General features: G+C 56.2%; 61 protein-coding genes and 2 pseudogenes (1 of these 63 cut by a window edge). 43 read left to right on the top strand and 20 right to left on the bottom strand.

Annotated elements, in window-relative coordinates:
• From D1409_RS20840 to D1409_RS20815, 5 genes are all read left to right on the top strand, one after another.
• Positions 1-330: the 3' portion of an AsnC family transcriptional regulator gene (locus D1409_RS20840; protein WP_123538914.1), read on the top strand. Its footprint begins 264 nt before the window's first position; 330 of the gene's 594 nt are visible here — the last part of the coding sequence; its start codon lies beyond the left edge, outside the window; the stop codon is at positions 328-330.
• 12 nt (positions 331-342) lie between these two features.
• Positions 343-981 (top strand): MaoC/PaaZ C-terminal domain-containing protein, encoded by a 639-nt coding sequence (locus D1409_RS20835; protein WP_123538913.1) that lies wholly within the window; start codon positions 343-345, stop codon positions 979-981.
• Positions 982-1,329: 348 nt separating this feature from the next.
• Positions 1,330-1,953: an ABC transporter ATP-binding protein gene (locus tag D1409_RS20825; RefSeq protein WP_123538911.1), complete on the top strand. Its 624-nt coding sequence runs from the start codon at positions 1,330-1,332 to the stop codon at positions 1,951-1,953.
• 127 nt (positions 1,954-2,080) lie between these two features.
• Positions 2,081-2,683, top strand: coding sequence for an ABC transporter permease (locus tag D1409_RS20820; protein ID WP_227262413.1), 603 nt, complete (start codon positions 2,081-2,083; stop codon positions 2,681-2,683).
• The gene (locus D1409_RS20815; RefSeq protein WP_049909288.1) at positions 2,680-3,432 is read left to right on the top strand and encodes an ABC transporter permease; all 753 of its coding nucleotides are present in this window, start codon (positions 2,680-2,682) and stop codon (positions 3,430-3,432) included. Before D1409_RS20820 ends, D1409_RS20815 begins: the two co-directional genes overlap by 4 nt.
• A gap of 135 nt (positions 3,433-3,567) precedes the next feature.
• On the opposite strand, the gene D1409_RS20810 is transcribed toward D1409_RS20815, so the two are convergent.
• The 8 genes from D1409_RS20810 to D1409_RS20780 all read right to left on the bottom strand — a co-directional run bounded on the left by D1409_RS20810 (position 3,568) and on the right by D1409_RS20780 (position 9,267).
• Positions 3,568-4,416, bottom strand: a complete 849-nt coding sequence (locus tag D1409_RS20810) for a plastocyanin/azurin family copper-binding protein (RefSeq protein ID WP_227262414.1) — start codon at positions 4,414-4,416, stop codon at positions 3,568-3,570.
• Positions 4,417-4,550: 134 nt separating this feature from the next.
• The gene (locus D1409_RS20805; protein ID WP_049983674.1) at positions 4,551-4,904 is read right to left on the bottom strand and encodes an SHOCT domain-containing protein; all 354 of its coding nucleotides are present in this window, start codon (positions 4,902-4,904) and stop codon (positions 4,551-4,553) included.
• A gap of 6 nt (positions 4,905-4,910) precedes the next feature.
• Positions 4,911-5,327, bottom strand: a complete 417-nt coding sequence (locus tag D1409_RS20800; RefSeq protein ID WP_004048654.1) for a DUF302 domain-containing protein — start codon at positions 5,325-5,327, stop codon at positions 4,911-4,913.
• Positions 5,328-5,432: 105 nt separating this feature from the next.
• On the bottom strand, positions 5,433-5,780 hold the full coding sequence (locus D1409_RS20795) for an SHOCT domain-containing protein (protein WP_049986201.1): 348 nt from the start codon (positions 5,778-5,780) through the stop codon (positions 5,433-5,435).
• 63 nt (positions 5,781-5,843) lie between these two features.
• Entirely contained in the window at positions 5,844-6,161 is a 318-nt protein-coding gene (locus D1409_RS20790) for a hypothetical protein (protein ID WP_004048656.1), read from the bottom strand.
• A 272-nt stretch (positions 6,162-6,433) separates the two neighbouring features.
• Positions 6,434-7,138, bottom strand: coding sequence for a DUF7546 family protein (locus D1409_RS24890; protein WP_123624180.1), 705 nt, complete (start codon positions 7,136-7,138; stop codon positions 6,434-6,436).
• A gap of 33 nt (positions 7,139-7,171) precedes the next feature.
• Positions 7,172-7,753, bottom strand: a complete 582-nt coding sequence (locus D1409_RS20785; protein WP_004048657.1) for a helix-turn-helix transcriptional regulator — start codon at positions 7,751-7,753, stop codon at positions 7,172-7,174.
• Between the two features lie 125 nt (positions 7,754-7,878).
• Positions 7,879-9,267 carry a permease gene (locus D1409_RS20780; RefSeq protein ID WP_049986199.1) on the bottom strand — a complete coding sequence of 463 codons (1,389 nt, stop codon included), beginning with the start codon at positions 9,265-9,267 and terminating at the stop codon, positions 7,879-7,881.
• 328 nt (positions 9,268-9,595) lie between these two features.
• On the opposite strand from D1409_RS20780, the gene D1409_RS20775 reads away from it, so the two are divergent.
• Complete coding sequence (locus tag D1409_RS20775) at positions 9,596-11,062, top strand: amidohydrolase family protein (protein ID WP_123538909.1); 1,467 nt, start codon at positions 9,596-9,598, stop codon at positions 11,060-11,062.
• Between the two features lie 29 nt (positions 11,063-11,091).
• Here D1409_RS20775 and D1409_RS20770 read toward each other — a convergent pair whose 3' ends face one another.
• Positions 11,092-11,616: an ArsR/SmtB family transcription factor gene (locus tag D1409_RS20770; protein ID WP_004048660.1), complete on the bottom strand. Its 525-nt coding sequence runs from the start codon at positions 11,614-11,616 to the stop codon at positions 11,092-11,094.
• 201 nt (positions 11,617-11,817) lie between these two features.
• On the opposite strand from D1409_RS20770, the gene D1409_RS20765 reads away from it, so the two are divergent.
• The 4 genes from D1409_RS20765 to D1409_RS20745 all read left to right on the top strand — a co-directional run bounded on the left by D1409_RS20765 (position 11,818) and on the right by D1409_RS20745 (position 15,051).
• Positions 11,818-12,033 carry a heavy-metal-associated domain-containing protein gene (locus D1409_RS20765; protein WP_004594622.1) on the top strand — a complete coding sequence of 72 codons (216 nt, stop codon included), beginning with the start codon at positions 11,818-11,820 and terminating at the stop codon, positions 12,031-12,033.
• A 4-nt stretch (positions 12,034-12,037) separates the two neighbouring features.
• Entirely contained in the window at positions 12,038-13,957 is a 1,920-nt protein-coding gene (locus D1409_RS20760) for a heavy metal translocating P-type ATPase (protein WP_123538908.1), read from the top strand.
• Between the two features lie 28 nt (positions 13,958-13,985).
• Positions 13,986-14,639 (top strand): hypothetical protein, encoded by a 654-nt coding sequence (locus D1409_RS20755; protein WP_123538907.1) that lies wholly within the window; start codon positions 13,986-13,988, stop codon positions 14,637-14,639.
• A 199-nt stretch (positions 14,640-14,838) separates the two neighbouring features.
• Positions 14,839-15,051, top strand: coding sequence for an SUI1 family translation initiation factor (locus D1409_RS20745; RefSeq protein WP_235853656.1), 213 nt, complete (start codon positions 14,839-14,841; stop codon positions 15,049-15,051).
• A gap of 88 nt (positions 15,052-15,139) precedes the next feature.
• Here D1409_RS20745 and D1409_RS20740 read toward each other — a convergent pair whose 3' ends face one another.
• Positions 15,140-15,580, bottom strand: coding sequence for a TRAM domain-containing protein (locus tag D1409_RS20740; RefSeq protein WP_123538906.1), 441 nt, complete (start codon positions 15,578-15,580; stop codon positions 15,140-15,142).
• Positions 15,581-15,626: 46 nt separating this feature from the next.
• On the bottom strand, positions 15,627-16,202 hold the full coding sequence (locus D1409_RS20735) for a hypothetical protein (RefSeq protein ID WP_123538905.1): 576 nt from the start codon (positions 16,200-16,202) through the stop codon (positions 15,627-15,629).
• 131 nt (positions 16,203-16,333) lie between these two features.
• Between D1409_RS20735 and D1409_RS20730 the strand changes: the two genes are divergently transcribed.
• From D1409_RS20730 to D1409_RS20720, 3 genes and pseudogenes are all read left to right on the top strand, one after another.
• The gene (locus tag D1409_RS20730; RefSeq protein ID WP_123538904.1) at positions 16,334-16,765 is read left to right on the top strand and encodes a helix-turn-helix domain-containing protein; all 432 of its coding nucleotides are present in this window, start codon (positions 16,334-16,336) and stop codon (positions 16,763-16,765) included.
• A gap of 278 nt (positions 16,766-17,043) precedes the next feature.
• Positions 17,044-18,408 carry a restriction endonuclease gene (locus D1409_RS20725; protein ID WP_123538903.1) on the top strand — a complete coding sequence of 455 codons (1,365 nt, stop codon included), beginning with the start codon at positions 17,044-17,046 and terminating at the stop codon, positions 18,406-18,408.
• Positions 18,409-18,489: 81 nt separating this feature from the next.
• Positions 18,490-18,645 (top strand): annotated as a pseudogene (locus tag D1409_RS20720) (helix-turn-helix transcriptional regulator); the annotation flags it as partial.
• A 147-nt stretch (positions 18,646-18,792) separates the two neighbouring features.
• Here the strand turns inward: D1409_RS20720 and D1409_RS25840 are convergent.
• Positions 18,793-18,930, bottom strand: a complete 138-nt coding sequence (locus tag D1409_RS25840; protein ID WP_449404908.1) for a DUF7837 family putative zinc-binding protein — start codon at positions 18,928-18,930, stop codon at positions 18,793-18,795.
• A 228-nt stretch (positions 18,931-19,158) separates the two neighbouring features.
• Between D1409_RS25840 and D1409_RS20715 the strand changes: the two genes are divergently transcribed.
• The 4 genes from D1409_RS20715 to D1409_RS20700 all read left to right on the top strand — a co-directional run bounded on the left by D1409_RS20715 (position 19,159) and on the right by D1409_RS20700 (position 22,716).
• Positions 19,159-19,782: a transcriptional regulator gene (locus D1409_RS20715; protein ID WP_235853654.1), complete on the top strand. Its 624-nt coding sequence runs from the start codon at positions 19,159-19,161 to the stop codon at positions 19,780-19,782.
• Between the two features lie 14 nt (positions 19,783-19,796).
• Positions 19,797-20,354: a hypothetical protein gene (locus D1409_RS20710; protein WP_123538900.1), complete on the top strand. Its 558-nt coding sequence runs from the start codon at positions 19,797-19,799 to the stop codon at positions 20,352-20,354.
• Between the two features lie 186 nt (positions 20,355-20,540).
• Entirely contained in the window at positions 20,541-21,764 is a 1,224-nt protein-coding gene (locus tag D1409_RS20705) for a competence protein CoiA (protein WP_235853653.1), read from the top strand.
• A gap of 79 nt (positions 21,765-21,843) precedes the next feature.
• A complete protein-coding gene (locus D1409_RS20700) occupies positions 21,844-22,716 on the top strand; it encodes a hypothetical protein (RefSeq protein WP_123538899.1) in 873 nt (290 codons plus the stop codon).
• A gap of 34 nt (positions 22,717-22,750) precedes the next feature.
• Here the strand turns inward: D1409_RS20700 and D1409_RS20695 are convergent, their stop codons facing one another.
• The 3 genes from D1409_RS20695 to D1409_RS20685 form a co-directional block, all read right to left on the bottom strand.
• The gene (locus tag D1409_RS20695) at positions 22,751-23,428 is read right to left on the bottom strand and encodes a hypothetical protein (RefSeq protein ID WP_235853651.1); all 678 of its coding nucleotides are present in this window, start codon (positions 23,426-23,428) and stop codon (positions 22,751-22,753) included.
• Between the two features lie 401 nt (positions 23,429-23,829).
• Positions 23,830-25,164 carry an IS4 family transposase gene (locus tag D1409_RS20690; RefSeq protein WP_123538897.1) on the bottom strand — a complete coding sequence of 445 codons (1,335 nt, stop codon included), beginning with the start codon at positions 25,162-25,164 and terminating at the stop codon, positions 23,830-23,832.
• A 68-nt stretch (positions 25,165-25,232) separates the two neighbouring features.
• The gene (locus tag D1409_RS20685) at positions 25,233-26,057 is read right to left on the bottom strand and encodes a hypothetical protein (protein ID WP_123538896.1); all 825 of its coding nucleotides are present in this window, start codon (positions 26,055-26,057) and stop codon (positions 25,233-25,235) included.
• 112 nt (positions 26,058-26,169) lie between these two features.
• On the opposite strand from D1409_RS20685, the gene D1409_RS20680 reads away from it, so the two are divergent.
• Positions 26,170-27,594, top strand: coding sequence for a hypothetical protein (locus D1409_RS20680; RefSeq protein WP_235853649.1), 1,425 nt, complete (start codon positions 26,170-26,172; stop codon positions 27,592-27,594).
• On the top strand, positions 27,591-29,009 hold the full coding sequence (locus tag D1409_RS20675; RefSeq protein ID WP_235853648.1) for an argonaute/piwi family protein: 1,419 nt from the start codon (positions 27,591-27,593) through the stop codon (positions 29,007-29,009). Before D1409_RS20680 ends, D1409_RS20675 begins: the two co-directional genes overlap by 4 nt.
• Positions 29,010-29,026: 17 nt before the next feature.
• On the opposite strand, the gene D1409_RS20670 is transcribed toward D1409_RS20675, so the two are convergent.
• Positions 29,027-29,590 carry a hypothetical protein gene (locus D1409_RS20670; RefSeq protein ID WP_123538894.1) on the bottom strand — a complete coding sequence of 188 codons (564 nt, stop codon included), beginning with the start codon at positions 29,588-29,590 and terminating at the stop codon, positions 29,027-29,029.
• Between the two features lie 218 nt (positions 29,591-29,808).
• Here D1409_RS20670 and D1409_RS25620 point away from each other — a divergent pair, with 218 nt between their 5' ends.
• Genes D1409_RS25620 through D1409_RS20650 form a run of 5 tightly spaced genes read left to right on the top strand, consistent with a single transcriptional unit; the run spans position 29,809 to position 40,349 of the window.
• Positions 29,809-29,943, top strand: coding sequence for a hypothetical protein (locus D1409_RS25620; RefSeq protein WP_268895834.1), 135 nt, complete (start codon positions 29,809-29,811; stop codon positions 29,941-29,943).
• A complete protein-coding gene (locus D1409_RS20665; RefSeq protein WP_123538893.1) occupies positions 29,940-33,233 on the top strand; it encodes an ATP-binding protein in 3,294 nt (1,097 codons plus the stop codon). The genes D1409_RS25620 and D1409_RS20665 overlap by 4 nt, the downstream gene beginning before the upstream one ends.
• Positions 33,230-33,847, top strand: a complete 618-nt coding sequence (locus tag D1409_RS20660) for a DUF7680 family protein (protein ID WP_123538892.1) — start codon at positions 33,230-33,232, stop codon at positions 33,845-33,847. Before D1409_RS20665 ends, D1409_RS20660 begins: the two co-directional genes overlap by 4 nt.
• An 8-nt stretch (positions 33,848-33,855) precedes the next feature.
• Positions 33,856-36,711: a DUF1156 domain-containing protein gene (locus tag D1409_RS20655; RefSeq protein WP_123538891.1), complete on the top strand. Its 2,856-nt coding sequence runs from the start codon at positions 33,856-33,858 to the stop codon at positions 36,709-36,711.
• On the top strand, positions 36,711-40,349 hold the full coding sequence (locus D1409_RS20650) for a DEAD/DEAH box helicase (protein WP_123538890.1): 3,639 nt from the start codon (positions 36,711-36,713) through the stop codon (positions 40,347-40,349). Before D1409_RS20655 ends, D1409_RS20650 begins: the two co-directional genes overlap by 1 nt.
• Positions 40,350-40,593: 244 nt before the next feature.
• On the opposite strand, the gene D1409_RS25775 is transcribed toward D1409_RS20650, so the two are convergent.
• Positions 40,594-40,854: a MarR family transcriptional regulator gene (locus D1409_RS25775; protein WP_123538889.1), complete on the bottom strand. Its 261-nt coding sequence runs from the start codon at positions 40,852-40,854 to the stop codon at positions 40,594-40,596.
• A gap of 841 nt (positions 40,855-41,695) precedes the next feature.
• Between D1409_RS25775 and D1409_RS20635 the strand changes: the two genes are divergently transcribed.
• The 4 genes from D1409_RS20635 (at position 41,696) to D1409_RS20620 (ending at position 45,374) form a co-directional block, all read left to right on the top strand.
• Positions 41,696-43,267 (top strand): PAS domain-containing sensor histidine kinase, encoded by a 1,572-nt coding sequence (locus tag D1409_RS20635; RefSeq protein ID WP_164471828.1) that lies wholly within the window; start codon positions 41,696-41,698, stop codon positions 43,265-43,267.
• Positions 43,268-43,715: 448 nt separating this feature from the next.
• Positions 43,716-44,213, top strand: coding sequence for a hypothetical protein (locus tag D1409_RS20630; protein WP_123538886.1), 498 nt, complete (start codon positions 43,716-43,718; stop codon positions 44,211-44,213).
• A gap of 155 nt (positions 44,214-44,368) precedes the next feature.
• On the top strand, positions 44,369-44,722 hold the full coding sequence (locus tag D1409_RS20625; protein WP_123538885.1) for a hypothetical protein: 354 nt from the start codon (positions 44,369-44,371) through the stop codon (positions 44,720-44,722).
• 217 nt (positions 44,723-44,939) lie between these two features.
• Positions 44,940-45,374 carry a hypothetical protein gene (locus D1409_RS20620; protein ID WP_123538884.1) on the top strand — a complete coding sequence of 145 codons (435 nt, stop codon included), beginning with the start codon at positions 44,940-44,942 and terminating at the stop codon, positions 45,372-45,374.
• Between the two features lie 102 nt (positions 45,375-45,476).
• On the opposite strand, the gene D1409_RS24885 is transcribed toward D1409_RS20620, so the two are convergent.
• Positions 45,477-45,623 (bottom strand): hypothetical protein, encoded by a 147-nt coding sequence (locus tag D1409_RS24885; RefSeq protein ID WP_164471827.1) that lies wholly within the window; start codon positions 45,621-45,623, stop codon positions 45,477-45,479.
• Positions 45,624-45,714: 91 nt separating this feature from the next.
• Between D1409_RS24885 and D1409_RS20610 the strand changes: the two genes are divergently transcribed.
• The 11 genes from D1409_RS20610 (at position 45,715) to D1409_RS20560 (ending at position 52,332) form a co-directional block, all read left to right on the top strand.
• On the top strand, positions 45,715-46,179 hold the full coding sequence (locus D1409_RS20610) for a hypothetical protein (RefSeq protein WP_123538882.1): 465 nt from the start codon (positions 45,715-45,717) through the stop codon (positions 46,177-46,179).
• A complete protein-coding gene (locus D1409_RS20605) occupies positions 46,176-46,445 on the top strand; it encodes a hypothetical protein (RefSeq protein WP_164471826.1) in 270 nt (89 codons plus the stop codon). Before D1409_RS20610 ends, D1409_RS20605 begins: the two co-directional genes overlap by 4 nt.
• Positions 46,446-46,524: 79 nt before the next feature.
• A complete protein-coding gene (locus D1409_RS20600; RefSeq protein WP_123538880.1) occupies positions 46,525-47,067 on the top strand; it encodes a hypothetical protein in 543 nt (180 codons plus the stop codon).
• A 48-nt stretch (positions 47,068-47,115) separates the two neighbouring features.
• Complete coding sequence (locus tag D1409_RS24880; protein WP_164471825.1) at positions 47,116-47,601, top strand: hypothetical protein; 486 nt, start codon at positions 47,116-47,118, stop codon at positions 47,599-47,601.
• A 12-nt stretch (positions 47,602-47,613) separates the two neighbouring features.
• A complete protein-coding gene (locus D1409_RS20590) occupies positions 47,614-48,003 on the top strand; it encodes a hypothetical protein (protein WP_235853646.1) in 390 nt (129 codons plus the stop codon).
• A gap of 70 nt (positions 48,004-48,073) precedes the next feature.
• Positions 48,074-48,472: a hypothetical protein gene (locus D1409_RS20585; RefSeq protein WP_049984728.1), complete on the top strand. Its 399-nt coding sequence runs from the start codon at positions 48,074-48,076 to the stop codon at positions 48,470-48,472.
• 65 nt (positions 48,473-48,537) lie between these two features.
• The gene (locus D1409_RS20580) at positions 48,538-48,978 is read left to right on the top strand and encodes an N-acetyltransferase (protein ID WP_123538877.1); all 441 of its coding nucleotides are present in this window, start codon (positions 48,538-48,540) and stop codon (positions 48,976-48,978) included.
• Positions 48,975-49,490: a hypothetical protein gene (locus D1409_RS20575; RefSeq protein ID WP_123538876.1), complete on the top strand. Its 516-nt coding sequence runs from the start codon at positions 48,975-48,977 to the stop codon at positions 49,488-49,490. The genes D1409_RS20580 and D1409_RS20575 overlap by 4 nt, the downstream gene beginning before the upstream one ends.
• A gap of 78 nt (positions 49,491-49,568) precedes the next feature.
• Positions 49,569-50,366 carry an HNH endonuclease gene (locus tag D1409_RS25770; protein ID WP_123538875.1) on the top strand — a complete coding sequence of 266 codons (798 nt, stop codon included), beginning with the start codon at positions 49,569-49,571 and terminating at the stop codon, positions 50,364-50,366.
• Positions 50,367-50,424: 58 nt separating this feature from the next.
• Positions 50,425-51,510 carry a hypothetical protein gene (locus D1409_RS20565; protein WP_164471823.1) on the top strand — a complete coding sequence of 362 codons (1,086 nt, stop codon included), beginning with the start codon at positions 50,425-50,427 and terminating at the stop codon, positions 51,508-51,510.
• Positions 51,511-51,567: 57 nt separating this feature from the next.
• On the top strand, positions 51,568-52,332 hold the full coding sequence (locus D1409_RS20560; protein ID WP_123538873.1) for a CPBP family intramembrane glutamic endopeptidase: 765 nt from the start codon (positions 51,568-51,570) through the stop codon (positions 52,330-52,332).
• Between the two features lie 272 nt (positions 52,333-52,604).
• Here the strand turns inward: D1409_RS20560 and D1409_RS20555 are convergent.
• Positions 52,605-52,848 (bottom strand): annotated as a pseudogene (locus D1409_RS20555) (DUF790 family protein); the annotation flags it as partial.
• A gap of 82 nt (positions 52,849-52,930) precedes the next feature.
• Between D1409_RS20555 and D1409_RS20550 the strand changes: the two are divergent.
• From D1409_RS20550 to D1409_RS20540, 3 genes are all read left to right on the top strand, one after another.
• Positions 52,931-53,317 (top strand): hypothetical protein, encoded by a 387-nt coding sequence (locus D1409_RS20550; RefSeq protein WP_123538872.1) that lies wholly within the window; start codon positions 52,931-52,933, stop codon positions 53,315-53,317.
• A gap of 63 nt (positions 53,318-53,380) precedes the next feature.
• A complete protein-coding gene (locus tag D1409_RS20545) occupies positions 53,381-53,977 on the top strand; it encodes a hypothetical protein (RefSeq protein WP_123538871.1) in 597 nt (198 codons plus the stop codon).
• Between the two features lie 87 nt (positions 53,978-54,064).
• On the top strand, positions 54,065-55,048 hold the full coding sequence (locus D1409_RS20540; protein WP_123538870.1) for a hypothetical protein: 984 nt from the start codon (positions 54,065-54,067) through the stop codon (positions 55,046-55,048).
• Between the two features lie 129 nt (positions 55,049-55,177).
• On the opposite strand, the gene D1409_RS20535 is transcribed toward D1409_RS20540, so the two are convergent.
• Positions 55,178-55,480 carry a hypothetical protein gene (locus tag D1409_RS20535; protein ID WP_123538869.1) on the bottom strand — a complete coding sequence of 101 codons (303 nt, stop codon included), beginning with the start codon at positions 55,478-55,480 and terminating at the stop codon, positions 55,178-55,180.
• Between the two features lie 303 nt (positions 55,481-55,783).
• Between D1409_RS20535 and D1409_RS24870 the strand changes: the two genes are divergently transcribed.
• Positions 55,784-56,764, top strand: a complete 981-nt coding sequence (locus D1409_RS24870) for a hypothetical protein (protein ID WP_164471822.1) — start codon at positions 55,784-55,786, stop codon at positions 56,762-56,764.
• Positions 56,765-56,809 lie beyond the last annotated feature (45 nt).

Raw genomic sequence — 56,809 nt, 5'->3', positions numbered from 1 at the left:
CTCAAGGCCCCATACGTAGAACACGTATTCACAACTGCTGAGGGCGAGATCGTGGTTGTTGCGACACCGCCGCGGACTACGGTCGGAAACTGGGTGCAGCACAGTCTACCACTGAGTGACGTGCGACGATACGACGTGCAACTGCTGTCAAGCGCCACCCGTTCAGCCTATGCCAACGGTACTGAATCCGTACTTACGTGCGCACACTGTGGAACCACTATCAGCGAAGACGGAATAGCTACCCGCGTTGGTGGATCACTCCAGCAGTTCTGTTGCAAAGACTGCGAGACCGCGTTCAAAGGAGAGCACGAGAATCCTCAAGAAAAGTAGAACTACAGATCAATGCCTGTTGACCCCGTCTGTGGGATGGAAGTCTCACAAGAAACTGCCGACCCGACTATCGAACACGACGACAAAGTGTATCACTTCTGCTCGGAAGACTGTCGAGCAGTGTTCGAGGAAGTACCTGAGAAGTATACCGAAACGCCACATCCGCATCTCGTTGAATCGGGAGGAATGACGCTCCCCCGAGTGCCATACGGTCGAGCCACTGGAGAGTTCGATCTCTCGATAACCGACCCATCTTCACTTAGCACGGGAGATAGTGTTCGCTTCTCGAAGACGATCACAGACGAGGATGTTAGGAAATTTGCAGAGGCGACCGGAGATACAAACGCGGTCCATCTCAACGAGGCATTCGCTGAAAAGACCCGGTTTGGCCACCGCATCGCTCATGGAACGCTCGTCTCGGGAATGATAAGTGCTGCACTCGCGTGCTTTCCCGGAGTCACGATCTATATTTCCCAGAATTTGGAATTCCGCCGACCAGTCAGCATTGATGACACCCTGACGGCCCGATGTGAGATCACCGACGTTCTCGATAACGACCGATACGAACTCACAACACAGATCGAAGATGATAGTGGAAGCCTCGTTCTCGATGGGGCAGCCACCGTTCTGATCGATCCCCTACCGGACTGAATCCGGCAGGGCTGTCGTGTTGACCACGACGAGATTCCCGAGACCGTCGTATGACATCTGTTGTAGACCAACTCGGAGGCCCATCTAATCAGAAGGGGTATTCGATTCGATAAGTCCGAAAACTCGGCCATCACAGAATAGTGCGGAGGAAATACTACTATTCAGGGTCGCGTTGACAGTGTCGTTTTGGATTTGAAAGAGTAATCGGAGTGAATTAGGAGCGTGTACATGTAGCTGACAATGGGATCATCCACAACTACTACGCCAGAAGGGAACAGTAGTGAGGTACTCGTTCGTGCTGAGGGAGTCGAAAAAACGTACGGGTCAAGACTCCCATTCACACGATCTGTGACCGTCTTGACCGGTGCCGATCTCGAAATTCGGACGGGGGAAATCGTCGGGATCGTCGGCGCGAACGGGTCGGGCAAATCCACGCTCATGAACATCCTCGTCGGTGTCCTCGAACAGGATTCCGGAACAGTCGAACGGACGGGAACCGTTGGCTGGTGTCCACAGGAACCACTGCTTTACGACCGCTTGACGGTCGGAGAGACGTTCCGACTGTTCGGTTCCGGATACGGAATGACCGCCGAAGAAATCGACGAGGCCAAACACCGCTTGGCGTCGAAACTCGATTTCGAGCAGTACCTTGACTACCGAATCGACCAACTCAGTGGTGGAAACCGGCAGAAAATCAATCTCAGTATCGCCCTGATGCACGATCCGGACGTCCTCATGCTGGACGAGCCCTACACTGGATTCGACTGGGAAACGTATCTCACGTTCTGGGATCTCGCTGAGGAACTCGCTGCCGACGGAACAGCTGTCACGATGATTTCACACCTGATCGAAGAGCAAAGTCGTCTCGACCGCATCTATGAGGTTCGTGACGGACAGGTCTACGACGTGACTGACCAGGAAGGCGAGACTGATGCAACGGCCAGTGAACGGGGGGAAGAGACCGATGAATAGGGTTTGGACGGGGATTCGGGCGAACGTCTCCACCTTCCTCAGAACCCCCCTGAATGTTGTCCTAGCACTTCTCCTTCCGATTGTCGTTATCGAAGGCTGGGGACAAGCAATGGCTGGGTTACCAAGTATGCCGACGGTCGAGGCGATTCCGATCGAGCTAGGTCGCCTTCTCGGAGCGATATTCGGGGTCGCCATCATTGCCGGCCTGATGGGACTCGCGCAGATGATTAGTGCGCGTGCAGCCGATCGGCGACTCGTTCAGACAGGCTATCCACCCCGAACACTGCTTGCGACTCGATTAGCGGCGCTCGGAGGAGTGACCGTTGTCGTGGCTGCCGTGAACTACGGCGTTCTCTGGCTGACGATTTCACCGGAAGCCCCTGTCCTGACGTTCGTATTCCTCGTCCTCGCCGGCCTCGTCTATGCGTTTCTTGGCGCACTCGTCGGGGCGCTCCTTCCGCGACTGTTCGAAGGCTCGCTCGTCGTGGTGTTCCTCGCGATGATGGACGCGTTCCTCAGTGGCGACAGCCCGCTGGCTGCTGACATTCCTGAGTTCGTGGAATACTTCCCGCTCTATCATCCGAAGGAACTCCTTCAGGAGGCGATGTTCCAAGGTACATATACGACGGGCGACCTCGGCTTCGTTGCCGGATACCTGCTCGTCTTGCTCGTGCTCGTCACCGTAGTGTTCGGAGTGACGATGCGCACCAGTGGTGGGTGGTCCGCATGAACCGTACGACAACGGCGTTCTCGATCGGCATCAAAGAACAGGCGCGTAACTACGTCCTCGTCGCTCTACTGGTCGTCCTACCGGTCTCGTTCATCACGTTGGCGTTCGCAGTCACCCAGGACGTCGAGATGCCGGTTCGGACGCTCGTCGACGGTGAGACGGCGACGGTCATGCGGGGGATGCCTGAGGTCCACGGCGTGATCATGACGCCGATTACGAGTGCTCTCATCGCCGGACTCGCCGGGTTGTTCCTGATGCGAGAAGCCAAAGACACGGACGGTCGTCTGGCAGTCGCTGGCTATCGTGCATGGCAGGTAATCGCTGCCCGGTTTGGGGTTCTCGCAGCAATTACTCTCATCGTCACCGGTGTCTCAGTTGGTGTGATGCTCGTCGATTTCCAGCCCGAGTATCTCTGGTGGTTCGTCGCAGCGATGCTCGTCGTCTCGGTCACGTATGGTCTCATCGGGATGCTCGTCGGGGCCGTCTTCAACCGCCTAGCCGGGATGTGGCTGATGCTGATTCTCCCGATGCTCGATATCGGACTGTTTCAGGATCCGCTGTTTATTCAATCTGAACCTGATTGGTGGATGAAACTCTTTCCGGGCTATTGGCCAGTCCGTGTAATGGTCGATACCGGACTCACAACCGACGTAGATACGGCTCTCTCGTTGGTGTGGGCTACTGGATATCTTCTCCTCGTAGCCGTGCTCGCAATTGGTGTTTACTACCGAGCCACACAGGCGAGTTGATCACAAGAGAAATCAGTCATAAATGGAACAAAACAAGTCACGGGATCGTTCTGAAATCAAAGGTATCGGTGAGGGCGGTATTCTCTAATCCCCGAATCACTTGACCCCGGTGAGTTCACCCTCTCACGGTGGCAATCAGTTGGAGATGTCCTCATCAGTAGCATCTAATCGCTCACGGCGACGTCTATACTCCTCCTCGTCAATTTCGCCCCTGGCATAGCGGTTCTGGAGCGTTTTTCTGGCTGAGTCGTCGGTAGTCGATTGAGGAGATTTTTGGTTTCCAAGCCAGTAGAGCCCGCCACCGAGAACGCCCAGCATTCCGAGTACGCCACCAACAGCTGGTAGCCCTCCAACTCCACCTCCGTTGCGGCCACTCATCATTCCAGAACCACCTCGTCCCATCATTCCACCACCAGTATTCCCGCTTCCATCGCTGCTTGAGCCGTAGGCGACTGTACCCTGGTCAACAATCGCCTCACTCGATGGGACCTCTCCATCCGGGATTGAATCCTCCTCTGCCGGTCCGCCAGGACTGCCAACTACGATCCGTCCGACCATCCCAATCGACTTGTGCGGGATGCAGTAGTAATCATACGTCCCTGGCGTTTCGAACGTATATTCGAAGCTCCCGTCTGAGATCGTCCCACTATCGAAGGCGGAAGCGCCCTCCGGAATACGATCTGCGTACGCCGTAGCGGAATGTGCCCCCGCTGCGAGTTCAAATTGAACGGTTGTCCCGGGATCAACACGTAGGCCGATTGGGTCGAAGTAATTGTTTCCCATCTCCACGATGGGCGTCTCCTGTGCGTTCGCTGACTGAGCAAAGCCGGTGCTGGCGACTGCGCTGGCACCGACAATGCCTAAGAATTGACGTCGGCTGTGATGTGTCATGTTGTCTGGATCATTCTTCGGTGGGTAGCTACGCGCGATACTGGTGCGAAGACTTCGGACGTGACTCACTCCGAACTTGTCGTTTGTTCCCATTACTACTCATAACCATATGCTGAATCGAGCACACCATTTCGATGTAACGGAACGATGCTGCCGAACGGTTGGTTTCGATACCCTCGAGTCGATCCGCAGGTGTTCAAACGGGTGAAACGCGGTTTGGGTAGTGGTCACTCTGATTGTTCGAGCTTTTCTCGTCGGGCTTCGAACTCTTCGTCCGTGAGATCGCCACGAGCGTACGCCAGACGTAACTCTTCCATCGCGGGATTATGAGACGTCTGTGTCTCGCTCATCCGCCGGAAGATGAGATATCCACCGCCCAGAAGCGCAAGGAGGAAGATGACCGGGACGAGCATCCCGATGAGGGGCCACCAACCACCTGTGGTACCGTACTGGCCCATCATTCCTCCGTATCCCATCATCCCACCGAACCCCATACCCATTGTGAGCAAGGGAAGGAGGATGAACGCTCCGAGGACGATGAGCAGTATCGTCGTCGTATCCAGTTGATCCGATGATGCCATCAGAGATCAGGCCTCCGATGCGGATCCGAACTCGTCAGTTACGGCTGCCAGTACGCGGTCGAATCGTTCGCTGACCTCGGTCGCGACGGAGTCAAGCGCGTCGTTATCAGCGATCCCGACTAACTGTTCCGGGTCGACCGCACTCACCACGATGACGCCGTCATCGTTCTCGTAGACGATGACGTTACAGGGCAAGAGCGCACCGAGTTCAGTTTCTACACTCAACCCTTCGTATGCCAGCGGAGGATTGCACGCACCGAGGATGCGATACTGGCGGAACTCCTCACCGAGTTTCTCCTTGAGCGTCGCCTGAATGTCGATGTCACAGAGAACACCGAATCCCTCGTCTTTGAGCGCGGCATTCGTTGCGTCGACGACATCGTCGAACTCTCCATCAATCTTGGTTTGTATTGTGTAACTCATGTAATACTGTATCCTGTTTACGCACTTAAGCGTTCGGTCCCGTCGCCCCAACTGGCAGACGAGAATTTTTTCTCGACGATGCTCCTTCTATTTCGGTCATGGGCACTACTCGAGTTGCTTTCGTCGACGTTCGAACTCTTCATCGGAGAGTTCACCGCGAGCGTAACGCTCACGAAGAACCGAAAGCGGCCGACTATCACTCCTCTCAGAATCTCTGTTGAGGAGTGAGTAGACGAGATAGAGCGGGACGACGATTAGGAGCCCCATCCAAAGGAAGCTCCAGAGGCCCATTCCACCGCTGAAGACCCCCCAACCGCCGCTACCCATCATACCGCCGCCGTAGCCTCCACCACCGTGAGCCGCTGCGGTGCCCGTTGCTACAATCAACAGCGGAACCGCTAGTATTGCGATTCGACGAGTCGTCCGCCCGAGAGTGTTGGTGTAGTGTGTCATTGTGATCGTTGAGTCAGTAAGTCGAATATCTATCGTGTCAGACGAGGATCCGAACAGGGATCGTTAGCAGCCGTACCCCTGTCCGTTCATCCCCGTCGCGGTGTGATTGTCGTCCGCCATATCTTGGGCCATCTCGTCGACGGTCACGCCCATGTGCGCTTCCATCTCGTCAACGGCATTCGGGCCCATGTAGTCGGTCATGTGACCTTCCATCCAGGCCGCCCAGTCTGCTGCACTACCATCGGCTGGCGTCCCTTCAGCTGCCGTCTCGTTCCCCTGGATCGGTTCGTCACCGTGTGCGCTAACTACCGGGGCGGCAAACGCGAGTCCGACAATCGCGAGCACCACGAGCAGCCATCGTCCGAGGTTTCGGTTGGTCATTGTTTTTCGCCTCAAGTAGTCATACGGTGGGTTCGGAGTTATCTTCGTGGGAGTGAACTCAAACAGGAGAGCGTTCAAGAACGTCTATAACGCCATCTAAACGTTTTCTACTGACGGGATCGTTCATACCTGCCGAATTCGAAAGGATCAGAGGAATGGTGAGAGCAAAGGGGATCCGTCGAGACTGTTCACCTCATTGCGGCGATCCAGACAATAACCACGGTTCAGGCGGCGAGGGAGGCTCGGGTATTGCTGACCACGAACGAGATGGATCAGTTCCCTCGGAACTGGTGATACTGCCTCGTGAGTGCCTGACGATGGTAGAGGATTCCAATTGTCATGAGGAACAGAACGGTCGCAATTTCGTAGCCATACGCACCAAGCAATAACATCGTTGAAGAACCACTCAGTCCGCCTGCAAGTAGTACGGCAAACAACGGGCTAACGCAGGCAGGGCACGCCACAATCCCGACTATTCCTCCGACTGCCGACTGCGAGAAATCAAGCAATGCATCATAGACGAGATACGCCAGCGCGAACAGGCCAACCGCTTGGTAAGGAATGAGCGAGACCGTGATCAGGTCACCTGTATAGACGAAGACCGGACTCCATCCCAAAGATCGACCCCACGTTATTCCGAAGCCGCTTGGTCCAGTGAGCTGCCCGAAATGAGAGGTGCTCGGTCCAAGTAATCCTGAAAAATAAAACATCACGATGAGATATAGAGCAACGACAAGTGCGGCACCAATACGATACACTCGACGTTTCGTTACAGGTCGAGTGTGCCAGATCACCCAGACTGAGGCGGTGAACCAAATAAATGGAAGGACGAAATGGGTCCACCGGCTCCCCATATCTCCTGTGAAATATGCGTACACCAACCCGGCGATCAACTGTGCGGCGAGGAGGAGATTGAGCCACGTGCTTGACTTGAGAACCCGGCTAATGCGATCAGTTTCGAGTGTTGCTTGTGACATGATGGGTAGTGTTAGTATGAATTTCTACGTCTGTTAGTTCTGCAGGTCATCACTCGGATACACGCGGTAGGTTCGACCCTGTCGTTCCCGATACAGCAGCCCGCGCTCCTCGAGTGAACTCACGGTCTGGCTCACTTTACTCTTTGAGAACTCAGATCGATCCCGAAGTTCGATCTGCGTGATTCCAGGCGAGTTCAGGACGGGTTCAAGGACGCGTCGTTCATCATCCGGTAAGAGATCGAGAACGCGCGCTTGCGGATCCGATTCAGGATTGATAGGCGTCGCCGGCGAGGCGTCATCGTCTATCGATGTAGGCGTTGCCTCCGATACCTGATCGGGGTCGATGTGATCCGCTGAGTCGGTTGTCGAATCGATGAGATTCCCTCGAACCACGTAATAGATGCCACCGATACTGCCTGCGACCAGAAGGGTTCCAACCACGTACCAGAGAGGATCTGGACCGTGAATCGCCCCCATAGACGAGTCCATCATCGGCCCCATCGACTGCTCGATAGCGCGACGCTGTTGATAGGCCCGCCAACTGAGTAGTCCGCCAGCCAAGAGGACGAACCCAAGGAGCACACCAACGACGGTATCCGCTGGACGTTGGTTCATATGACATCCCCTTGTTTCGATATCTGACTGCTCATACAATCAATTTTGGCGCGACAGGTGTGACAATTGCGGATTGAAGGTGCGATGATGAAGTGCTTCACAGCGGATGAACCACAGTACATCTATCAGTGATCGTGATCGTGGTTTGTTATCTGCGGGCTTTGATCAGCAAATTCCGTGGGCTCTTCCTCGAATGCCCGCTTACAGGTCTTCGAGCAAAAATAGTACGTCATCCCATCATTGGACGCACTCGGCCCCTCATCGTCGGTCCGCATGCCACACACCGGATCACGATACTGACCTGGTGCGCCGATTCCACGTCGGTAGACATACAGGAGGAACCCGGAGAGCGCGAAGGCGATAATATTGAGGTAGAACGTGTAGTTGAGCTCGAAGTACGTCTGTTCGGTCGCCGTCTCGCCACCGGCCAGATCTGGTACGATGCCGAGGGCGTCGAACAGCAACTCCATGAGGAAGCCAGTGAACGCCATCGTCACGAAGAAGACGCCAAGGATGTACAGCATGATCTTCCAGCCGTAGTACTTCCGGTAGACGTTCAGCACGGGCACGGTGATGAGGTCGGCGTAGACGAACGCGATGATCCCGGCGAAGCTGACGCCACCACCCCAGAGCGCGACGGCGAACGGGACGTTGCCCATACTGCCGACGAAACTGAGGACGGCGATGATGACGCCCATGACGGCGTTCTCGGCAGTCACGAGCAGGCCGTCGCCCTGAATGAACAGCGTGTTCCACACCCACTGCGGGACGAAGACGATGACGAACCCAGAAATAAGGAAGCCGGCGACGATGTCTTTCCAGATCATCGACCACTCCTTGCGGTACTGATTCCCGACCTTGTACCAGCCACCCCACGACAGCAACTCGTCACGCCACCCGCCGCTACTCGACGTCTCCTGGCGATAGGTCTCCATACAGCCCTCCGAGCAGAATTTGAGCGTCTCACCGCCGTCGGTCGTGAGCGTGTACTCGTCTTTCCCCTCCATCCCGCAGGTGGGATCTTCCGTGACGCCCGCCTGGCGGTCGCGCTCGTTGAGCTTCTCGCGGACTTCGTTAAACAGGTTTTCGGGAAGCGTGAGGTGGACGATGGCGGCCATGACGGCGATGAGAATCAGGCCGCCGAGCAGTTCCGCGACGAGGAACTCCCAGCCAAGCAGGATGAGAATCATCAGCCCTAGTTCGACGATGAGGTTCGTCGACGCGAACATGAACGCGAGGAAGTTCACCGCGTGCGCCCCCTTCTTGAACAGGCCCTTCCCGATGGCGACGGCGCCGAAACTACAGCCACTGCTTGCTGCTCCGAACACAGTCGCCTTGGTAAGTCCAGTTAGATCGCCCTCACCCAGCACCTGTGCCATCCGCTCCTTCGAGACGTAGACCTGGACGAGACTCGTAATCGTGAGGCCCATGATGATCGCCCACGCCGCCGTCCAGAGAAATCCGACACCGATACGAAGGGATTCAAGAACTCCGTCGATTATCGTCGCCTGCATAGGTGTATCATTGTAGGGATCATCTATTGCGGTTTTGATTAGAATATACTGCCTATGAGGGTATCAGTACTATGGCATCGTAACCGTCGGCCATAGATGATCTATCGTGAAGAGGGGAAAACATTGCAAACCTCCACAAGCTCCACGGAATCCGACTTCAGATTCAAAAGGGGAATCTGATTAAATCACGCCGACGTATTAGAGGCTAATGGGACCAGTAGAGACCGATGATATCCCAAATGAGGGGAACACCACCTGGAAGAACAGCCTTCGCCGGCCTGCTCGGTTGTCCAGTACGGTAACTGTCACATCCACTTCCTAATTTACGATGGCTGTCGATCTGGCAATCCATGATGCACTCGTTCTCACAGCCGACGAGCGGAACCGCCTGTACGAGCGCGGCACAGTATGCATCACCGATGGCTGTATCGAAGAAGTCCGACCATCACGTGCAGGAGACGGAGAATTAGAAGCGTCCACCGTTATCGACGGGAACGGGAAACTGGTGATGCCGGGGTTGGTGAACGCCCACACGCACTTGGAGATGACACCGCTCATCGGTGCGTTTAGCGAACTCGAGCTGACGGAGATGCTTGGGAGTGGGACGGCCTTGTTTAACAGATTAGGGAACGGCGAATTCGAGTACCTCGTCGAGGCAGGCGTCGAGCTCGCAGCGCTCAATTTCCTCTTGGGCGGTGTCACGACCGTGAACTCGATGGACGCACGGCCTGCCGCAGGTGCAGAGGCGTTCGGGGAAGCAGGGCTCCGCGGATTTTTCGGCCCGGCGATCTCGGACCTCTTCTGGGACCAACCAGTCGATCAGCAGTTCTCCCGTGCTCGCGAGTTCGTCGAAACGTACCACGACACGTACGACGGCCGAATCAGGGCGACGATCTGCCCGCACGACGACTGGTCGTGTACCCGGCAGCTGTGGGAACGGACCGCATCCCTCGCCGCAGAGTATCCGGACCTGCTCGTCCACACGCACTTGCTCGAACTCGAGGAGAGTAACACGATGGCACGAGCGAACGGTGGCGAGGACTCGGTAGGATTGCTCGACGACGTTGGACTCCTGGACGACCGACTGGTCGCTGCTCACTTCCGCCTCGGCGACGAAGAGGACATCCAGCGAACCGCCGAGGCGGACGCGGCTGTTGCGCACTGCCCGTCCGTCTTCTGTTACTGGAATCCGGACGGGGAGACGCAGTGGACGCCCGTTCCCGAGCTTCGAGCCGCCGGCGTCGACGTCGGAGTAGGGATTGACGACCACTACTGGCACGACTCGTACAGCATGTTCGGTGAAGCGCGGCAAGCTCGGCTGGCGGCAAATCTCAAGCGTTCAGCCGGGCAGTTCGACTCGATGGAACTGATACGAATTCTCACTATCGAGGGCGCACGCGCGCTGGGGATGGGCGACGAGATCGGCAGTATCGAAGCGGGAAAGCGCGCGGATATTATCCTCCTCGACGTCGACAAACCGAAGTTCACGCCACTGACCAACGTTCCCGCACACGTCGTGAACAACGCGGTCCCGGCCGACGTCGAGACAGTGATCGTTGACGGCGACGTCGTCCTCCGGAATGGTGTGCCCGAGACAATGGACTCGGACGACGTGCGACAGCGAGTAAATCAGGCTGTCGAACGCTTCATGGACGAGACAGGCTGGGAGTTAGACATTGGTGGTAGTGAACCGCCGACCAGCATCGAGACTGTACGGGACCTCCCAAAGCGTGGCCCTGCGCGACTCCTGACTCGCCTCGCGATGCAATCCGCGCGTGATCGGTTCTCCTTCTAAGACCCTGCCAGCGTAGGGGTGGTTCCCCCTCAGGAATTTCTGTGGGCGCGAACGAACGCACGTCGCAGGACGGTCAGAAGAACGTACGTCTCGTACTTCTGGGTCTGGCAGTGCTCGCAGGGCTGCATATCCTCGACGATCTCCTCAATAGCGTCGTCGTACTCGTCGGTGAGCGTAGTGAGCGCGTCCGTGATCTGGGGCTGGGCAGCGTCGATCATCTCCTCGACGGCGGCGTCGGCCGAATCTGGTAGTGAGTACGAGAGGACGATCGTGTTCGCGTGGTAGTACTTCGTCGTCCCACCACGCCCCTCCTCGAAGCGAACGACGTCGACGAGGCCCGCATCCCGGAGCTCGTTGATGTGATGGCGGACCGTGTTCTCCGTCCGGTCGATGCCGCGATCGTCGAGGCGTTCGTGGACCTCGGTCGCAGTTAGGGCTTCCTCGGACAGAATGTCGAGGACCATCGCCCGCATCGGCTCGTCGATGGCGTCCGAAATCCGAGTGTCTCGCACCGCGATGTCGTCGAGACGGTGGTCGGTATCGGAATCACTCATACGAGGACTGAGCGCGAGCACGCGGGAAAAGGTAGCGGGGCAGGAGTCGGGTAGGTGTCTGTCGAGGTATCCAGTACAGGATGGACCCGCGATAGCGAAAGCCCTAGACGACCCGTTTGACTGTTCCAACGACTCGTATCCGAATTCAAACATATCATATAAAAAATACTTATTGAGGTACGGGCACTATCTCAAACTGTAATGAGCGACACAACCCAATTCCGCGTCCTCGACTTCGACTGCCCGACCTGCGCGAGTACCGTCGAACGCGCCCTGTCGAACGTCGACGGCGTCCAGCACGTCGAAGTCCACTACGCGACCGGCCGCGTCGAGATCGAGTACGACGACAGCGTCGCTGACCCCGACGCCTTCGCAGAGACCATCGAAAACCAGGGGTACACTCCCCAGCCCGCCTAACACTATGAACAAACAATCGATCACGCAGTACTACCGGAACCACCGGAAGGCCATCGTCACGGCGACAAGCGGCCTGCTGTACGGCGGTGGCTGGAGTCTCGGCTACCTCACGAGTTTCGAGATGGCAAGCGCCGCCATCCTCGTCCTCGCGACGGTCGTGGGTGGCTACGACATCGCCAAGACCGCTTACCACGAGGTCACCAACCGGACGCTCGGCATCAAGACGCTGGTGACGCTGGCTGCAATCGGCGCCATCGTCATCGGCGAGTACTGGGAAGCCGCCGCCGTCGTCTTCCTGTTCAGCCTCGGCAGCTACCTCGAGGGCCGCACCATGCGGAAGACTCGGACGGCCCTCCAGGAGCTGCTGGAGATGACGCCCGACACGGCGACCGTCCGTCGCGACGGGACACTCCAAAAGGTCTCCGCCCGCGATGTCGAAGAGGGCGAAGTCGTCGTCGTAAAGCCGGGCGGGAAGATCCCGGTCGACGGAACCGTCGTCGACGGCGAGAGCGCAGTCAACCAGGCGCCGGTCACCGGCGAGAGCGCGCCCGTCCACAAGGCCGACAGCGACGAGGTGTACGCCGGGACGGTCAACCAGGAGGGCGCGCTAGAAATCCGGACGACGGGAGCGGGATCGGATACGACTCTCGAACGGATCATCCGTCGCGTCGAGGAGGCCCAGGAGGCTCAGTCGCCCACGGAGAGTCTCATCGACCGGTTCGCGAAGTACTACACGCCGGCCGTCATTGCCCTGGCTATCGGCGCGTACGCGGTCACGCAGAACGCGATCCTGTCGCTGACGCTGCTGGTCATCGGCTGTCCGGGCGCGCTGGTCATCGGGCCACCGGTCAGCATCGTCTCGGCCATCGGTAACGCCGCCCGGTCGGGCGTGCTGATGAAGGGCGGCGAACACCTCGAACGCGCCGGCAAGATCGATCTCGTCGCCTTCGACAAGACGGGGACGCTCACGAAGGGCGAGACCACCGTCTCCGACATCGAGGGGTTCGGCGTCGCCGCCGCCGACGTCCTCTCGCTCGCAGCGACCGCCGAGAAGAAGAGCGAACACCACCTCGCGGACGCCATCGTCGACATGGCCCGCGAACGCCAGACGGCTGCGACGGACGGTGGAGCGACGGTCGCCCAAGCGGACGATACGGACGTGGGGCGCAGGTCGGTCCCCGATCCCGACGACTTCGACGTGGTCGCCGGCAAGGGCGTCATCGCCCATGCCGATGGCCAGGAAGTCGTCGTCGGCAACCGCGCGCTGCTGGACGACCGCGACGTCGATGTCCCCGATCGGGTCGCCGACTACGTCCGCGAGCGTGAGGGGCGCGGCGAGACAGTCGTCCACGTCGTTCGGGACGGGGACATCATCGGCGCGATTGCGATGCGGGACGAGCTCCGGGAGGCCGCTCCTGGGGTCGTCGCGGCGCTCCAAGACGCTGGCATCGAGACGGTGATGCTCACCGGCGACAACGATCGGACGGCCGCTGCCGTTGCCGAGGAGGTCGGTATCGACGAGTACCGTGCCGAACTCCTCCCCGAGGACAAGCAGTCCGTCATCGAGGGCTACCAGGCCGACGGCCACGTCGTCGCGATGGTCGGCGACGGCATCAACGACGCGCCATCGCTGGCCACTGCCGATGTCGGCATCGCGATGGGTGCTGCGGGAACGGACACCGCTATCGAAACGGCTGACATGGCGTTGATGGCCGACGACCTCGAACGCATCCCGTACGCGGTCAAACTCAGCAAGGCGACGCGCTGGAACGTCCTCGAGAACGTCGGGATCGCGGTGCTGACCGTGACCGTCCTCCTCGCGGGCGTGCTCACCAGCTACGTCACCCTCGCGTCGGGAATGCTGGTCCACGAGGCCAGCGTCCTCCTCGTCATCCTCAACGGGATGCGACTGCTCCGCTACTGACCACGAGACACGATCACAACCACAACTCATGACATCGAATTCGACTGCGACTGACACGACCCAGACGAGAACCAATTGGCAGGTCGACTACGACGTCGAGCCGATCGAAATCCGCGACCCCGTCGCGGAGGCCCTCGACGTCCTCGAACCGGGCGAGCCGTTCGTCATCGCTTATAGAGACGCGGTGAAAGAGGCAGGACACTCCTGTCCGACTGCCTCGGGCGCCTACCGGATCGTCCAGCTCGGGCTCGACGCCCTGTATCCCGACGACTATCCAGTCCGGAGCGAAATCGAGGTCCAGACGGCCGGCCCGCAGGAGGATGCTGCGTACGGCGTGATGAGCCGTATCATCTCGTACGTGACTGGCGCGACCGGCGATGACGGATTCAGCGGGCTCGCCGGTGGTCACGGGAGCCGTCGTGATCTCCTCGTCTTCGACGCGTTCGACCCGGGCACGCACGAACCGACGTTCCGGTTCCGGCGAACCGATACGGACGAGACTGTTGAAGTGACCTACCACGTCAGCGACGTTCCCGACGGCGGCCCCGCAATCGGGAATCTCCAGCGGATTCTAGAGGGGTCCGCGAGCGAGGAGCAGCGGGCGGCATTCGTCGAGGCCTGGCACCGGCGCGTGCAGGTCGTCCTCAACGACGACTCGCTGTTCACCGTCGAAGCGGTGTGAACACGACAGTGCAGCCCTCGTACGCTATATGAATTCACTGCGGTATACTGTCGATATCTTCGAGCGCCTCGATAGCAACGTCTCCTAACTCTCCAGCCTGATATGAGAATACCGCTCTCGCACCATCTCATCGAAATTATCTACGCTACTGATTCGATGGGGCAATCCGCTCGCTGATCTCGATCGGGCGACAGAACAGGTGACTGTCCGAACGGAAGAACGCCGGTATGGAAAGAAAATGGTCGTCGTCGAGGGGTTCGAAGGTGGCACCGATCTCGACTCACTCGCCTCAGAACTGAAATCTACACTTGGAACTGGTGGCACCGTCAAAGAAGGGCACATCGAACTCCAGGGCGATCACGAGGAACGCGTCCGCGAACTTCTCAAAGCAAACGGATACTCCGTCAGATAAAACAGTACGATTCTTCATATCCTGTAGAACACTCCACTGGTTCCGTCGTTACCGACAGCATCAACTAAACGATTTGGTAGAGGAGCACTCACAGCGTTCGGGGGTCCGGCTCAACGATCGTAGCAAAGGCGACGTTCTGTTGCACCTGTTCGATCTCAACGGTCGGTTCGTCACCGGGTTGTCCCTCCGGAACGATCACGACGTAACCGCGGTCAACCTTCGCGATGCCGTCGCCCTGGTCACCAATCGTCTCAATCGTCACCTCCCGAATCTCACCCTCTTCAACAGGCGGCTCGGGGGGTCCCTGCTCCTGAGTGGTCGGGGAGGTCTCAGACGATCTGTCCGCCGACTGCGTATCGGATCGCACTGTTGTATGCCCGGTTTCGAGAACAGCGATTCGATACGTCTCACCGGGTTGAATACCGTCGTGACGTATCTCACTCGCTGGAATCTCGAATGTGTAGCCCCCGTCGTCGGACTCAATAGTCGCAGTAGATACCAAGCGAAGTGTATCAGGGATGTCGACCATCACGAGAAGATTCAGTATCCGACGCAAATAATCGTTCCTCACGCCGTCAGTCGGGCGCGTAAGCATCCTCAATATAGTCACGAAGGTCCTCGGGCGTCGTCCACGTGTACGCACGATCCACCCGCTCCATCGAGAGGAGATAGTGTGCGAACATCCCGTCGTAGGCCGCGTACTGTTCCTCCTCAGTCTCGTAGGTTCGATAGAAGGCTCGCGTTCGCTCCCGATAGGTCGGCTGATCGATGTAGCCCGCTTCCCACGCGTGCCCGCCCTGGGAGTGTTCGTACACCCCGACGATATGGTCCGCGTAGCTGACCAGCAGCTTGAATTTCGACGTGAAGAACTCCGAGACGTCCAGAATATCGTCCATCAGGAACGCGTCGACCCCGTCATCAGAGTTCGAGGCTGCAGCATCACTCGCGAGTTGGTCGCGAACAGCCTCCAATCGTGGCCGCTCCTCCTCACCGTAGGAACCGAGAACGAAGTAGGACGTGTTGTTGATGAACCGTCCGAGATCCTCGTGCATCGCGGTCTGGATCGCCTCGACCCGTTCGGGTGGAAGCGTCTCGCCCGGCTGATCACCCAATTTGTCGATGACGGCACGGGTAGCGTCGTCATTGGTCATATTGGGTGGATTCACTACCGCCACCTAACGGTACGGAAATACGACCGGAAATAGAATACGCAAGCACTCTGCCCACCACTTCGAATTTCACCGAAATGATTATCCGACCGGGGGACAAACACTGATACATAATGTCCCGGCCTGACGCTACCCCGCTCACGCCAGCCGAGAACGCGGCCGGCCTCGATCCGATCGCAGCGTTGAGTGCCCTCGACGACACAACCCGCGCGAATGTCATCGGGACGATCGTCGGTCATCCGAAAGGCGCGCCCTCGAAGAAAGAACTCGAATACTACAACCCGAGTATCGCAGCGTCGACGCTCACCGACCACCTCATCCGGCTGGAGGAGGTGGGACTGATCGAGGCCATCGAACGAGATCGTGAGGGGCTCGAACGGGGCCAACCGTACCGGTTCTTTCAGCTGACCGACGCCGCCCGCGAGCTGTTCGACCGGAACAACCTCTTCGAGCCCGACGCATACCGAGAACTGTTCGCCGAAGTCGAGAAAACAAACGAAATCAAGGCCGCCGAAGACATCGACCGTCCGAACAGACGGAACTGATACTCACCTCGGGCCGTGCGTTTTGCCAGACGAAGAACTCACCATCCAAGAGATTTCGAAAGCGTAACCAGCGCAAAGCCGCCGAGAGAGATCAGTTTCGATTTCGATTCAGAACAGATGAATCGTAACAGAAGGCACGCATCAATTCCATCCTCCGAGGTAGTGGTCGGACACTCTGTAAGATGTGTAAACAATAACCGTGGTCACGTCGCTGTGTTTTCATCGCCAGCCTCGACAACGTATATAGTAGTAGCAACTTATACTCCACTTGGAACTGAATGGCTGTACTGGACGACCTCTCCGGATTCGAGTTCGAGGACGTGATGGAGGATGTCTTCCGAAATCTCGGCTACGAGAACGTCCGCCAGGCCGATCGAACCGCCGACGAGGGCCGGGACGTCATCATGGAGGAGGTCGTCGACGGACAGCGGCGCGCAATCATCGTCGAGTGCAAGCACACGGATGCAGTCGGACGGCCGGTCGTGCAGAAATTACATTCGGCCATCGCGACGTTCGACTTCGAGGGGCCAAAGCAGGGGATAGTCGTCACAACCGGCCGGTTCACGAACCCGGCCCAGGAGTACGCAGAACGGCTCCAACAGAACGTCGATCCCCATCCTATCGAGCTGCTCGACGGCGAGGACCTCCGGGAGATCGCCGATGAGATCGGCCTCGACCTCTACAACGGTCGAATCGAAATCCTCTGTGACGAAACACTCCGTCCCTACGATCCCGCGGCCGCCGTCGACGCACCGGTCAAGGAAGCGTTCCACGACATTGAGAACATTGAGGCCACCGACCTGCCGGCGCCACGCTCAGAGGCGACATTTCGGCCGGTCGTAGCAGTCACCGCTGACACCAACGCGGTCTTCGAGACATCAGTCGGCGTCATCCACCGAATCAACGAACGGACACGGTTTGCCGTTCACGCTGACCGCGGACATCCCCAGGTAGCTGACGACGACGTCGCGACGCTGGTCACCGAAAACCTGCACGTGACGGTCGACCTGGACACCAATCGATTCGGCGAGGTATTCGACGAGGTCAAGGAGCACCGGTTTGGCCAGACGCAGACCGAGTACAAGGAGTGGGCCGTTGAGCGACTCCAGCAGCACCACACGACGACAGTCACCTATACCGGCGACAACAACGTCACGTACAACAAGACCTGCGAGCCGAACCGCTCGGATATCTCCGTCCAGTCGATCAAACCGGTGTACCTTCCCGAGGTTCGGCACACCACCGACCTCAAAGAGTACACCTATCCCTACGAATACTACGCGACGGGCCCGTCAAGAGTGACCGCCGAGGACGGAATCCATCGCTGCGTCCACTGCGATATGAACGGCGTCGACGAGACGTACACCTACTGTCCCAACTGTGGAGCGATCGCCTGCGACAGCCACACCAAGACCGAACGGCTAAAGCAGAAACCGGTCTGTACGGGCTGTGCCGTAACTGAGCGGTTCGCGTTGAAGACGAAGTACTTCTACGACGAAGACAATCTCGAGGCCTTCCGTGAGGAGTACACCGATATGCCGATCCATAAGAAGGCGATGGAGAACAAACTCTTAGCTGGTGGGAGTGTGGTTGCGACGCTGCTAGTTGTCGTCGGGCTACTCGTCATCAGCGGTGTTATCTAAATTACGATGAGTCTCCAGATTGAGGAGCCCAAATCAGTCGGCGCGTAGGCGTCCTCAACGTAGTTACGATCGATGTTCCTTGGACGTCTCTACCCCAACCTCGATACACTGGTTGAAAAGAGGCTGGTTGAGAAAGGAGAGAAAGACCGCCGGACAAACGTCTATACAGTTACAAAATGCGGTCAGCGAGAACTCGAAGCCTGGCGTGACTGGGAACACCAGTACGTCGAACTATAACTCGTGCCGAACGACATCACTATAATCGCATTCGGGACAGGAGTCCTGGGTCTCATCTAAACTGGTTCCGCAAGATCGACACTCGAACAGTACTGTTGTATCAGTTGAGTTTGGAGACAGCCGCTTTAGGATTCGTAACATAGAGACTCACTGTGGGGCAACGACATCCCGGCACTCGGGACATTCAGCCCAGACACCGCCCCCATACTCTATCAGAGTATGACGGGACAGAATCTCACAACCGCAGTGCGGGCAGTCACCGAGGTGCGGATCCTGAGTGCTCATATGAGTGTGAAGCGTGTGACTGAGGGACGCAATACCCTCTGCTTCTCTCTAAGGGACGGGTCTACATATACCTCAGTGAACCAAAGTGAAAGTGGAAGCAGAGATCTACTCAAGCTAAACTACCTCGAAATCAGCCCCGTGGTATTCGCCTCGACAACCTGTGAACACTACAGCACCCGATTTCCGGGGCAAACGTTTATGGTTTCTAGTTTCGTAACTCTATACAAGATGAGCTACGATACAGAACACGTGCGAAACGCGGGGGACACTCCGGGGATGATCACCGGAATCCCCACGTTCGCAGAATTACTCGAGAACCCGTCCCTCGCTAGCCTCTATACATTGATTCGGCGGTCCGCGACTGCCACGGGCCCCGAGCTCGTTGAAACAACGACCGTCTCGAAGAAAACGGTGTACGACTATCTCCATAAGCTGGAACAGGCGGGCCTGATCAGCAAGGTTGACGACGATGGTGGGACCGCCGTATACACCGCTGAAGAGTTCGAACTGACATTGACGGTCCGCGAGACGGAAGTCTCGATCACGCCCGAACTTATCGAGGTGATCGCACAGAAGAACGAGTATCCAGCGATCGAACGGGTTCTCGAAGACCACGGCATCGTCACGTTCGCACTCGCATACGATCTCGTGGAAGCACACAGTAAGGGGAATGTCACAATCCGGCAGATCGCGAGCCTCACAGACCTTTCGCCTGGAACTGCGTATGATCTCGTCGAAGCACTCTATTCGATTCTCGATCTCGGTGACGACGAGTCGGGCCCGACAACGTACACACCGGATGATTTCGACGAGGACGAAGGCGATCTCCTCGAGGAATTTGCCGACAAGTAGACTGAATGACGAGGATGTATACTGCGAACATTGCGGACACAGTGATGTTTCGGAATTTAGGGAAGCATCCCAGTCCGCGTTTACAGTCGCTCAAGAGTGCCGTTGAGGAAGCCGGGACAGAGATTTGGGTACCAGCAGCAGTCTACCACGAACTGGCGGATACTGGAAGTGCCGACTCACCGACGAATCCATACCTCGATAGGGCTATCGAAGAGGGGTGGCTTCGGGTGGCCACACCGCTGCCAGGTGACCGCACAAAAGGGTTTGATAGGAGCGCCGGGCCGGTTGAGAAAGCTCGGTTCGTTGCAGATGAGTTTCTCAACCAGCAAAGCAAGTATCCAGAGACGAACAACTGGCGAGATGCGTCGTTGGTCGCGTTAGCGGTTCGATTGTTCGACGCGAATGCCCGCATTCGTGTGATTACCCACACAGCGGACGAGAATCTGGCAACGGCGTGCGCTCGTATCCCTCCTGAATTCGGCTACTATGATATCAAGTCCCGATACTACAACCCGCCCCAGACAGCGAAGGCTGAGTTTCCAACCGTTGACCAGCTTACGTGGAATGAGTGAACCGCCTCTAGGTCCAGCCCCGAGACACTCGCCTTGATTATTGGTAGAGAGCGTTGCGGCGGTTGGACGAGTGTAGCTAGAAATACAACCCACTAACCTAGGAACCCCTCAAGGGTCTTGGCGAGAGTATGGGTTGCATTTACAGGGATAGCGGTGGGTTCAAGCAATCGACGTACTTCGATAGTGATGACAGTGCCGTTTCGAGCGCTCCTGGATGGCGATATCGTCGTCCCCGAACAGGTCAACGACCAGCAGGCCGTCGAGTGTCCCGAATGCCGGGGTATGCTCTACCCCCGTGATGGCGATCATCGCGCTCGTCACTTCTTCCACGCCAGCGATGACGATTCTGAATCCTGTTCAACAGCATCCAAAGGGGAATCAGATACGCATGCTCGCTGTACGGCCCTCGCCGTCGCCGCTCTCGCTGAACAGTTCCCCACCGCGCCCCACGTCGGAGCCGAGATCACGATCGACATTACAGGGACGGCGACGGCCCCGGAGACGCGGCGATCTGATGCATTTGTTGAGTTCCATAAGGAAAACCTCTACTTCGGGAGGGGACTCATCATCGAGGTACAGCACAAACACCACAGTAAGGACATCGAGGGGACGACTCACGATTATCTCTCGGCAGGGTACTCGGTCGTGTGGCTGACTCCCGACGACTTCAGCGACGAGCAGCTGGATTACGACATCGTCGACGACGCATTCCGAGCCGAAGATGGACGCGCCTACAGCATCCGTGAGCACGATCCGTGGGAGTTTGGGACGCGCGTCGAAGCGAATCTCGAGTGGGAGCCGCCGTCCAGAAAATGCTACCCCTATGCAGAAACAGGAAGCCACGATTGGCGGCGAATCCCGAGCTACGCACATCCGGATAGCTACGAGTACGAGTTCTGTCGTGGGTGCGGCTCACGCCGCCAGTACGATCAGACGCTCACTCGGTTCGTGTACGATTACGAAGGGGTCCTCGCGCCAGAGGTTAGAATCGACGAGCTCCGGGATGCGATTATTATACACAGCGAAGTGGCGGACGACTTTGAGGAGTGGTTAGAAGCGAAGCGACTCGGTCCCGATCCCACGTTCGAGACAGTTCTGGTGAACCGTGTTGACGTCGCGCCGTGTCGCGGGCCACGAGGCGTTCACGAGTGGGACCGGAAGGAAGTCATCGAAAGAGGGTATGACGACCGCGTCGACGTCGCTCTCTGGGAGTGCCGATACTGTCCCGTTCATCTCCTTATGAACCATACCGGTGCTGGAGAGACGGCGCCGATTTTGTTCGGGAAAGCTCCTGACCCGGAGTGGGGACTAGACTACCTGTTCGCGAATCCCCGTAGATGTGGACATCGCTCGCACCGAGATCAAGCTGACTGGGACGACTGCCCGAGTTGCCGACAGCTGAACCCATAGGCCATCGTGGTTGCCTTCCCGCTCGTTAGCACCCCCGGCGTGACAGTAGTTTAAGTCGACGTAGCAGACAGTCGGTGATATGGACGAGCACGACTTGGAGACTGACCCTCTGCCGACAGAGCCGGAAGCTCCGATGGTGACCGACGAGTACGAAATACGCCTCGCAGACGGATGGACAGAGGAGTCTTTCGAACGCGGGACGTATGGGTCAGAGGGAACACCCGGCGTCGAAGCACGGTTCACTGCGGCCGAGAACACGGAACTCCGTATCGACCCAGTGGAGTACGAGGTAGTCGGGCGTCGACGGCGTATTCAAGGTCTCGAAGCTGACTTTGAGTCAAGCATCCACAGCGACGACGTTGCCGCCGAAGCTCAGGAGGCAGACGGCCAGATCTACGAACCCTGCCTGTTCGCGGTCCGGGCCTATTACACGCCGATCAGTTCGCCGGAAATCTCGACGTATACGCTCACGGCGGATGCAGACGACGCTGTTGCAGTGGCATGTTGGCTCTCGCACGCGACCGACCCGATGAGTCTTGGACAAGCTATCGAGAAGGCAGTACAGGCGCAGGCAGGCGAGGATCCCGACCACTACGGTATCGACTATCCGAGTGACGAGGAGCGCGTCGAGGACGTCTGCGTCGAGGACCCGAATCGGTGCGTCTACTCCGGCCAAACCACTCGAAGTCACCTACTTCGGCTGCCGTTCCGATATGCACCGCTCCTCGAAGATTATCCAGAAAACGCCGAGGCGCTACCAGCTGTTCCGCCACGAGTCGGCGGATTCGAGGTTGCGGTTTCCCACACCGAGTGGAGCGACCGCGGACTCTCGGAGGGGGCGTTGGAAGCGCCGATGGATCATGTCGATAGTGGTGTGTACCAGCTCACGCCTAACGTTGCAGAACAGGCTGAAGGGTTCCCGGTCAAGGCGACCAGTTTCCGGCAGAACTAGCGGCCACACTCCGAACTAAAACCGGCTCTATTCTTCAGAAGATCTCGTGTGAATCCTGACTGACTTGGGAATGAGTATGAAACTCATCCAAAATATAGAGGATTGAAACATCAAATAATGACGTCAGTTGTTGCTGATATCGGACGATGTCTTTCTTATCTCCGGTCACAACACGCTGAAGCACATCGCGTTCTGCAAGCCCTATTGCGTCAAGAAGCCACTGAGAGTCTACTGGAGGAATCCGGGACTCTCGAATTCCGATGTGCTCCTTGACTAGACCGCGAGCGCGCTCCTGATCGTCATAAGTTGACGACATGACGTGGACAGCATCCATTAGTGCGTCTTTCCGCTCCTTTGCGTCGTGGAGAACACGATCTCGAAGATCTTCGACACACCGTTTCGCATTCCGTGGGGTGATTTCACGCGAGGAGAAGTAGTTCTGAAAGTGTCGAACAAAGTGTGGCTTGGCCTGACTTCGAACCTCAATATTATCGAAGAAAATCTCTAAGATCCTCTCAAAGGAAAGCCCATCGTAGCGCTGTAAATCGATTTCTCGATTGTACATTGGGATATTATCCTCGACGTTCTCTTGAAAGTCTTCAAGAACGGTCCCGAACACGCCATCGGTATCGTCAGGGTCAACCTGTAGTTGATCGGGGTCGGACACAACTCGAGGCGCTCCTTGTGGACGGCTGCAATACTCGTAGATCACAAACTCACTCGTGAAGAGCGTGTTATGACCGTCTAGGATACGCTCTGCTTCTACGGCCCACCGATCGTGAGAAAACGTGAGTCCAATGAGGACGTTAGTGTCTACGAAGTATCGAGTCATTGGCCCGGATGGAGATCTTCGTGCGCAATTCCCCGGCGTTCACATCCGTTGTAGTTTAGCGGCGCGTCGAGGCGGTGTTTATGCGGATAGTTGAGCAAGACGGTGTTGAGTCGAATCGCTAATGAAGCGTGATCGGAGAACTGAACGGATGTTCTTCTGTCTCGGATGCTGAGATCTGTGTCACTCTCTGAAGGCGGCGCACTCACTCCGGTGAGTGCGTCGCCGATCCAGAGCTGTCGCTACTACCTACCTCTGAGCTAACCGGCTTGTCAGGCGAGTTTCTACCAGAACTCGCCTGACTCAACCTGCTCACGTAATCTTGGTCGATGTGGATTTGGATCTCGTGACGACCACAACAGCAATTCGTCGAGATCTGGCAGTTCATACCCGAGATCCAGCATCAGGTACAGCTGGACTAGGTGTGCGTGACGTTCGAGCGCGTGAGAACACCGACGACGTGGAAGACGCGTCGACGACGCGGCCGCGTCGTCGTCGCTCCCCTGCCGCTTTGCGTCTAATTTGCGGAGTTCATCCACGATAACGCGGCTCATCAGCAGCGAGAGCGCCGCTACGATGATCAGCGCTTCGATGATGTAGGGATCTGTCGTATTGATCTCATCGAGACCGAAGCGCGATTTGAGTTCCTTGAACAGCAGCTCAATCTCCCAGCGCGCCCGATAGAGCTGTGCGATATCGGGCGCGTGGTAGTTGTCTCTGGAAAGATTCGTTAGGTAGAGATGGTACTCATCGCTGTCCTCGTTGAGCACACCGACGAGTCGGAACGTTCGGGTCGTGCTGACGCCCGACCCTCGCTTGCGGTCGAATGAGAGGGTAATCCGAGCGTCGATCTCCTGTCGCTGCAGGTCGTCAAGGACGTCCTGCAGCGACTCGCCTTCGAGCGGAATACTGTTTCCCCGCCATGTGCGAAGCTCTTCGACGATCTCGAAGTTTGCGTCATCTTTGACCCGTGAGATGAACCAGCCGTCGTTTTGATCGATACGGTCGAACAACCAGAAGTCGTAGAAGCCGAGATCGAGTAAGACGAGTGCGCCAGCTACCCACTCACCGGTGGGTAGCTGGCTCCGTTCCTGCGTTTTGGCGTCAGTCGTTTGAAAACGCGTAGGAAGTCCGGTTGAGAGTGATTCTGTGAGGTGAAGCTTCACGCCAGCTTGATCTTCGCCAGTCGCTGCGTAGACGTCTGTAGCGTCTTGGTAGAGTGTGATGATAGAAGCGTCAACAATGAGGACGTCTCGAAAGCGTTCGAGACGTCCGCTGAGGTCGGTTTGTCCCGGTTCGAGATTCTCGATGGCGTCATCGAGAATCTCTCGCAGGAGTGTAACGAACGCGGGTGAAAACCAGCCGTGGAAGGTTGGATAAGCGAGTTCGTCACAGTCAGCCATTTCGACAAACCGTTCGAGAAATGCCTGAATAGAGCGATCTGATCCAGCAGCGAAACCCAGTGAGAGGGTGTAGAACAACGCGACAGTGTCGAACTTGCGCTCTCGTTGGACGAGATTCGTTGCGCGAGCGCGCTCGCGCAACTCCTCAGAGGGAAACGCTCTTTTGATCCGGTCGACAATCACTGAATCCGGTGGTTCGTAACTCACAGCAGCCACCGGGTTTCTCTGACAGGTAGTCCCAACGATATTCAGATCAGCAGACGGCGCTGGCGTGAGGCGTTAAACTACAACGAATGCCGGCGTTCAAGAATCGGAGCAACAAGTTCGTCAGCTGCACTCCGTTCAGATTCGAGTTCAGTCGGTAATCCAGAAAATTTCGCATCAAGGTCTTCCTCTTCGAATTCGTCAAGTTTCTGAATCGCAGAACTCCGAGCCTCCTCAAACGAGGTTATACCGAGGTTCCCACGAACCTCTTCCGGAGACATTCCCTGGGCATGCCGTTGAGCAAGTTCGAGAGCAAATATACGCCAGAACGTGACATTCACCGTCATCAATCTGGAGGGATCAGGAGAATGCGAATGGAGTTCTCGTGTGACCGCATTATACCACTTGATTAGCGGTCGGTCGTACTCCGAAAATCGGTCATTTGGAAATGATTCAAAAGTGTCGTGGACGGAGCTGAGTACCGATTCTCTGCTTGGATCAACCTCAAAGAAATCGTGATACTCCGTATGTAACGTCCGTATTTTCTTATCTAACTCCCGAAAATCCCGCTGAACCTCATACGGCGCATCATCATACATTCTGTCTGTGAGCCATTCTAACCCATGTTCGTAATATTCTGAGAGAGCCTCTGAGACAACAGAACGTAGGCGATCTTCAAGTCCGGGCTCGTTAATACTGGCTGAGGGGACAGTTGAGGGCGTGGCTGGAGATACGGTACCAAAGAGATACCAGTAATACGGAATCTCGATGTCCAAATCTTGCTCGGCAGATTTGACGTCAATACGATAGAGGAGCTTGTGAAGCGACTTTTTCGGCAACGCATCCGCGGTCCCTCGTTCGCGATTGAGGAGACGCAGAGTCGTTCCCAAGTCCCCACGATTCATTATCTCCAATATCTACCGCTCGTTTTATAGAAGTATCGTCGGATCCCAGTAGACTATCCAACGACTGAGGGAAAAGTAATTCACACGAGACTTCCTTGTAACGAGATACAACGTGCCCATCTACAATCTATATAAAGAGCGGGAAGGGACGGCGCGACGCGGGGAGGACTATAAGGAAGTCGTCATTGAGTATATGGAAGGGCTGAATTACATGGTTGAGCGGGATTCAGCCTTCCACTCTACGCTTGACGATATTCAGTTTGTGAACAAAGCTACGGGCGATAAAGTGGTAGCCGAAGCAAAAGCGTATTCCACAGGCCTCAGCCCGAACGATTTTAGAGACGAATTGGCCCGGTATTTCCTCGAATATATCAAACAACCCCAACCCCACCGGTTTGACTTCTATATTTTTACGGAGACACTTTCTAATGACCAGCTCTGGAAAGCCCTGTTCGATCGTGATGTCACCGATAATCAGAAACTGGTCGACTTCTACGAAAAACTCAAAGACAGCGTTAACGATGAGGTCGTAGATCGGCTAGATGATACTGATGTAGATGAGTTCCGAGATTTTGCTATTGATACCCATGTTTTCGTAGGTACATACGATGACCTCCGTCAACAAGCTCATCAACTCGAGAAAACAGAACGGTTCCAGTACGAACCATATCTTCATTCGTATGAACCGGTTTCTGAGGAAACAGAATATGCGACGAATCTGTTTCAGGTAACCCGCTACCCAGAGACACTGTACATCATAGAGACGACAGAGGAAGCCGAATCTGCTCGCGTCTATAATTATAACAACGAAGCGTTCCCCATCAAGCTTCACGAGCGGAAATTATATTCGCTCGTTCATCCGGACCATCTTCCGGGGTCTACTCGTCATTACATACACGAGGACCGTTTCGAAACACGAGAGTTCGAGGAGTTCCTCCGAACGCGGGCTCAAGAAGAAGAGCGTGAAAATATCGTAAGGTCCCTTCTCAGAGGGATTTTCACTCTCGTTGCAAGAGATAACGATTGTCTCATCGACCGTGAGAAGGGAACAACCGTATACCCCGAACTAGACCGCAGACAGCACGGTTCCGAGCGAAAACTAGGTCGATCTTGGGTTGCAAAGGAGTTAGACTCCTACCCCGATGTCATCCATCGTGGTGTCAAAGTACGAGTGCGGCGCTATGCGGAAGAGTACTACTACGTTCTGCTACCCACACAAGTCTTCACTTCCGACGGTCGTCGACCTGTAACAGGCGAGCGTAAATCGCGGCTCCAAAACGACTTCTCGCCAAATCGTTTCCACGCCCAGAATAGTAAGTACGACCGCCAGCTGCGTGTCTGGGAAGAGTTGCTGATGTCGGATCAGACCCAGCTTGATCGATTTATGGGTGAAAAGATACCCGTCGTAAAGGAACTCGAAGTGACCAGAGTTGACTCGCTGTCCCTCAATGTCCGCCCGCCCAAAGATGGAGACGAACGTGATGAGCTCATCGAGTCAGCGTCTGATCTCGAAAACACAGGTGGAATTGAACAATGACGCCTGAAGATTCCCCGTTCACGCTTCGTCACCTCGAGGAGCCAGAGATTCAGTTTGAAGGAGGTACTGAAACCTCTCCCAAACGTGGCCTTATCAGATATGGTCCACGGCTCTATGAAGAAGGACACCACACAATCAAACTCGGGATTATCGGCGATCGAGATTCGATCCGCCGGTTGACCGAACTACTTCACGATATGGAGGTCGGGATCCATCCAGGAACGAGTGATAATCCGTGGCAGGTTCCGTATTCCGGCCTTGGTAAGAGTTCCCCGCTCAATCTCTCCATCAATGCAAAGAAGGGTTGGAGACGCCAAATTCGCCGACGAGACATCCAATCTGTTACGAGTAAATCGACCCCCAGAGATCGGATGGAGCGATTCCTGAAGCTAGTGCGGAAAGACATAGAGATAATCGAACGGGATTCGGTTCAGCCGAACGCAATCATCGTCTGTATTCCGCAAGAAGTGATGGACGCGTGTACTCCTGAGAACCAGGACCATGCGCGGATCCAGTCGGAAGGTTCTGACCTGCGAAATCGAATCAAGCTGATCGGGATAGAGGCTCGAATCCCCACACAGCTGATTAAGCCATCCACACTTGCAATCCGTACTGACCGACAGCGAGCATCTCGGGCCTGGAATCTCACAGTTGGACTTCTATACAAGTCACAACGAGGGCATCCCTGGAAAACTCGGCAGATCGAAGATGGGCACTGCTACGCAGGACTCTCGTTCTACAGAGAGCGAGACGAAGGAGATGATGTAATTCGAGCTGCTCTTGCTCACGTCTTTCACGGACGGGACCATATTATCCTTCAGAGCGATCCACTCCCGGATATCACCGAGGACGAGAATGGGTCTCCCCACCTCTCATATGAGGCGGCTAGACAGGTAGGTGAGCAGATTCTGGAATACTACGAAGCTCAGAAAGGGACACGTCCCAGCCGGTTCGTCCTTCATAAGCCATCTGTCTTCTGGGATGAAGAACGTGAAGGGTTGCTTGATGCCACAGATGGTGTTCGCGATTTAGATCTAGTCTGGGTTCGTAGGCGGCCAAAGGTCAGGTTGTTCCCACCTACGGATTATCCCGCCATACGGGGAACCCTCCTGAGCGTCCCTGATGACGACGTCCACTATCTCTACACATCCGGATATGTCCCGGAAGAGACGACCTATCAGGGGAGTGGAGTACCATCACCGATTGAGATCCGACCTGACGAGATCTGTGAGACACCCTCGTTAGAGATCTGTAAGGAGATCCTCTTTTTCACGAAACTCGACTGGAATACATCAGACTACGCAATTCGGATGCCAGCAACCGTGAGTGTTGCAAAGCGTGTTGGTACAATCCTCTCCGAAGTAGATACGGAGTCCATCTCAGAGGTTCGGCCACAGTATTTCTACTATATGTGAATCGGTGAGTGAGAGGCTTATTCGTCTGAATCAGAGATCGGATTTAGTTGATAACCAGCAGACCGTAGAAATTCACGGAGATGCTCAACCTCCTGCTTCTCCTCAGGTGAACTCGTCCCGAGTAGTTCTTCAATTACCTGCTCTCCATCCTCACAGAGAGTAATTGATTCATTGAAAGGAGTGTTCTCAAGTGGATCTCGTCGCTCATCAATCACTATCGGCTGCCACCCGCCCTGGTACTGGTATCGGTAGAGGGTGATAGTGCGGACGGTGTCTTCGTCGACAAAGAAGCTCGTTTGTTCGCGTTTGCTGGCGACCGCGGTCTTCCCGCTGTCGAGATCCGCAGCAAAGTCCTCGAAATTGTGGAACTCAGCAGGAACCGGCCCATCGACGACGTGAGTGATGATTCCCGGCCAAGTGAACCCATAGATGCGCTCAAAGAAGCTGACACCATTATCGTCAGGAGAATCAAACACAAGGAGAAGATCGCCCAGCTGGAGGTCTGTACCGTCTACGCTGATATGCGATGAATACGGATAGGCGTCGCCGTCGTCGAGGACTTCGATATCCGGCTTCGGCATATTGTCCGAGTCTAATTGGAGCTACAAAGAGATGGCTAATAGCTCGGGATTGAATGTGAGATCGGCCAGAGAGACAGTATCATAGTCGAACCTCAGGCTTGTCGCACTCTACTCATCTTTAAAATACCAAATGACTAAGTCAACTGTCTGTATACATCGTGATAACGTACTGTGCGCGAAACTCAGGGGACCGGACATTTCGTGATACAATTATGCCGATGATACGGGTACAGGACTGGACGAAAGAACAGCTAGAGGAGATCAAGGACGAGGAAGACCACACGTCCCTCGATTCAGTAATCAAGACGCTCCTCAAAGAACGCACCAACGAAACCACCTCGACAAACGAATGAGCGATACGCCCACAACCACCGGCACGACGAATCGTCCGCCGAGTATTTTCGACTCCTGCGAACCTCGCCAGGACGTTCTCACCGGTGAGCTCGCTGAGGACCAATTCGCGGCTAGCCTCGCGGACGTCGCCCACAGCGACGACGCTCCTGATGTCTACGCGGACCCTCGACTCTTCTTCGAGAAAACCTACCCCACTAGCGGTCTGCAGGAGCTTCTCACGCGTCTCGCAACCCGTTTCGTCGGCGCACATAACGACGACTACACCGGTACGAACGGCATTCTCCGACTCGACACCAGCTTCGGTGGCGGGAAAACCCACAACCAGATCGCCGCGTATCACCTCGCAGAGTCGCCGAGTGCTGTCCCCGATCTGTCTGACTTCATCCTCGACCAAGACATCGCCGATGAGTATACTGACGCCGCTGCACTTGGTCTCGACGTCAACTCAGCCGTCTTCGTGGGCACACACGTCGACGCCGAGGACGCTCGCTCGAACTACGACGACCCTGACGCCCCCGCGACGAAGACGATGTGGGGCGAAATGGCCTACCAGCTGTTCGGGCGGGAAGGCTACGAGTTCCTGCGCGAGAACGACGAGAACCGAACGCCTCCAGGAACGACCAAACTCGAGCGGCTCTTCGAGCGGAACGACAATCCATCGCTCATCCTCATCGACGAGATCGCCGCATATCTCGAGCAAGCTGCCGCTGTCGAAATCGGGGATTCGACGCTCGCGAAGCAGACGAATACCTTCCTGATGTCGCTGCTGTCCGCGACGCAGAACAACGACAAGGTCACTGTTGTCCTCAGTATCGCGGACACCGCCTTCGCCGACCAAGCCGAAGACGTCCGTGGTCTCGTCTCCGAGACCATCTCTGAGTTCAACAGTATCAGCGACCGTGTCGAGGGCTCCATTACGCCGACGGAGGACAACGAAATTGCCGCTGTCCTGCGACACCGCTTGTTCGAGAGCGTCGCGGAAGATGGGCGCGATGCAACTGTTGATGCCTACATGTCCCTCTACACGGGTGATCGTGACTCCTTCCCCGACAGTGCAACGAACCCGGAACACCGAGACCGCCTGGAAGACAGCTACCCGATTCATCCGACGGTCATTGATACACTCACAGAGGAACTGGACTCCCTCCCGTCGTTCCAGCGCACTCGTGGTGCGCTCAAGCTCCTCTCCCGCGCAGTCTACCGCCTCTGGCAGCACCAGAGCGACTACCAAGAACGCCACTTCGTTCGTCTGTTCGATATGCATCCCTCCGATGGGGACGTTCGTTCGACGCTTCTCCGGCTGTTCTCGTCGGTCGACATGGACTTCGAGGCCGCGATCAAAGCCGACATCTTCTCGGAAGATGGCACGGCGAACGCAGAGGAAGAGGACCGGAATTGGGTCAAGAACGGACACCCCCCACTCGGAACACATCTGACGACGGCAATCCTCTGGAAGAGCATCGTGAAGGGCGCCGACGGGCGCGGCACTACACGCCGGCCTCTTCGACACGCGATTGCCAACACCGAAGTCGAGCTTGCGCACTACGACGACGCGCTCAATAACCTCCTTGGAGAGGGACGTCGGTCTGCGTGTTTCTACCTGCACGGAGACAACGGTGAGAAGATCCAGTTCAAGTCAGAGCCGAACCTCACGAAACTCATCGATTCCGTCGTCGAGCAACTACAAGACGGGCTCGCCCGACGGCATCTCGAGGAAGCCCTTGACGAGGCACTCGGTCAGGGCAGTCTGAATGTGATTGTCGGACCGGAAGAGCCACACGAGATCCCGGATACGGCCGACGAAGCGCATCTGTGCGTGATGGACTTCGATACGGTCACCATCACGGACTACGAGACCGTCCCCGAGGCAATCCAAACGCTGTTCAAGAATACAGCATCGTCGAGTGGCGGACAGAAGACGCCACGGGTGTTCAAGAATAACGTCGTCTTCCTCGCGGCGAGCGCGAACGACGTATCCGACGCGAAGCGGACCGCAGAGCGCGTCGCTGCCATCAAACACATCCAGAATAATCTCGGCGACCAGTACGAGCTCAACACCGAACAGCAGGACAAGCTCGGTGAACGCCTCGATAGCGCGAAGGGCACGCTCGATCAGGACATCAAAAAGGCGTATACGCATCTCTACTTCCCGACTGGAGATGGCCTGGCTCATCGGAACGTCACCACCGACAGCACCATCCATCAGAGTGTCATCGAGAAGCTCGATGAAGCAGGCGCGATCATCCCCGAAGGAGAGGACGCCTACGGTGTTGACTGGTTCGAGGCGACGATCTGGAACGTCGGCTCGACCTCGATGACGACGAGAGCAATCGAAGAACAGTTCGGGAAGCGCCAGGATGCGGAGATTCTCCTGTCACCCATCCCACTGCGAAAGACGATCGCCCAGCTCGTCCGTGAAGACGGGTACGCCTACTGGGACGAGGAGCAGAAGACCGGGTACTACACGCCCGAGACGGCGCTCACGGCAACCGATCACGAACTCGACGACGCGAAGAATCTGCACACGGGGCTCAGCTATCAGGACGTGAAGCTCTCGCAGTCGCACACACTCTACACCTCGCTCGATGAGCTGGTCGACGACGTCGGGAGTGAGATCGACTGGGAGGAACCCGACGAAGACGAAGAGCAAGAGGACGAGACTCCTGACGACGATGATGAGGAGACTGGCGGCAGTAGCGGCGGCAGTTCAGGTGGCGATGACGAACCTGAGCCGTTCAGTAAACTCATCGAAGTTCGCACCTCTGAGCCCGCACACGTCTCTAGGGCCCTACAGGAAATGCGGGCTGACATCGCGGATGAGCTTACCAGCGCTCGCGAGGAGTACGACGGACACCCTGACGAACTGACGCCCATCGTCGAAGGCGTCTGGATTCATCTGGACGGGGCCGATGCGTGGAAGGGCGCGTGGTTCACTGCAAACAAACTCAGCAACGATGAGGACTTCGCAGAGGACACGACGATGGACTTCGATTATGAGGCCAACGACGGAGCCGACTCGAAATCGGAGTTCGAAGTCGATTTCAATGGACGCCCAGAGGTCTTCGCAAGCCACCTCCGATTCAACATGGAGCCGGAAGATCTCGCGAATCCGGATGGCGGTCGTACCGCTGAAGCCGAGTTCGCGATTGAGTTCGACGAGGGCGATGATCGCCTCTATGGTGATACGTTCGACGCCCTGGACGAACTCCTCGCTGTCGACAACGCGTTCACCGTCACGATGCACACGCAAATCCGTCTGATCGAATCCAGCGAGGTGACCCAAGTATGAGTCAGGGGATCGCCGAGGGGAATTCGTTCGCCTTCACTACCGGCGCGTACGGGAATCGACCGACGTTCGTGTTGACGCGCGATCGGGTCGACGACCAGCACGAAATCACGCTCTACGAGCTGGCGCCCCGCGATATCGCGACGGCCCGACGAGAACGGTTTGAGAGAGCCCAAAAAGCAGTAAGCGTCTCAGTACGCGAACTGGAGGAGGCCATTATCGGCGACCGTTCCCCGTCCGAACTCCCCGGGGCAGATGACGCGGCGTACGATTGGGATGACTGGTGTGCGATTCATATCGCGACGTTACGCGGCGGGGCGTTCAACGAGGTGAGTTTCCTCATCGAATCCACCTTCCGGGAGCTGAGTCTTGATCCCGAGACCGTCTGTACAGGAGGCCCAGCAAGCGTGAGTCTTCCCGAAGCGGCCGGTGTTCGGCTCTCGATCGCGTTCCGTGCGATGAAGCCGATGCGACGTCGAGACCGTCTCCGTGAAGTCGCAAAGGGAATCGACCAGATGAGTCTGGGTGAATGCTACTACTGGCACGCCAAGGCTCGCTCGCCGTCGTCACCCAGCGGTACGAAAGCACTTCGCGTCCTACTCGCCGACCACATCTAAAGCTACCAATGTCTGAGAAATCATTCCTGGACGAAGCAGAGGTTCCTGAGAACGTTGCAATCGAGTCGAAACTTCCCCTCAATGCAATCGACATTGAGAGTCAGAAAGATATGGAATCTGGGCGTTATCACGCGCTTCGGAGCCTCCACAAATGGTTTGCTGCCCGACCTACACCAGCAGTCAGGCTAGCTGTACTGGCCTCGGTGTACCCTGGTGAGATTGACTCTGATGAGCTCCTCCGTCTTATGAAAATAGGACCGAAGCAGCTGAACACCGGTATTACCGACTATGTTGAGAAGAAATTCACGGAAAAGAAGGGCAGTGGCACTCTCGACGACCATTACGGGTATCCGAATCCAAATACACAGTCTCCGACGGACACCGAAATCGAGAAGCTCCAGTCTAAGCTTCGAGAAGGGTGGGGTGGAGAGCTCCCCACAATCCTTGATCCAACCGCAGGGCGCGGAATCATCCCGTTTGAGGCCATTCGATATGGGATTCCGGCGAAAGCGAACGAGCTGAATCCTGTTCCTTCACTTATTCTAAAAGCGGGACTAGAGTACGCACCCAAAGTTGGGTCACTTGACCCGGATATTCGCGAATGGCGGGACAAAATCCTCGAAACTGCCAGAGATAATATTGAGCCCTACTATCCCACAGAAGAGCCCGGTCGCCAGATCCTCAATTCGGCGATGACGTATATCATTCAATGCGATTCATGTGCGGGAGAAATCCCGCTAGTCTCCAAATGGTGGTTGAATAAGGAATCGGACGGTGGGGATGCCATTAAGCCGATCTACGAGGATGGGACGGTGAAATACACCCACGTTCGAGTCGAGAACGAGCCGGAATATGACCCAGAAGAGGCCCCTCTAAGGGGACGGAGTGCCGAATGCCCTCACTGTGACGTCGTAAACGAAAAGGAAGACATTCGGAAGAAGATTCACGATGGCGAATTCGAGTACAGCATCTACGGAGTGAATTACGAGACAGAAAACGGAAAACGCGGCTACCGTGCTGGAGGAGAAGTTGATAAAAAAGGAATGCAGAAGGCCGCGGAAAGAGTCGAAAGTGACTTCGATCTTCTAACATTCCTAAGTGAACCGGTAGATGTGAGTAGTCGTACAAACGACCCAGCCATTTATGGGATGCACGAATGGCGGGATATATTCACCCCACGCCAACTGGTTGTCCAGTATGAATTCGTGAATGCGTTCCATAAGCAGAAGTCTGAAATCCAAGACAGTTACGATTCTGACCGTTCAGAAGCTATACTGACAGTTCTTGCCCTTGCCGGAAGTCGAGCAATGAATTATAATACAAGGCTCAACCAGTGGCGAGACTCGAGAGGCTACGGGAGCCACATCTTCACAGATAATACACTCATTCTAAAGCGGATGACTGTAGACAACAATCTATCCGCCCCTCGTAGAGGGTATCATAAGCACTCTGAGCACGTGTTTGACGCCTATGAGAAACTGGTCTCGTATCTTCCAGATTCGGAAGGTGCAGAAGTTTTATCGACTGATGCGGGGCAGCTAACTACCAAATTAGAACCTGGTTCGGTTGATGCAGCAATTGTTGATCCGCCGTATTACAGCAGTATTATGTACGCAGAACTTTCGGACGTCTTCTATGTCATCCAGAAGGAATATTTGGAAGACATCCACCCAGAGATCTACAGTTCTAATCTGACCGATAAAGATAATGAGGCAGTAGCTAACCCTTATCGATTTGAGGAGATTGCTGACGACGAACAGTCAAAGAAGGAACTTGCGGACGAACATTACGAGAACAAGATGGAGGAGATCTTCTCAGAGGTACAGGAGCTCCTCAATCCGGGTGGCGTTATGACTGTAATGTTCACTCATCGGGAGATGGACGCCTGGGACACTCTCACATCAGCTCTCATCAGTGCCGGGTTTACCATTACTGCAACACATCCAATCAAGACCGAGATGTCGGACAGGATTAGTATGCAGGGCCACGCAAGTGCAGACAGCTCTATCTTCCTTGTTGCCCGGAAACAAGTGAGTCAGTCGTCAGATCGGACACTTTGGGAAGATGTCCAAGAGGGTATTCGTGAAGCCGCACGAGACCAAGCGGAAGAAATCCTTGACTCGGGATACAATATCTCCAAAACGGATACGGCGATCGCCGCATACGGCCCCACCCTGCAAAAATACGCTGAAGCACACCCTGTCGTGAATAAGAAGGGCGAGGAAATCCGACCCCGAGAGGCACTGGGACAAGCAAGAAAAGCAGTGACTGGTGTTCTCGCTGAACGCTTCCTCAAGACTGAAGGTCTCGATCAGATCGACTCGCTCACCCGTTGGTACATTCTCTCATGGCTTATCTATGAGAACGATACTGTCCCCTATGACGAAGCACGACAACTGGGTGTTGCAGCAAACATAGACATCGATAATATCAAACGTTCAACGAAGATCTGGGGAAAGAGCCAGAAAGACATAATTCTGAAAGACCACGATGAACGAGTTCAGGACATTGTCCTTCTTAAAAGTGACAGTGCTGACAATCCCTCGTCACGAAAGTATCCCGTGAATCCGACCGATATGCGTTTTACCTATATGATCGACGCAGTACATGCAGCGATTCACGTGTACGAGCGGGAGGGTCCCCGTGCTGCTTGGGAATGGCTCTCCGACAGGGACCTCAAATCGAGTCGGGAGTTCGAAGCCACCGTTACAGCTCTTTTAGAGGTACTCCCTACCGAATCCGATATGCGAGAGACCCTCGTGAACCTCGTTTCCGGAGAAACAGGGGACTACCTAGACATAAACCTCGATCACATCGATATGTCGGGGGAAGACAGACAGACGGAGCTCGGTGAACATCAGTAATGACCCTCAGGGACGTCTCGTGGGAGCCGGTGTACGAGAGCGAGTTCCGGACCAACCGGACGCTCATGGAGACGTTCTACCGGCCATTCCTCAACGAGGTCATTCGCTATGACCGGCTCGCCGGCTATCTGAGTCTACGTAGTCTGGCGCACGCTCTCGAAGGGGTTGACTCCCTCCTCGAGACTGATGGAACAGTACGTGTCATCGCTGGAGCGGACCTCCAGAAGCGCGAGAAGGGAGCGATGTTCCCTGATGCAGATGAACCCCTCGAACCGTGGGTTGAGTCCCAGCTCACCATCATCGCGACCCTCCTCGACCGCGGCGACCTCCAAATCAAGGTCGGCGACCCCAAAGGCGGTGACGGACTCTTCCACCCGAAGCTCGGCATCGGTGTCGATCGCGAGGGCAACAAGATCAGCTTCGAGGGGAGTATCAACGAGACGCTCAGTGCGTGGCAGTACAACTACGAACGCTTCAAAGTTCATCGCTCCTGGAGCCGCGGCGAAGCGAAGTACGTCGAGGAAGACGTCTCGACGTTCAACGCACTCTGGAACGGCTTCCACCCCTCTGTCGATGTCTTCGAGCTCGACGAAGCTGCACGCCAGGACCTCATCGACTGGAAGGACACCGATGGAACGCTCGAGGAACACGTCGAGCGGGTCCAGAATCACGAACCCCAGACGACGGTGCCCGAAGACGATACCGCTGGTGTCGTCTCGGTCGCCGGACGAACACCGGGAGGAATCCATCTCGCAGAGGAAATCAGTACTGTCACACCCTGGCCGCATCAGCGAACGATCTCCGATACAGCAGTCAGTATCTACCCGAACAACCTCCTGTTCTGTGACGAGGTGGGACTCGGCAAAACCATCGAAGCAGGCCTGACCCTCTCACGGCTGATGCAGGTCGGAGAGGCTGAGCAGGCGCTGTTTCTGGTTCCTGCAGGGTTGGTTCAGCAGTGGCAGAACGAACTCCTCGACCGCTTCAATATCCACGCCTACTATCACGAACGGTCCTACGACGGTGATTACATGATCGGTCCTCTCGGAGACGCAGAGGACCACCGTATCCCCACATCCGGAGCGGTTGACGCCGATGCCTGGGAGAACACGCCGATTGGTTCGTTCGTTAGGGAGAGAGATGAGCCAACCGTCGTAATCGAGTCGTGGCATACCGCCCGCCGCGAAGGTAATCAGGCACACGTCGCTCCACGCACCGACGAGAGTGTGTGGGATCTCACGGTCGTCGACGAGGCACACAGTGCCCGCGAGGAGACAAAACTCTACGACCTGCTCGGACAAGCCGAGGAGGCCTCCCGGTGTCTCTACGCTCTCACGGCGACTCCCATGCAGCTGAATGTTGGCGAGCTCTACGATCTCCTTCGACTATGCGATCTCCCAGAGGGTTGGGACGACAAGGACCGATTCGTCGAGTTCTTCGAAACACGGCAGGCACTCGAGGACAGCCTCAGCACCGTCGGCTCTCGGTATCAGAATATAGCCGATGGACAGCAACAGGTTCTCCAACAGTTCCAGAAAGAGCTCGATCTGGAGGAGGACGAAGGCCGACCGAGAATTGAACGGTTCGGGAAACTCATTCACGAACATCTCACGTCGAATCCCGGCTACGACGAGCAGGCGAAGGCGCTAGTCGAGGCGACGGACACGGAGTCAATTCAACAGCGGAAAGCCCTCGAGAAACTCGTCGGCGTGCGCGAAACCTCCCCTCGCTTTGACGATCCTCGCTCGCTCATTTTCGACTGTGGGCCAACGGAGTGGAGCGCACTTGTGGAAGCTTCTCAGTGGGCGACACCGGTTCAGTCCCGCATCTTCCGGAATACTCGAGCGGTCTTGGAGCAGTGTCAGGATCTGGGGCTCCTCGACGATACGGTTCCGACTCGGGATGTCGAGACAAAACGTATCGAGCTGGGTGACGCAGCCCCGCTGTACGATCAGGTAGAGCAGTATATTGATGAGACGTATAAGCAATCGCAGAAAGTCCTGACGGGGAAGGAGAAGCTCGCGTTGGGCTTCGTGATGACCACGTATCGTCAGCGCCTGACGAGCAGTCTCCACGCCATCAAGCAGAGCCTCCAGCGCCGGATGGAGAAGCTCGACGAGAAGGTTGAGGACATGACCGAGGAGGTCTCCGAGCTTAGTAGGGACGCCGGAGTGACGGAAGCGACCATCGACGAGGCGATCGGCCAAGCATCCCTCGACGCCTATCAGCCAAGTAGTCGTGGTGCCGCCGACGTGATTCAGGCGGAGCGGACGGCCCTCCAAGAGTTCGTGGACGATCTCAGGCAAGCCCACACCGACCCGAAGGTAGCGCAGCTGCGCCGCGACATTCGCTCACTCCGTCAGAGCGCCCGTGATAACATTATCATCTTCACGCAGTATCACGACACCCTCGAGCATATCCGTGAGACGCTGACAGACACGCATCCAAACGTCGGTACGTACAGTGGTGGTGGCGGGATGCAGTACGACGAAACAACCGGAGAGTGGGTGAACGTCGGTAAAGAGGCGATCAAGCGCGATTTCACTGACGGCGATACCAATATCCTGATCTGTACAGACAGCGCGAGTGAGGGGCTGAACCTCCAAACCGCGGATGCGCTGATCAATTTCGATTTGCCGTGGAATCCGATGCGGGTTGAACAACGCATCGGTCGAATCGACCGTATTGGCCAGAAGAACGAGGTCGTGAAGATCATCAACTACGCCTACAAGGACAGCATCGACGGCGACATCTATGAGGAACTGGAGGGACGGTTACAGCTGTTCGAGAACGTGGTTGGGCCGATGCGTCCGGTACTGAACAGCATCGAACAGGACATCAAAGACGCCGTTATGGGTAGTTCCGGATCGGATGACACCAGAGAGCCAAGTGAGCAAGTCGTCGAAGAAGCGGACTCACGGGCAAAACGTGCCCAGGAGAAAGCCGAGGAGACCGGGCTAGCAGATGAGCCAGAAGAGGTATCGACGAAAGAGGCGATAATCGAGAGTTCCGGACTTGACGGGTGGGAACTCTATTGCTATCCCGCATTCGATGAAATCGGGACCGGTGATCGGTCGTATGAACCGTTGGTGAGCTTAGAGACGATCGAGACACAACTTACGCAAAACGACCGCCTCGAAGAGACAGAATGGTCGTTTACTGCCCTCCGGAACCATGACCGCGCCGACGACTTCGAAGATATCGTCGACGATGCATACGTTCTGGAACTGCCGGAGGAGGATGCAGTAGCAATGCCGGAGTCGCTCGGAGAGACAGCTCAGGCAGAGCTTGGAGGGGGTAGCGGTGTTGTTGTGACGTTCAACCCAGAGATTGCTGAGCAGTTCCCGTCGATTCGGCTGCTCCTACCTGGAGATCCACTATTCGAAGCGCTCGTCCGCGAAGCTGCCCCAACAGAAGTCGATAATGTGGAGTTCGTCTGTGGTCAGCGTGGAGAGAGTGGATCGTCTGTTACCCGAAGTAGTCAGGTCGCCGAAGCCAAACAAGCGACTGTTGTAGAACCAGCTGTAACGAGCGAGAGTGTGAAAAATATCCTCGGTGGGACGAACTCGATCTCAGATGTCGACGATGCTGAGCAAACTATCCTGACCTGGTTATCCCAACTTCCAGCTGCCGAGTAGAGGCCATATTTCAGGCGGTTCATGTAGAAAAGCGCTTACCAGAAGACCATTTTTCTGTCTTTGCTGGAATCCGATGGCACAATCGACTACGACCAAAGCCATAATCTGTGTGCTATAGGATCGCTACACGATAGGCACATACTGATTTACCAGGGTATGCAAAGAGACGGATTTCTTTGGTTCGGAATTCAATCCTCACCCGTGATTTTCTACCGATCCAAATTCCTAAACTCAATCAAACACTTCACTTTAGCTCTAGATCTCGGGCGTCGAGTTCACCGGCGAGATACTGTTCTCCCTCACGGGTGATATCGTAAACACCGTTGCCTAAATGGACGAGAAGTCCGTAGGTGACGAGTGTTTTGCACCGAGCGTTGATGTGTTGGCGAGAAAAGCGAACGCGGTCACTGTGAGCCATTTTCTTTGGGGTATCAGGTCCCTCCTCAGAGAGATGTTCTAGAATCCGATCATCAGCACGAGACATCCAGTCCGCATCAAAGCGCATAATCGCTTGTGGTTGCGCCGGTGCTATCCCAAACGCGCTAAGTCAAACAGAAAAGCGTCTCGATTCTACAGTTGACTCACAACCTTTTAAATTGCTGCCATCCTAAGCGTAGAGCGTACCGATGCATTCCCCGCCACCAGACAGTCCGGACCGAACGAGTGACCGCCTCGTTGAAATTATTGAGACACTGGAAACGCGTGGGCTCGAAGACAACGACTATAATTTACAGGATTGGGTGGATGTCGATGCACTATTACAGCTCCTCACCTCATCAAAGGGAGACGTCTCGGTTCGATTTACTGTTCAGAACGTAGAACTCATCGCGACACCCGACGACATTCGAGTACCGGCCGAGGGTTCTTCGAATCCAGACGAATCATAGAACACCCAGCATCGGAAGCCATAGAAGTACGTACCCCTTCCCACACCAAGAGTAAGAAATGACGCCCAGTTTCCAAATCATACGAATTAAGGATCTCTTTCCGATTATTGACGGCAGATGAGAGGTTTGTATCGTCCGATACGGAGGTGGTCGGTTTCCTTCTCCGGACTTCTACTTTTTATCTGTACGCTTGGCTGGATCCTTATCGATGGAGACGATGCCGTAGTCGACTTTCTCGAAGTAGCACTACCAGCCACAATCGGGATTGGTTTGCTTATCGGCGGGATTTGGCTCGAACGAACTCACCAAGAGTCCCGAATCAGTCAATTGGCACTCTGGACAGGTGGTGGGGCGATCACTGGTGTTGCGGTCATCATCTGGTTCATTTTCGTTATCTCGCTCGAACATAATCCAGCCGCTGAGCCGGGGCAACTCGCCCTCAATGGAGCAGGGATTTTCATGGCAGCAGGCATCCTCCTGGGCTACTACGCAACTGGTTTACAGCAGCGCGAACGGGAGCTGGCGCGGTCTGAGGCACGGTTCCGAGCATTGACGGAGAACTCGTCGTTGGGCGTCGTGACTATCGACGAGACGAGCACAATACGGTATGCGAACGACGCCGTCAACGAACTCTTCGGATATGAACAGTCAGCAATAGTTGGCGAACCACTAACGAAGCTAATGCCCGAGGAGTTACGGGAATCGCATCAGAATGGGCTGGCCAAATATCTCTCAGAAGGGGAACAAACGTTCGACTGGAACGGGCTCGAGGCACACGGCCTTCGCGCCGACGGAGAGGAATTCCCGATCGAGATTAGCTTCGGGGAGTATCCCATCGACGGTGATCATCTCTTTACGGGGATCATTCAGGACGTCTCAGATCGGAAAGTGGCAGAGCAACAACTCCGTAATCACACCTCGAAGGTGACACAACTCCACGAGCTCGCTACCGAAATCACTAGAGCGGACTCGACGACAGCGATCCATCAACACGCTGCTGACGGCGCAGTCAAATTATTCGATGGTGATGTCGCACACGTCGCAGTAGTAGAAGGTGACCAGCTGGTTCCGGTCACCAGTTCAAACCCTGGTAGTGTAGATGATTATGACCCGGTACCAACCTCCTTCGGATACGCCGGGGAGAGTTACCAATCGAATACGGTTGTCCGGGTCAACGACCTCGGGGAGACTCGGGGGGCTACGGCGTCGCCAATCCGCGATGGTGGAGTACACCCCGAACCCCAAGCCAGCAACGATCCTCGCGCATTGTTGAGTATTCCGCTCGGAGAATATGGTGTACTACAGGTGTTTTCGTTTGAGCCGAACGCGTTCGCCAAGCGCGACGAGGAAGTCGCGGAGATGCTAGCGACTCACGTCGTGACGGCTCTCGAGCGACTGTCCGCAGAGGCGACAATTCGGCGAGAACGTGACCGGCTGGAGGAATTCGCCGGTATCCTTTCGCACGATCTCCGGAATCCTTTGAACGTCGCCCGAGGACGGCTCGAATTCATCGATAGCATCGATGACAGTGAACACCTCGGCGCTATAGAGCGCGCGTTAGACCGTATGGAACGCCTCATCAAGGATATGCTCACACTCGCTCGACAGGGAGAAGCAGTCGGCGAGACAGAGACGATCTCCCTCAATACTCTTACTAAGCAAGCTTGGCAAAACGTTGATACGGACACTGCGACGCTCAACGTCAAGACGGATCTGCGTCTCAACGCTGATCGCAGTCGCCTCCTCCAAATGTTCGAGAACCTCTATCGAAACGCGATCGACCACGGCGGCGAGGCCGTCACGATTCGTGTTGGAAGCCTTGAGAATGGTGATGGCTTCTTTATCGAAGACACCGGACCAGGGATTTCGACGTCCGATCGCGAAGATGTGTTCGAGAGCGGGTACACAACAAACCAAGACGGGACGGGTTTCGGGCTCGCGATCGTCAGCCGAATTGTGGAGGCCCACGGTTGGTCGATCGAGGTCACCAATGGCACAGACGGGGGCGCTCGCTTCGAAATTCGGACGTGAAATCCGCTACACAACCACGCTGAAATAGGCCAGTCAGCAGGATCGTACGTCGTGTCGCTCACTGTCGATTCCGTCGAAGTAGTACTGGACACCGTCACCCAATTTTGAGAGCTTAATTATTTGATGAATGAGAATTAATCACACAATGGGATGGTGCGCTACTGCACGAACCCAGATTGTCGTCGATACGACCGCCCGCTCCCCCGCGACGCTGGTCCCTGCCCGGACTGTGGCACCGCAGAACTGCGGATTGATGTGGATATCCCCCTCCACGTCTGTTCAGCCTGTGGCACCGCAAATGCCGGGGCGACAGGAGATTGCTGGTCGTGTGGAGCTTCACTCGACGACCAGGTTCGCAAACTCTGACCAAACACAGACGTACAGATCAGTCGGGTCATCAACCACGGCCCGGTAATTACTAACAAGTTTCCAGCATTATACGCAATTGATGACGGACTGGCGATGGGTGACTGATACTGGCGCGGTGGGCGAAATGCCCGTCAGAGTCCTTCCAAATAAACAGGCCGAGTTCCTTGATCTTGATTTCTTAGAGGCCGTTCAAGAGGTCCAAATTAGATATGAACAGGCGGTCGAGACACGAATTGCTCCAGGCGACATGTGTATCTTTACCGCCAGAATTAGTGATGTCAACACCGAGACGGAGCCAAAGATAATCACGGTTGAAGTGCTGGACGCCGAGTTCATCCAGCAAGATGAGGAGAATCGCACCGAGATTGATGAAATGATGGAGCATCTTGATGAAGCACGTCAGCGACGGCAGGAACAACGGGCCAACGAAACCTGTGACAATTGTGCTTCAATTGAGAGCGACACCCGATTGTCTGTAGAGCGAAAGCAAGGGGGACGCGATCTACATTACTGCGCACAGTGTGGTCGGTTGCTCTCTACCGAAGAGTATCAAGAGTGGATAGAGATTCACAATTAGCTCGAATTGAGAAATCCGTTAGTGACAACGGCGACTCATCGGCGGTCAGATTGATCCCGAAACCCTCCTCGGCTTCAAGAACGTAGTCAACATCTTCTTCCAGCATCCCTACCAGCGTTTTTCGACCCCTCGAGAAGTAGAGGACAGAACAACCGATGATCGACACGGATAGCCCACATTCGTTCGAGCAGCTCCGCGACCAATTCGAAGACGAGTGCGTCCTCACCGCGCTTGATCGAGCAGACTCTTCAGAGGGCGAGACCTTGGAGGTTCTCTTCCTCGATGATGAGTCTGGCCGTATCTACCGAGTCCTCAATGCAACTCGTGGCGCACCTGACTCAGGCTGGTTCGTCATCGCCCTCGCAGGACCGAACCCTCAAGACGGTTTCGAGCGCCAGCGTCGCATCCACGACTCCGACACCCACCGAGTCCTCACCACCCAGGTCAAGAAGAACGACCAAGAAACGGGAACTCAATCTTCAGAACCTTGCTCCGAAACACCCGAATAGCGTTCTCGACTTACAGAACGCCCTCAAGAGCATCGTCAGCCAGCACAAGCATAGATTAGCGATCAGAGACGTGGGCGTTTTTCACTCCCCTGCCAGCAGGTGGAGGAATCGCTTCGTGAGTTCACACTCCACCGCATCGGCCAGGGACGCATCCGACTCGTCCCCAACGCTGCCTCAGAGTACTGACCGACGTGACGAACGCGCTCGTAACGAAACGATGGATGTCGCGCTCCTCAAGCAGGGCGGCATCTACTCAGTAACCGGCGAGTCCGGGGAGACCTACACTATCGACCTCATCGACGAAACGTGTACTTGTCCGGATTACCAAGATCGCGATCCAGAGGGCGGCTGTAAGCACGTCCGACGTGTCGCTATCGAAGTTGAAGAAGAGACGGTCCCCCGCCCCGACGGGAAACTCCCGTCATCGGCATTCACCACATCAATCCAAGAGGACGACGACAACGACGTCCGTGAGGACGCTGACTACCAGCAGGCAGAAGCCGCCATCATCGACGCCATCCAAGACCGCGAGGAAGAAATCGCCCGGCTTCAGTCAGAGATTGAGGCGCTCGAATTCGTCACCGACACGCTCGAGGCCATCCGCAACCCTGACGAGGACTTTGGTCTCGACGCGATTCGAGACCAGCGGTAGATCACCTACAGCTCCACACCTATGAATTCGTCCACTCACCACGATCGAACGGTAACCATCGACGTGCAGATTCCCCTTGGTGCAACAGAGGACCTCGACGAATCAATTCCAGCCGACATCTACCCCGACTGGCTTCAAGAACGCCTCAATGAGGCGCTCTCCGATCTCTCTGCCACCCCTGACCATCCCGGTGTTCTCGAGGTCGACGTCGACGTCGACGCCATCACGGTAACCGAAGTCACGAGGCACGAATCGGGCCCCGCTTACCGCCACAAGTAACTACTATTTCGAGCCCAATTTTTTCTCCTCCGTTACAGAGGCGAAGAGGTTTCAAAAACAGATGACAGACAGCACTCGAGACGAGGACGCCGTTGCCTCGCTCCTCGTCCCTGACGACACCTCACAAGCCGCACTCATTGATCTTTTCGACACGCTGGAACGTACCGACTTTGGTATCGCCCTCCGCGATGGCTACGACTCCCAAGACGCCATCGCGTACGACCTCACCACGACCAATTCGCTCAACGACATTGTTCCTTCTCCCGGCTCGCCCGAAGACTACGACGCTGCCTATCGAGAGATGCAAACATACATCCTCAGTGGCCCAGCCTTTGAAGCCGCTATCGCCGTTCTCGCAGCCCATACGGCAGTCGCAACGCAACACCTCATCGACGGCGAGCGCGCAGATCCAGACATCGACGATCTAGATGAACGCTCACTCGAGTCGGCAATCTCTGAAACCGAGACGCAGATCACTGATGCCCTGTACGAACGGGCCCTAGAGAACGTGGAGGTCGACGTATGACGTCTGAAAAGAACACGCCGGTTCCGATGACCTGCCCGGAGTGCGGCGGCCGGTCGTTCTCTTGGATCATCGAAGAAGTCCAGTTCGGCGACATCCAGAAGTACGAGGACGGTACTTTCGAAGAGGTCGGTATGAAGCGCGGTGAGGTTGTCGGAAGTGACGTTGAAAATGAGGGCGTCTACTGTACGAACTGCGATGAGCGCCGCAATCGCGACGAGCTCGTTCCTGGCGACGAGGTGACCGCCATCAACCAAGAGAGCGCGTGATTATCCCTTTCATCCCGTCGCCGGAGTAGTCCTGACTCACCAACACCCCCAGACTTCCGTCGTAACCAGATCCGATACTATGTCCAACGCATCCACCACGCCATCCGACGACACCGATTCGGCCGCACCGTTCGCCATTCTCAGCCGGCTTGCGTACGCCCACGTAACGCACGCCCCACTCCACGAACGCTATATGCCCTCGGGCAACTTCGAGGCTGTCGGCAAGCCCGGCGAATTCGGCCCGATCGACCCCGAGACCGGGGCTGAATACCGCGCTCTCGGTGGCCTCAATCATCAGTACAACCGCGACTACAAGGTCGGTAGCTCATATCCAAAGACAGTCTTCGTTTACGCCGAGGATACCTCCGGTGAATCCCTCTCCCACAATGCACTCGAAGCCATCCTTGATGATCGGAATCTCTGGTCGGATGCACTCACTCCCGTCCTCCTACCGAAAGGTATCAAAGAAGACCAAGCAACGTGGTACTCCGCGTTCCAATTCCGTCCCCCTGAGCGCGCACCGAGCCTCCACCGGGTCAAGCGCCAGCTCGACCGCGTCTTCGACGACGCCGAGATCTATCACGAAGGCCCGTTCCTCGATGCTCGAATCTGGCACGAGTAGCCGCACCACCTGTTGTTTTTCACCCCCATCAGAAGTGAGGTGCACAAAATGCGATCGTTCCTCCCACCGTCAGAATTCGATCTCTCGGATCTCCCCGAGAGACTCGATGTCGAACAGCAGCTCAAGAACCGACAAGGAGTCCATATGGCGTTTGCGACGACAGCCCTCACGGTCGACATACTCGGTCGTGATCAAGGCGAACGCCACGATGCCCTGAAGGGACTCGTCCAAGCGTGGGACTACATCGCCCGCCAACACGGCGAGGACGTCCACGTCGAGTACACCGGGAAGCCGTGGCAGTCGCTCAACATCGACGTCGTCGACCGCACCGGCGAGCCCGCAGCAGGAGATGAAATCACCCAATACGGTGTGCTCAACACGGAACGAGACACCCTCCTCAAGCTCGGTCAGTTCGGCCCGACACTCACAACGAACCGTGGGAAGGCGGCCAAGCAGGCACAAGCGGACAACCACCTCGAACTCGTCGAGGTCACGAGTATTCCGCTCGATCAAAGCAGTCCACTCTCGCACTAACTAAAAGTGAATATGACCTCAGAACCCCAGCGCCAGCTTCCCACCGAAACGTCCGACGCCGTCTCCGCACACATCGCCGCCAGTGAAGAGGCCAGTGACCTCACCTTCCAAGACGCCATCGAGGCGCTCCGAGAAGGGATCGATGGCTACGGGGACCGGGTTCACGCAACCGCCGAAGTCCTCCGCACCGTCGACGACCTCGGGATCCCGAACAACATCCTGACCCACCCCCGCGTTGAACAAGGTATCTGGCGATACAGCCACGACGCAGACACCGTCCGCCGCGAGATCGAGATCACCATCGAGCGCGAAGCAGACGACGACAACGTCACCGTCGACGAGATTGTCGCCGCTTATCGCGTCGCCGCCGCCCGTCTCGACACGCCTATCGACGTGGACTAACCCACCACGTCCAAATCCGCTAGTAGCCCCGCGGGGTGTCAAACCCAGCAGCTCCCTTCTCAAGCCTTCCATGACAGTCATCGTCATCAACATCAAAGAAGAGCGAATCGACTCCGAAGATCAATCCCCCTCAGACGTTCTTGAGTCACTCCTCATCCTCACCAAATCGCCGGACGATGATACTGTCAGTCCCGAATACGTCCAGAAACTCCTCCGTCAGCTTCCGTCCAACGCACTCAAAATCCGGCAATCAATTCACGAACCGGACTGGGGGTTCGGAGAGCCCTGTCCTGTCTGTGGGACCGAAGCACTGAGCGCCATGACGGTCAGCGAAGACATTTACAACTCGAGTCACGGCGAGTTCGAGTACGTCAAGACTGGCGACGCGGACGGTCCCGTCCTCTCGGTTATCTGCCCCGAGTGCCGGGCGTACCTCTCGCACGTCCCGTACCAAAATCTGACCACCTGACCGATGGCATCCATCGACACCGATCCCGACTTGCTGTCGGATACTCACGGCCCTCGCCAAACGCCGTGTGGTGCTTCTTCGACGAGATCGACGATGTCCCGACTCTAACCGCCATCGAAGAACAGGGAGAGGTGTGGGAGGCCCTTCTCGACGGCGACCGACTCGGAATGGCAGTCGTCGATACCGTCGAGATGCCGTTCGTGAGTCGACTCGCCGTCACACCGAACGCGCAACGGATAGACATCACGACCGCAATTCTGGACCGACCCCAAGACGAGTATTCACGCCTCCGCTGTCGCGTTCACAAGGAAAATCTGGCAGGTATCAGACTCGTCGAATCCACCGGGTTCCACCGGAAACAGGAGGGTCACCACAGCGAGCTCCGGTGGTACGATATACAGGTCAACGACATCGAGAAGGGAGACCAACTCGACACGGAGAGCGACACTACCGCAGTATCCTCAACGTCCGCTTCAACGGCGTCCCAATCAGGAGGTAACCGATGATCAACCACGACACCCGTATCAACCCCGACTGGACCGTTGCACAGCTCCTCGACCTCTACGACGGCCATACGTACGAGACGAAGCACGACCATCCTGACCGCTTCATCTGCGACTTCTGCGCCGCTGGCGTCGCCTATTCGAGCACTCCCCGTGTCGCACAGTACGTTACCGACCGCGTCCTCAATCCCGACCATCCCGTCTGGCAGTCCAAAATGCGCGAGTATCCCGGGAAGCGGCCGCTCACACCACTCGCGACCTACTGCGAGGACTGCGCCGCGCGCCGTCTCTACTTTCCGTGTGAGGGTTTCAACGAGGCCCGAGTGTTCTTCACCCTCAAGGAGGATCGCACGATGTCGAATCCCGAGGTTACGGACGTCTCGTCGGCCGACGACGGGATACCCTGGAACCCCCGTGAACTCTCCGAAAAGATCACAGGCGTCCCTTGGGAGGCGAACGCCATCCTTGCCGGGGATGAACTCTGGGGGCCTGAAAGCATCCTGGTCAAGCATTAAAAGTCTGCAAGCAATTTCACTAGATGATACGAACACAACAGCATAGCCGTGAAGCGTCCGGAAGCCGCATTTGAGAGAATGACCGATAGTCAGTCAGAGGACACCACATGTCCAACGTGTGGCAAGGACGATTTCAGCAGTAGAGGGTATATGAAACGACACCACACACGGGTCCATGGTGAATCCATTGCGGGGGTCGAACTAACCTGTGCGAATTGTGGAGATACTTATCGAGAAAAGCCTAACCGAGTGGAACGGTCAAGTTTCTGTTCAGTCGAATGCCATAACGAGTTTCGGTCCAATAATTGGACCGGAGAGAAGGCTCCGAACTGGAAAGGTGGAGAGGTCACACTGAATTGCGAACAATGCGGTGACGAATACAAACTAATCCCCGCCGAAGCTGAACGAGGGTCCCGATTCTGTTCCATAGCCTGCAAAGCAACCCATATGCGTGAGTCGGGTCAGTGGAGAAAAGAAAATAACCCACGGTGGACCGGCGGGGAGAGACCAAAATACAATGGAAACTGGGTATATGCTCGTAAGCAAGCACGAGAGCGGGATTCGTTCGAGTGTCAATTGTGCGGGGTTCATGAATCTGAGTTTGAGCGCGAGTTAGATGTTCACCACATCATTCGAGTTGCTGACTTCGATGATCCACAGCAGGCCCACACCCTCGAGAATCTCGTGACACTCTGTCGGTCGTGTCACATTACAGTTGAGGACATCGACATCCGTGAACTCGTTAAGTGGGACGGCTCACTCGATCCGCAAGTCCTCGGCCACGCACGCCGTGAGTATCGCGCGTTCACTCGGAAGATGCTCGAGAAGGGACAGACTCGAACTGCGTTCCGTGACCACGTTCGCGGAGACAACTGACGTGTGGCACTGCCGGGGGTGGAGTTTTTTCGTCGCCGATAAACAGCGAGCGCCTCTTATGACCGACTCGACCAGAACTCCTCAAGCGCAGCTCACGGAGCTCGATTACAAGGGACACGTCCTCGAACAACCTCCTGCGGAACGAATAACAGCTTCCGTGGAGACAGCCGAAGACCTCTACGCGGCAGACGAAGGCGACCTTCTCTGGATCGATGGCACCGAATACGCGGTCGTCAAGCGAAACTTCGGGATCTTCCACAGTCCGCTCTCGGTCGTCGGCGAAGACGGCACGCAAGGGCGGCTCATCGGGGGCACCATCAACCAGCAGTCGTCGATAGCCGGCATCGCGTGGACACACGACCTCCCCGGAGACGACAACGATCGCGCCCCGCAGCCGAGTGACTTGCTTGCGCGGTTCGACCGGGTCTACCGCCTCGAGGAAGACCGCCTCGACTGTCTCCACGCCTGGACGCCCGATAGCGACCATCGCGTCTGCCCAGCGTGTGAAGAACGCAGTGGCGAACCGATACGTATCGAACAGCAGGCCGGCAAGGCCGTCGAACTCCGGCAGTGTACGAACACCGACTGCCAACACATCTATCGGTACGTTCGACCCTTCCCGGAACCGGATACCGCAGCCCTCCTCATTTCTACGGGCACAGTGGACTCTCCCGTGCTCGGATCGGGATACACCACGAGTGAAACCGTCGACGAGTATGAACTCTCAGGAGTCTTCCGCTGTACCGAGCAGGACGATTTCAAGTTTCCCGTCGAAACGAACCGTGGTCGTGACGACGGCTTTTACTCAGCCTCTGAAGTGGCCGCGTTCTGCAACCCAAAGCTCGATCACGACGATCCCGACGACCGCTTCGGTGCCGTCACCGTCGACACCAACGACCGCACTGGGGGAACAGTCATTCGATGGCGCGACGCACCAGGTAGTCAAGCGAAGATGACCGTCGAGTTTCAGGAGCTCGTCGACGGAACGAGCTCGCCCACGCCGGACTACGACCGCGCTCTCGACTGGAACCTCAACCGGGACGCATTCACCGCAATTGTCGATCAGACTGGCTCAACCTGTTCCGACACGTATCCTGACCCTCCCTCTCAACAGAGCACACCCAACGATTACACAACTGCCTGACTCACCCGACCGTTAATACTAGCGAGCCTACAACCGATACACACGACGCGAACAGCGATGGCCACAGATAGTACATTCGAGGAGGACGTCATCCACCTCTGGCGAACGCTCCGCTCTGTCGTCCTCGTACTTGTCTTCATCTTCGGCGCGATCATTACCAGCCTCATCGTCGGCTATGTGGGCATCGTCATTCTTGATCAGGCCTACCCAGTTGCCCAGCAATCAGAGACGGCACGCTTCCTCGCTTCCGCCGCGTTTAGTGAACTCGGATACGCGATCTTTGTCGGTGGTCTCCTCTACTGGAAAACGGACCTCCTCCCCACAGGCCTCCGCTTCCGTCGTCCGACCCGCCGCGACGCTCGCTGGATTCTCGGCGGCATTCTCGTGATGATTGTCACAGAATACGTACTCACGTCCCTCTTCACGTTTTTCAACGTTCCAACCGCACAGAACGCGGCTGCGATCGAGGCTACCAAACACGCCTCCCTCCCTATGTTCGGCGGGCTCATCGTCGTATCCCTTCTCATCACTGGACCCTGCGAGGAAATCCTGTTTCGCGGCCTCGTTCAAGGGTATCTCCGCAGGTACTTCTCGGCCATCGGAGCAATACTCCTCGCCAGCCTCTTTTTTGCGAGCGTACATCTCTTCGCCCTGCAGGGTTCTTTGAGCGGCATCCGAAACGTCCTCCTCTCACTCTTTGCGCTATCACTCATCCTCGGCTTCGCCTACGAGCGTACCGACTCACTCTTCGTCCCGATCCTCATTCACAGTAGCTATAACGCTATCCTCTTCGCCAGTCTCGGCCTCACTAACCTCTACTAACGGCCGTCCCGGTCTCACCCAAGCAATCCCGCTGTTCACACCTATTCAGGAGGTAGTTCAGTACTTTTTAGAATTATGGGCGATCACGTGGCTGGCTGGGACGATGCTGGGCTTTGCTCCGTCGCTTCAGTCAGCGAGATTGCGGTCACCTTCAAGATACTCGTGCCCGGCCTCGGTAATGGAGACCTCACTCACGAGGAGACGAAACAAGTCATCGCCGTTGAGGAGTCTGACCGTCCCGGCTTTCGGTCGGAAGGCAGATTAACTTCAGTTCAAGTAGGTGACTGTGGCACTACTGCAAACTGTTCAGCCATTCAACAACATCGTAGACGTGATCCCTGTTTTGAACCACAGAACCCGGTCACCCGGGTTGCCGAACTCCTGACTCGAACAATCTAGCCGCTCTGAGACAGCCAGCACGAAGTTGTCGGCCTCAACCTGCCGAATCTTCTCCAGCTTTGTGTCCAAGTACTCGGGCGTCCAGAAGCCGACAATCTCGAGAATCGCACGTCGGCCATGGCTGTTCGTTCGCGATAGCTCCCCTTCAGAATTCTCCAGGCCGGGAAGAAATTATCTCTCCTGTCCCTACACACCAGATATGGAACTGACGCCCGAACATCTCCAGTCCGAGCACCTCGATCCGCTTCCCCTCTTTCAGTCCGAGCAAGCGACACTCTGGCACATCGACACCACACATCCGGACGTGGTCGCCGACAATCACGTCAACGCCAGACTCGCCACAGCCACGATCTGGTCGCTCGATGAGGATCGGACTTATGCACTTCTCGTGCTCCGGGAGAAGTATACGTGGAGTGACGAAGCGATCTCCGAACTACTGCGCTATCTCGCTACCCATCTTCACGGATCGGATACGACCGTAACGGAGACGTTCTCGGTCGAGGTGTTCACGGCGACTGCGGTCAGGTCGTCTGCAGGCCGGACCGTCTGGTGGCGTGAAGACTACGTCGACGACGCCGCCGGGTGAGGAACGGAGGTCCTCCCGAAGCCCGATCCGAGGAATTACGCCGCCATCCGACCAACAACGCGTATGGAGCACACTCGCGAGGCGTTCGCCGACGCACTCTCCTCTGGCGACACCGAGCGCGTGAATCGGGCGATCGACGAAATCGAGAATACCGAACTCGAGGAACGAGCCGCCCTGTTTGACGAGTGTTTCGAGATGTGTCGCGACCTCTACGAGGCCGACGATGGATACCAGCGACAGTCCGTGATTCGCTTTGCGGCCGGTCTGTATCCGCGCCTGGCCTATCGAACGGTCGGTTCGGACCTCACCGACGAGGCGGTACCGGCCGAGTGGACGCTCGACGAGATCGCGACCCACCGCGAACGACTGCGGGACCTCTACGTGGACGCACTCCGCGACGACGACGGCCGCGTGCGACGCGCAGCCGCCAAGGCGATCAAGGAACTAGCGCTGACCGCCGAGATGCTCGAAGCCAAGGACGAACTCCGATCGATGATGGACGAACTGGAAGCGCTCGCCGAGGAGTGTGCGGACTCGAAGCGAAAACACGTCGAGCAGGCCTACGAGAACGTCGCCTTTCACGCGGAGAAGCCGTTTTCCCTACTTCCGGACGGGCTTCGGGACGCGCTCGAAGGCGACGAGCACAGTAGTGGACGGTAGCTCACTCGAATATACTCGTCTGGAATATGTGTCGGGGTGAGAGCGTTAGCCGCGGAGTTTTGTGCTCCCGGAGTCATGCATCCAGATATGCCATTCAGCGTGAGTTGGCACACGCTGCTCGACGAGGCCGAGGAACTCCCCTCGGACGCTACGCTCATCACACCACTCTCACACAAGCGGTTTCGCATCACCGACACCCAGGAACACCGCGTGATCATCGAGTATCAGGAGTCGGGTGACTCTCGTCCACTGCAGCGCGAGCAGTTCGAGACGCTCTACCGGCGGATCCAAGAGAGGAATGGTCGCTTCGAGCTGGACCGGATCCCGGCAGACGCAGAGCCGTATGCTGCGGTCCTGACGCTCCATCCCCGATTCGAAATCGACGAGGAGGCTGGCGTCATCATCGAGACCGAGGAGCCGAGTGCCACGCACGTCGTCGATGACGAAGAGTCGTCGACGGAAGACCGGGTTGAACCGGATATAGGAGTGTACTCGGATGCACTCCTTCTGATCGATGCGCTCGAACGCCACGACCCCTCTAATCTAACCGAACTCGACACGGACGCACTTGTCAACCTCTATACGTTGCTCTCGGACGTGCAACGTGAGGCGAACGACCTCCGGCAGGATATCGCCGATGTCCTCCTCAATCGGATCAACCACGACAGCCCGGTTCACGCTCAGTTCGGCTCGGTCCAGCGGACGGCCCGTCGATCGAAGTCATTACGAGACGAAGAGGAGGTCCTCGCAGCACTGGAGGACGCGGGAATCAATCGCGAGCGTGTTCTGGGCGTGGATCCGGACAAGGTCGACGATGCGCTCGACGTGACCGAACTCCGAGAGAGCGATGTCTACGATGTCACAGAAACCGAATACGTCCGGAAAGCCGAGGTCGACGAGGAGATCAAGGAAACGCGCCTGCAGGGATTGAAGGATCGGCTGGCGGCGAGCGAGAGTGAGGAAGCCACGGAGTTGCGCGCGGAAATCGAGGATCTGGAAGCACGGATCGAGGATCTGACCGAGTTCGATACCGGAACGGAGTATTATACCCAGTCGGGCGCTGATCCGTGATGCACACGACGCCTCGTTCTCGTCGTGGCACTCATCTACTCGGTGGACTCCACCGCTGGTTTCGCCGGACATCTGAGTCTGATAAAAAGGACCGCAGCTCGTCGTTTTCGATACGTCTCCCTCATAGGATCACTCGTCGATACGAGTCGTATCGGATGCTGCCACCAATTTCGCAATGAACGCACTGAGGAGTTCGTCGGGATCTCGGTCAGGATTGTCAACTGGCGGTTCCCAGAGTGCGACGTCGAACGCCCGTGCGGCCAATGCTTGTCCTTCAGAGGTAGTGACCATCAGAACTGCGCTCTGGTAGATCACAATCGTCCGGTGATCATCGACATCAAGATACTCGATTGCGGTTGCCTCGAGTACATTTGGGATATCCACTGGAGTATCCAACGTACAGTGCTGCACCGGCTCCTCATCGTCTGCCATAGCAGTTGCTACTACCCGCCCGTACAAGTATACCTGGACACCGTAACACCGAGATGACTAGACCAATGACCGCCAGCAAAGAGACGACTATAGACAGGTCGCTCAACGCGTTCACTGGTACACTGCCCTTAGATGACACCGACGGCGGGAGTCGAGTCATCAACGCCGATACGAGTCTTCACTTTCACCATACGTGGCACGGGCTTATGAACGAGGACATCAAATCAGAAATCACATAGAAGATGACCGCCGAGCAGGCCTTCGTTAAGACACTGGACTTCCAACTCGACATTCAAAGGGAATATGAGTGATATCGAGGATACGCAAGAAGTATCGCATTGCTCACGATGTAGTTTTGAGCAGTTAGAGGCGCTACATCAGCTCAATATCGAAGCGAAGCGATATGCCGAATCTGCTGAAGACGCCTATACTGCTGGGCTCAAGGCAAACGCCCGTCTTTACAGTTTGCGGAAGAAGGCACTGTATGGACTGAAACGAGCGATGCTAGGAGAGTTCGTTGAAGCAGGCTGTGTTGATACAATCCGTTGCCACAAAATCGATGGAAAGTCGTATTACTGTCTCTACATAGGCGAGTTTTCATTTCATACTCCTATTGATGAGTGGGAAAATCCGCCGTTGGGTTCTCCAACATCTCCCTCAAAATCACTCAATTCGTTTGACGCTGACCCTGACAACCGTACCGACCATCTCTCCGAGAAGGTGGCACTGAAACGACTTACTGAGCAATTTGAATCACCAAATGACTACCTCCCAGCACCCTTCGTTGACCGTGGATACAAGGCAGAGTTTGCTGGATGGTCACAACTCCCCGGTGCTATTGAAGAAGGTGATAGAGTTGATGGGCGGTTTGGCCGAGAAATAAACTACCCAGAGGAGGAGTTCCTATTCGCTGTTGGCGATGTTTTTCAAACGCAAAAGGGAGAATGCCGAATCCTTGACCGTTACCAAGCGTGGTTGACGCCTTGGTTAGACCGCTCTCCACTTGTTCCACGTTCGGTGTACGATGTTGAATTGGAGGGTGAAATATATGAAACCGTTCGACAGCGACAGATTGTTGATGACTGGCAGATTCTTGTGGAAAGTCTGAACGATCCAGTACCGAATGTAGATGGACGACAAGCGGAGATGGCTGGTAATGCCTACGATCAAGTTGAGTTTGATATCGGTGATATAGTTGAACTGTACGTGTTTACCCCGAAGATTCAACGGCCGGCACAGCCTGAGCTCGTGAAATCATCTCGTTGTCTCGGGAAACTCGCTTGAGTTCGTCGTAGGGATTGCGTCCCTGCTGGCGCCACGTCGCCAGCA

The sequence above is a fragment of the Halosimplex salinum genome, assembly GCF_003730195.1.
Classification (GTDB): domain Archaea; phylum Halobacteriota; class Halobacteria; order Halobacteriales; family Haloarculaceae; genus Halosimplex; species Halosimplex salinum.
Note: the sequence above shows the minus strand (reverse complement) of the source record. Positions and strands in the feature narration are given on the sequence as shown.

Coding starts and splice junctions, on each gene's coding strand:
- D1409_RS20835 (WP_123538913.1), top strand. CDS start 343: ATGCCTGTTGACCCCGTCTGTGGGATGGAAGTCTCACAAGAAACTGCC.
- D1409_RS20820 (WP_227262413.1), top strand. CDS start 2,081: ATGCCGACGGTCGAGGCGATTCCGATCGAGCTAGGTCGCCTTCTCGGA.
- D1409_RS20815 (WP_049909288.1), top strand. CDS start 2,680: ATGAACCGTACGACAACGGCGTTCTCGATCGGCATCAAAGAACAGGCG.
- D1409_RS20810 (WP_227262414.1), bottom strand. CDS start 4,416: ATGGGAACAAACGACAAGTTCGGAGTGAGTCACGTCCGAAGTCTTCGC.
- D1409_RS20805 (WP_049983674.1), bottom strand. CDS start 4,904: ATGGCATCATCGGATCAACTGGATACGACGACGATACTGCTCATCGTC.
- D1409_RS20800 (WP_004048654.1), bottom strand. CDS start 5,327: ATGAGTTACACAATACAAACCAAGATTGATGGAGAGTTCGACGATGTC.
- D1409_RS20795 (WP_049986201.1), bottom strand. CDS start 5,780: ATGACACACTACACCAACACTCTCGGGCGGACGACTCGTCGAATCGCA.
- D1409_RS20790 (WP_004048656.1), bottom strand. CDS start 6,161: ATGACCAACCGAAACCTCGGACGATGGCTGCTCGTGGTGCTCGCGATT.
- D1409_RS24890 (WP_123624180.1), bottom strand. CDS start 7,138: ATGTCACAAGCAACACTCGAAACTGATCGCATTAGCCGGGTTCTCAAG.
- D1409_RS20785 (WP_004048657.1), bottom strand. CDS start 7,753: ATGAACCAACGTCCAGCGGATACCGTCGTTGGTGTGCTCCTTGGGTTC.
- D1409_RS20780 (WP_049986199.1), bottom strand. CDS start 9,267: ATGCAGGCGACGATAATCGACGGAGTTCTTGAATCCCTTCGTATCGGT.
- D1409_RS20775 (WP_123538909.1), top strand. CDS start 9,596: ATGGCTGTCGATCTGGCAATCCATGATGCACTCGTTCTCACAGCCGAC.
- D1409_RS20770 (WP_004048660.1), bottom strand. CDS start 11,616: ATGAGTGATTCCGATACCGACCACCGTCTCGACGACATCGCGGTGCGA.
- D1409_RS20765 (WP_004594622.1), top strand. CDS start 11,818: ATGAGCGACACAACCCAATTCCGCGTCCTCGACTTCGACTGCCCGACC.
- D1409_RS20760 (WP_123538908.1), top strand. CDS start 12,038: ATGAACAAACAATCGATCACGCAGTACTACCGGAACCACCGGAAGGCC.
- D1409_RS20755 (WP_123538907.1), top strand. CDS start 13,986: ATGACATCGAATTCGACTGCGACTGACACGACCCAGACGAGAACCAAT.
- D1409_RS20740 (WP_123538906.1), bottom strand. CDS start 15,580: ATGGTCGACATCCCTGATACACTTCGCTTGGTATCTACTGCGACTATT.
- D1409_RS20735 (WP_123538905.1), bottom strand. CDS start 16,202: ATGACCAATGACGACGCTACCCGTGCCGTCATCGACAAATTGGGTGAT.
- D1409_RS20730 (WP_123538904.1), top strand. CDS start 16,334: ATGTCCCGGCCTGACGCTACCCCGCTCACGCCAGCCGAGAACGCGGCC.
- D1409_RS20725 (WP_123538903.1), top strand. CDS start 17,044: ATGGCTGTACTGGACGACCTCTCCGGATTCGAGTTCGAGGACGTGATG.
- D1409_RS25840 (WP_449404908.1), bottom strand. CDS start 18,930: ATGAGCACTCAGGATCCGCACCTCGGTGACTGCCCGCACTGCGGTTGT.
- D1409_RS20715 (WP_235853654.1), top strand. CDS start 19,159: ATGAGCTACGATACAGAACACGTGCGAAACGCGGGGGACACTCCGGGG.
- D1409_RS20710 (WP_123538900.1), top strand. CDS start 19,797: ATGTATACTGCGAACATTGCGGACACAGTGATGTTTCGGAATTTAGGG.
- D1409_RS20705 (WP_235853653.1), top strand. CDS start 20,541: ATGACAGTGCCGTTTCGAGCGCTCCTGGATGGCGATATCGTCGTCCCC.
- D1409_RS20700 (WP_123538899.1), top strand. CDS start 21,844: ATGGACGAGCACGACTTGGAGACTGACCCTCTGCCGACAGAGCCGGAA.
- D1409_RS20685 (WP_123538896.1), bottom strand. CDS start 26,057: ATGAATCGTGGGGACTTGGGAACGACTCTGCGTCTCCTCAATCGCGAA.
- D1409_RS20675 (WP_235853648.1), top strand. CDS start 27,591: ATGACGCCTGAAGATTCCCCGTTCACGCTTCGTCACCTCGAGGAGCCA.
- D1409_RS20670 (WP_123538894.1), bottom strand. CDS start 29,590: ATGCCGAAGCCGGATATCGAAGTCCTCGACGACGGCGACGCCTATCCG.
- D1409_RS25620 (WP_268895834.1), top strand. CDS start 29,809: ATGATACGGGTACAGGACTGGACGAAAGAACAGCTAGAGGAGATCAAG.
- D1409_RS20665 (WP_123538893.1), top strand. CDS start 29,940: ATGAGCGATACGCCCACAACCACCGGCACGACGAATCGTCCGCCGAGT.
- D1409_RS20660 (WP_123538892.1), top strand. CDS start 33,230: ATGAGTCAGGGGATCGCCGAGGGGAATTCGTTCGCCTTCACTACCGGC.
- D1409_RS20655 (WP_123538891.1), top strand. CDS start 33,856: ATGTCTGAGAAATCATTCCTGGACGAAGCAGAGGTTCCTGAGAACGTT.
- D1409_RS20650 (WP_123538890.1), top strand. CDS start 36,711: ATGACCCTCAGGGACGTCTCGTGGGAGCCGGTGTACGAGAGCGAGTTC.
- D1409_RS25775 (WP_123538889.1), bottom strand. CDS start 40,854: ATGCGCTTTGATGCGGACTGGATGTCTCGTGCTGATGATCGGATTCTA.
- D1409_RS20635 (WP_164471828.1), top strand. CDS start 41,696: ATGGCAGCAGGCATCCTCCTGGGCTACTACGCAACTGGTTTACAGCAG.
- D1409_RS20630 (WP_123538886.1), top strand. CDS start 43,716: ATGACGGACTGGCGATGGGTGACTGATACTGGCGCGGTGGGCGAAATG.
- D1409_RS20625 (WP_123538885.1), top strand. CDS start 44,369: ATGATCGACACGGATAGCCCACATTCGTTCGAGCAGCTCCGCGACCAA.
- D1409_RS20620 (WP_123538884.1), top strand. CDS start 44,940: ATGGATGTCGCGCTCCTCAAGCAGGGCGGCATCTACTCAGTAACCGGC.
- D1409_RS20610 (WP_123538882.1), top strand. CDS start 45,715: ATGACAGACAGCACTCGAGACGAGGACGCCGTTGCCTCGCTCCTCGTC.
- D1409_RS20605 (WP_164471826.1), top strand. CDS start 46,176: ATGACGTCTGAAAAGAACACGCCGGTTCCGATGACCTGCCCGGAGTGC.
- D1409_RS20600 (WP_123538880.1), top strand. CDS start 46,525: ATGTCCAACGCATCCACCACGCCATCCGACGACACCGATTCGGCCGCA.
- D1409_RS24880 (WP_164471825.1), top strand. CDS start 47,116: ATGCGATCGTTCCTCCCACCGTCAGAATTCGATCTCTCGGATCTCCCC.
- D1409_RS20590 (WP_235853646.1), top strand. CDS start 47,614: ATGACCTCAGAACCCCAGCGCCAGCTTCCCACCGAAACGTCCGACGCC.
- D1409_RS20585 (WP_049984728.1), top strand. CDS start 48,074: ATGACAGTCATCGTCATCAACATCAAAGAAGAGCGAATCGACTCCGAA.
- D1409_RS20575 (WP_123538876.1), top strand. CDS start 48,975: ATGATCAACCACGACACCCGTATCAACCCCGACTGGACCGTTGCACAG.
- D1409_RS25770 (WP_123538875.1), top strand. CDS start 49,569: ATGACCGATAGTCAGTCAGAGGACACCACATGTCCAACGTGTGGCAAG.
- D1409_RS20565 (WP_164471823.1), top strand. CDS start 50,425: ATGACCGACTCGACCAGAACTCCTCAAGCGCAGCTCACGGAGCTCGAT.
- D1409_RS20560 (WP_123538873.1), top strand. CDS start 51,568: ATGGCCACAGATAGTACATTCGAGGAGGACGTCATCCACCTCTGGCGA.
- D1409_RS20550 (WP_123538872.1), top strand. CDS start 52,931: ATGGAACTGACGCCCGAACATCTCCAGTCCGAGCACCTCGATCCGCTT.
- D1409_RS20545 (WP_123538871.1), top strand. CDS start 53,381: ATGGAGCACACTCGCGAGGCGTTCGCCGACGCACTCTCCTCTGGCGAC.
- D1409_RS20540 (WP_123538870.1), top strand. CDS start 54,065: ATGCCATTCAGCGTGAGTTGGCACACGCTGCTCGACGAGGCCGAGGAA.
- D1409_RS20535 (WP_123538869.1), bottom strand. CDS start 55,480: ATGGCAGACGATGAGGAGCCGGTGCAGCACTGTACGTTGGATACTCCA.
- D1409_RS24870 (WP_164471822.1), top strand. CDS start 55,784: ATGAGTGATATCGAGGATACGCAAGAAGTATCGCATTGCTCACGATGT.